This window comes from Kitasatospora sp. NA04385 (genome assembly GCF_013364235.1).
Lineage (GTDB): Bacteria > Actinomycetota > Actinomycetes > Streptomycetales > Streptomycetaceae > Kitasatospora.
In genome coordinates this window covers 2,062,438-2,120,108 of sequence record NZ_CP054919.1, presented here as the reverse complement: position 1 = coordinate 2,120,108, position 57,671 = coordinate 2,062,438, and the positions used below count along the sequence as shown (strand labels likewise).

The following is a 57,671-nucleotide window of genomic DNA, read 5'->3' as shown; positions in this document are numbered from 1 at the left end:
CCGAGGACCCCGGCGCGGCCGCGGCCGCGCTGGCCGCCCGCCTGCGCTAGGCGCCCTCCGGGCGGGGCGCTCCTCCGCCGGTCGAGCGCCCCGCCCCGCCGGACCCCGCACGGGGCGGAAGCGGAGCACGGGAGAGATCCGGTTGCGGGGCAGGTCCCGCCGGCGACCGGAACCCCGCGCGGCCGTCCCGTCGCCGCGGCCGGGCGGCACGGCCGTCCCCGCTCCGGCGGAACGCGGGGGCGCCAGGCCCCCGGGCGGGAACCGGGCGGCCCGGTTCGCCCTCCGTGCAGGCATGGAGCCCCTCGCGCCACCCGCCCGCCGCACCCGCCGGGCCGCCCTGCTCGTTCCCGCGCTGCTCGCGGCGGCGGCCGTCGCCTTCCTCGCCCAGCGGCCGTTGGGCCGCGGCCACCGCGCCGGGTGGAACGGCTGGGTCGGCACCGTCAACGGCATCGTCTTCCTGGCCGCGGCCGCCCTGCCGGCGGCGGTGCTGGCGGCCTGGCTGCTGGCCCGCCGCCGCCGGGCGGCCGGGGTCGAGCCGGGGTGGGCTCGGCGCTCGGCGCTGGCCGAGGTCGGCGCGGTCTACGGGACGGCGCCGTGGGTGTGGATGATCCTGCTGCCCGGCGCCGACCCGGGCGGTCCGCGCCGCCGGGTCAACCTGGTGCCGCTGCACGACATCGCGGAGGTCGTCGCGGCCGGCCCGCCCGCCACCGCGGTGGCCCAGATCGGCGGCAACCTGCTGGTGTTCGCCGCGCTCGGCTTCCTCGCCCCGGTGCGGTTCGCCGCGCTCGCCTCGGTGCGGCGGGTGCTGGCGCTCGGCGCGGCCTGCTCGGTGCTGGTGGAGCTCGCCCAGTACGTGCTGCGGCTGGACCGGGTCTCCTCGGTCGACGACGTGCTGCTGAACGCGGGCGGGGCCGCGCTGGCGGCGCTGGCCGCGCGCCGCTGGTGGCGGCGGGCCTGACCCCCGTCAGTACTTGCGGACCGTCGCGGCGTCGGCCAGCGCCCGGAGCACCTCGCGGGTCGGGCCGTCGGCGATCGGGGCCGCGTCCAGGGCGTCCAGCGCCTCGGCGAGCAGCGCGTCGATCCGGGCCTCGACCAGGTCGGGGGCGCCGCTGAGGGTGATCAGGTCGCGCAGGTCGGCGATCTCCCCGGCGTCCAGGCCGGGCGCGCCGAGCCGGGCGTCCAGGTGGGCGGCGTCGGCCGGGCCCAGGCCGCGCATGGCGTGCGCGACCAGCAGGGTGCGCTTGCCCTCGCGCAGGTCGTCGCCGGCCGGCTTGCCGGTGACCGCCGGGTCGCCGAAGACGCCCAGCAGGTCGTCGCGGAGCTGGAACGCCTCGCCCAGCGGCAGGCCGAAGTTCCCGAGCGCCTCGACCAGGCCGGGGGCGGCGCCGGCCAGCAGCGCGCCGACCTGGAGCGGCCGCTCGATGGTGTACTTCGCGGACTTGTAGTGCAGGACGGTCCGGGCCCGGTCGATCGCCCCGCCGTCGGTGGAGTCGCCCGCGACCGGCTCCAGCACGTCCAGGTACTGGCCGAGCATGACCTCGGTGCGCATCAGGTCGAACGCGGGCTTGGCGGCCGACACGGCGGCCGTCGGCAGCCCCGAGCGCTGGAACAGCTCGTCGCACCAGATCAGCAGCAGGTCACCGAGCAGCACCGCCGCGGACGCCCCGTACTGCTCGCGGTCGCCGCGCCAGCCGCCCGCCCGGTGCAGGTTCTCGAAGCGGCGGTGGACGGCGGGCAGGCCGCGGCGGGTGTCGCTGCGGTCCATCAGGTCGTCGTGCACCAGGGCGCTGGCCTGCAGCAGCTCCAGCGCGGCCGCCGCCCGCTCGATCCCGGGCTCGTCCGCGGCGCCGCCGGCCGCCCGCCACCCCCAGTAGCAGAACGCCGGGCGCAGCCGCTTCCCGCCGTCCAGCAGGAAGTCGCGCAGCGCGTCGGAGACCGGCCCGAGCTGGTCGGAGATCCCGGAGAGCAGGGCCGCCCGCTCGACCATGAACGTGCCGAGGGTGCGGTTCACGCGGTCGCGCACGTCCTCCGCGTCGACGGGGTTGCGGGGAAGGCGGATGGAGGAGGGCACCTGAGACTCCGGATCGATGGGGCTGACAGTCAGATTAACGCTCCGCGCAGGGTGGGCCGTTCCACCCGCTCTCCGGCGGCCCGCGACCGGGCCCGCCGGGGGCCTTCGACCGGGCCCGCGACCGGCTGGCCGAAAATCTCAAGTGACGTCTCAGGAGATGGACGTTGTTTGTCCGGGCCGCGCCGCCGACGGATAACCTGCCAGCATGGCACTCGGGATTCCCACCACCAGAAACGACCGCGCGCAGACCGTGCGCGACCTGCTGGCGGCCGGCGACCGCTCCTTCTCCTTCGAATTCATGCCGCCGCGCAACGAGGAGGCCGAGCGCAAGCTCTGGGACGCGATCCGCCGGGTCGAGTGCCTGGAACCGAACTTCGTCTGCATGACGTACGGCGCGGGCGGCTCCTCGCGCGGCCGCACCGTCGACCTGGTCGGGCGGATCGCCACCGAGACCACGCTCACCCCCGTCGCCCACCTCACCGCCGTCGACCACTCGGTGGCCGAGCTGCGCAACATCATCGGCCAGTACGCCGACCAGAACGTGCGCAACGTGCTCGCGGTGCGCGGCGACCCGCCCGGCGACCCGCTGGGCGAGTGGGTCCGCCACCCCGAGGGCGTCACCTACGCCGCCGAGCTGGTCGAGCTGATCAAGGGCATCGGCGACTTCTGCGTCGGCGTCGCGGCCTTCCCGCAGATGCACCCGCGCTCGGAGAACTGGGACGAGGACATCCGGCACTTCGTCGCCAAGTGCCGGGCCGGCGCCGACTACGCGATCACCCAGATGTTCTTCGAGGTCGAGGACTACCTGCGGCTGCGCGACCGGGTCGCCGCGGCCGGCTGCGAGACGCCGATCATCCCGGAGATCATGCCGGTCACCAACAGCCGCCAGCTGGTGCGCTTCCCGCAGCTGTCCGGCTCCGCCTTCCCGGACGACTTCCGCCGCAAGCTGGAGGCCGTCGTCGACGACCCGGCGGCCGTCCGCGCGGTGGGGCTGGAGCACGCCACCACGATGGCCGAGCGGCTCCTCGCGGAGGGCGCCCCGGGCCTGCACTTCATCACGCTGAACCACTCCACCTCGACGCTGGAGATCTACCAGAACCTGGGCCTGCACACCCGCTGATCCGGCTCCGGCGGCGGGGAGTCCGCCGCGCGGGGCGGAGGCCTGCGCACGCGCTGGTCCAGGCCCGTCGAGAAGGCCGTGCCCGGGATGAGGTGGTGTCCGTCCGGAGGCTGTACAGTCGCCCGCAACCGCGCGGTGATGGTGGCGTCTGGAGGTTGCGGGGATGGGCATCGGATACCTGCTCCTCTATGGCGCGCTGGCCCTGGTCGCGCTCTGGCTGACCGCCGAACTCCTGCTGCAGAACCGGGCCCCGCTGCACTGGCGGGCGCTCGCGCTGCTGGGCTTCCTCGGCGTGGTCGCCGGGATGCGGGCCTCCTCGGTGCCGGTGATAGTGGCGGGCGCGGCCGGCTTCGGGCTCGGCCAGCTGATGGTGACGGGCGCGGTCAGGCGCGGCCGCCCGGTGGGCTGGTCGCTGCGCCGCTCGGACGGCCGACTGCCCGGTTCGCTGGCGAAGGTCCCGCTGCTGGCCGCGGCCACCGGCGGGACGGCCGCCGCGGCCGCCGCCCCGGAGCCGGTCGTCCCGGTCGGCGAGGTCGGCCCGGTCGAGGACGAGCCGTACGAGGCCCACGACCCGTACGCCGGGCAGTTCGCCGGGTACGAGGAGTTCCAGCAGCTCGACGCGGGCGTCTACGCCGACGACCAGAGCGCCTACCAGGTCCCGCAGCAGCCCCAGTACGGCTACGTCCAGCAGCAGGACTACGGCTACCAGCAGCAGTACGTCCCGCAACAGCCGCAACCGCAGCCGCAGTTGCAGCTGATCGGCTACGACCAGTACGGGCAGCCGGTCTACCAGGACCCGTACACCCAGCAGCAGTACCAGCAGCCGTACGTCCCGCAGCAGCAGCCGCAGCAGGACCAGAACTGGTACTACCAGCAGCAGTACTGACGCCCCGTCAGGCTGGGCCGAGCAGTCCGGCGGTGATCGAGGCGGACATCCCGACCCGGGCCAGCCCGCCGCCCGGGTGGGCGTGCGCGCCGATCAGGTACAGGCCGGGCGGGCCGGGCTCGTTGGCCGGCGCGAGGTGTCCGCCGGCCAGCGAGGGCGGCGGGACGGAGGCGGTCAGCCGGGTCTCCCGCCAGCGCAGCCGGGGGCGCAGGTCGAGGCCGGACGCGGCCAGGTGGGCGAGCAACTCCCCGGCGTAGGCGTCCCGTTCGGCGTCGCCGAGGGTGAGCCCGGCGGGCACGGTGACGGTCAGCACGGCGGCCTCCGCGTCCGGGCCGGGCACCAGCGACGGGTCGTCGGGCCGCAGCACCTGCACGGTGGGGCGGTCCGGCAGCACGCCGTCGGTGAAGACCGCGCGGGCCTCGGCCGCCCCGTCCGCCGCGTGCACCACGGTGCGGTGCGCGGTGCCCGCCGGGCGGGCGCCGTCCAGCGCCAGCAGCACGGTGAACCGGCCCGGCGCAGGCGCGGCGGGCCCGGCGCCGCCCAGGCCGGGCACGGAGCAGAGCACCGCGTCGGCCGTCAGCACCCCCGCGTCCGTGCGCACGCCCACCACCCGCCCGCCGTCCCGCTCCAGGGCCCGCACGGGGGTGTCGAAGCGGAACTCCGCGCCGCGCTTCCCGCACCGCTCGAACACCGCGTCGGCCAGCGCCCGCAGCCCGCCGTCGACGTACCAGACGCCGAAGGACTGCTCCATGTACGGCAGCACGGTCGCCGAGGCGGGCGCGGTGCGCGGGTCCAGGCCGTAGCGCAGCGCGTACTCGCCGAGCAGCGCCGCCGGGCCCGGCCCGCCGCCCAGCTCGCGGGCCGCGTCCGCCAGGGTGTGCCGTCCGCGCGGCAGCAGCCGGGACAGGCCGCGGCGCGGCGGCACCGGGTACGGGTCGGCCGGGTCGACGGCCGGGCGCGGCTCCTCCAGCAGCGGGCGGCGGGTCGCCTCCCACACCGTGCGGCCCCGGTTGACCAGTTCGCCCCAGCGGGCGCCGGCCCCCGCGCCGAACGCCGCGTCCAGCGCCCGGACCACGCCGTCCCGGGAGGCGTTGGGCAGCAGCAGTTCGGTGCCGTCCGGGAACAGGTGCCGGCTCTCCGGATCCACCGGCCGCAGGGCGACCAGCTGCTCCAGCGGCTCCCGCCCGGTCTTCAGCGCCAGGTCGCGGTAGACGGCGGGCAGCGCGAGCAGCCCCGGCCCGGTGTCGAACCCGAAGCCCTCCCGGCGGTGGTGCCCCACCTGCCCGCCGTGCGTCCCGGCGGCCTCCAGCACCGTCACCCGGTGCCCGAGGGTGGCCAACCGGGAAGCGGCGGCCAGACCGCCCATGCCTGCGCCGACGACGATGATCCGAGCCATGGCAGAAGATCCTATGCGCCCCCGGGCCCTAGTCGGCCCCGCCCGCCGGGGCTAGCCGGCCGCCACCGCCCCGCCGGCCCGCCGACGCGCCCGGCGCTCCCGGCGGCGCAGCCAGAAGCGCCGGATGCGGGTCACCGCGAACCACACCAGCAGCACGCCGAGGGCCAGCAGCACCGCCGCCGCCGAGGCGGCCAGCCAGGGGTGGAAGATCGCCAGCGTCACCAGGCCGGCCACCGAGAGGTCCTCGGCCAGGCTCAGCAGGACGTTCGAGGCCGGCTCGGGCGAGGTGTTGGCCGCCATCCGCAGGCCCGCCTTGACGCAGTGGCTGAGCAGCGCCGTCGTCCCGCCGACCGCCCCCGCCGCGACCTCGCCCAGCGACCCCGGGTCGTGCGCGGCCAGCAGCGCGCCCACCGTCGCGCCCGCGACCGGGCGGACCACCGTGTGCACCGCGTCCCAGAGGCTGTCCACGTACGGGATCTTGTCCAGCACCGCCTCGCACAGGAACAGCGCCCCGGCGGCCAGCAGCACGTCCGTGCGCCCCAGCACCGGCGGCACCGAGTCCGCCCCGCCGAAGCGGCCGAACAGGCCGAGCAGCAGCACCACGGCGTACGCGTTGATCCCGCTCGCCCAGCCGCTGGTGAAGATCAGCGGAACGGCCCCCACGGCGGCCCCCTTCGACGCGTCCGCCCGGCCCTCGGGCGGGACGCGGCCACCGTACCGGGCCGGGCCCGGGGCGGGGGAGGGCGGTCGAACGGCGGGCGGCTGAGTATCCGTACTCAGATCACCGGTTGAGTACCCGCACGGATACCCGGCGGCCCCGGCGGACGGCAGAGTGGTGGGCACCGGGAAGGCCGCCGCCGGGCGGAGCCACCCGGAGCGCTCGGGGCCCGACCGTCGGGTTCAGGGGGAACGACGGTCGACACCACGGCCCGGAGCGCGACCAACGGCCGGAACGGGGGCCGGGCACCGCCGACACGGGGCGGCGGAGCCCGGCCCCTCCCCCTGGGGGGAATCCGGGGAGACCGGCCGTGGGGGACGACTGGAACGGGGTCGGGGGACCCCGAGTTGTCAGACCCCCCGTTCACGATGGATGCATGCGCGGACCGACCGGTCCGGGCAAGGTCCGGAGTGAACGGGGGAGACCCATGACCATCAGCCGTCCTGAGCCTGTCGTCCGTCCTGCCGTCGATCAACCCGCCGTCGAGCAGCCCACCCTGCCCGCCTCCCGCGGCAGCGACGTCCACCCGGTGCTGCGCCGCGGCTCCGCCGCGCCGGCCGCACTCGAACTGCTCCGGCACGCGCACCGCACCCTGGTGCACGCCCGCGGCCGACAGGACCCGCTGGAGCGCTACGCCACCGCCCACCTCGCCGCGCTGCGCGCCACCGCCGCCGTGCTCGCCGTCCGCGGCCGCCCGGTGCGCCACCCGCGCCGCCGCCAGGCGATCCGCCCGGCCTGGGAGCTGCTGCCCGAGGTCGCCCCCGAGCTCGCCGAGTGGGCCGCCTACTTCGCGGCCGGGGCGCGCCGCCGGGCCGCCGCCGAGGCCGGCATCGCCGGTGCCGCCGGCGAACGGGACGCGGACGACCTGATCCGCAACACCGCCCTGTACCTGCGCATCGTGGAGCGGATCCTGGCCCTGCACCCCTGACGTCCGGTACCTGCCGTCCGGCGCTGCGCCGCGCCCCGGCCGGTCGATCCCGGCGGATAAGGTGGAGGCGTTCCCGCCGTGGAAGACCTGCCAAGAGGGGTGCCGCCTTGTATCCGACTCGTCCCCGCAGTGCGCTGCGTACCGCCGTGGTGTGGGAGGTGGTGCGGGAAGCGCTGGAGCGGCGCTCCGCCGAGCTCGGACGGCCGGTCCTGGAGGTCGTCGACACCGGCGGCGGCACCGGCAACTTCGCCGTGCCGGTGGCCAGGCTGGGCCACCGGGTCACCGTGGTCGACCCCAGCCCCGACGCGTTGTTCGCCCTGGAGCGCCGGGCCGCCGAGGCCGGCGTCACCGAGCTGGTCCGGGCCGTCCAGGGGGACACCCAGACGCTGCCCGAACTCGTCCCGGCCGGATCGGTCGACGCGGTGCTCTGCCACGGCGTCCTGGAGGTCGTCGACGACCCGGCCGAGGCGCTCGGCAACCTGGTCGCCACCCTCGACAAGGGCGGCCTGGTCAGCCTGCTCGCCGCCAACCGCAACGGCGCGGTGCTGGCCCGCGCGGTGGCCGGCCAGTTCACCGAGGCCCGCACCGCGCTGGACGCCCCCGACGGCCGCTGGGGCGCCGGGGACCCGATGCCCCGCCGCTTCACCGGCGAGCAGCTGGACGCGCTGGCCACCGGCGCCGGGCTGCGGGTCGCCTCGGTGCACGGCATCCGGGTCTTCGCCGACCTCGTCCCCGGCGTCCTGGTCGACACCGAGCCCGGCGCGCTCGACGCCCTGCTCAAGCTGGAGCTGGCCGCCGCCGAGCAGCCCGCCTTCCACGCCGTCGCCACCCAGCTCCACCTGCTCGCCGAGGCGATCTGATCCGCCGCGGGGGGCACCAAGCGGGCCCTCCGCTCGTTGCAGGGGTGCGGGCCGCCGGAGCGGTGGCCCGAGCCACGCCTGATTGACCACGCCGAACCGCGGCCGTGGACCGTATGATCTGGGTAAAGCCGGTAAGCATGACGGCCAGACCGGTGGGGCATATGGACCACACAGGCCCGAGCCAGGGGTGGCGGACCGGTCGCCCCGCGACCGACGAGTAGGAGGACTCCGTGCCGCTCTCGGAGCACGAGCAGCGACTGCTCGAGCAGATGGAGCGAGCGCTGTACGCCGAAGATCCCAAGTTCGCGTCAGCGCTCGAGGGAACCGGCCTGCACACCTACACCCGTCGGCGGGTCTACCTGGCCGTGGCGGGATTCGTGGCAGGCATCGCGCTGCTCATGGGCGGCCTGGTCGCCCAGGTCATCTGGGTCAGCGTGGTCGGGTTCCTGGTGATGCTCGGTTGTGCGGTCCTCGCGGTCACCGCGTGGCGCCGCGGCCCGGCCGGGCACGGCCCGCGACAGAGCGCGGGACCACGCCGGAAGTCCGGCGTCGTCGATCGAATGGAACAGCGCTGGCAGCGCCGCCGCGACGAACAGAGCGGCCTCTAGCAGCACCCACCACAACGTGGTCCGCCCGGCGGGGGAGTTCCCCCGCCGGGCGGACCTTTCGCGTGCGCCCGTCCGGGCCGCCGGGCCGCCGGGCCGACGATCCGCCGGCCCGCCGGACGACCAGCCCGCCGGACGACCAGCCCGCCGGACGACCAGCCCGCCGGACCACCGGGGCGCGGCGGTCCGGCGGGCCGCGGGGCTACCCGTCCTTCTTCTTCCGCCCGAGCCGCCCCAGCCGTCCGAGCCGCCGGAACGGCCCGGCCAGGGCGGCCCGGACCGCCGCCATCCGTTCGGCCGTGCGCTCCCGGCGGGCCGCGGCGCGGTCCTGGGCGCGCCACCACAGCCGCACCGCGGAGGCGGGCAGCAGCAGCGCGCGCAGCCGCCGGGTGCGGGTGGCGCGCACCCGCAGCGCCTCCCGGGCGGCCCGGACGTCGCCGCCCAGCTGCGCGGGCGCGTCGGACTCGCGGGCGTACATGACGCGCTCGGTGGCGAGGGCGACCCGGCCCGCGGCGGCCGCGGAGTCGGCGTCCAGCCGGGCGTCCTCGGCGAGCCGGCGCACCGCGTTGCGCGGGGTGCGGGCGTCGTCCGGCGGGATGCCCAGGTCCCAGGCGGAGTCGACCAGTTCGGCCCAGGCGGCGAGCACCTGCTCGTCGGTGAGCCGCGGCCCGTCCGCCCCGGACAGGTGGCGGCCGGCGCCGAGGCGGCGGCGGCGCAGCCTGGTGCGCCAGAGCATCGGGAAGGCCAGCGCCGCCAGCAGCAGCACGCCACCGAGCACGGCCACCAGGACCGGCCAGGACTCCCACCAGGGCGTCGTCGTCGTCCGGTGCTCGACCAGCGCGGCCTCGTCGCCGCACTCGCCCGGCCGGTGCTGCTGCGGGGGGCAGTCGCTGGAGGCGGACGGCTGGGCGGAGGGCTGCGCGCTCGGCGCGGCACTGCTGGGCGCGGTGCTGGGCGCGCTGCTGGGCGCGGTCTGCTGGACCGAGTACAGCGGGGCGGAGCCCCGGTTCGGGGTGGGCTCGAAGCGCATCCAGCCGTAGCCGTTGAAGTACAGCTCCGGCCAGGCGTGGTAGTTGGAGCTGCGCACCACCCGGTCGGTGCCGTTGCCGGAGCCCGGGGTGAAGCCGATCGCGACCCGGGCGGGGATGCCCAGGGAGCGGGACATCGCGGCCATGGTGGCGGCGAAGTGGACGCAGAAGCCCTCCTTGTCCTGGAGGAACTTGGCGATGGCGTCCGGCCCGGTCCGCGAGTCGATCTTGGTGTTGTAGGTGAAGCCGCCGCTGGTGAAGTACTGCTGGAGCGCGACGGCCTGGTCGTACGGGGTGGTCTTGCCCTTGGTGACGTCCTTGGCGGTGTCGGCCACCACCGACGGCAGGTTGGGCGGCAGGCCCAGGTAGCGCTTGCTGACGTCGGCCGGGGGCGCCCCGGCGCCGCGCAGCTGGGCCGCGGTGGCGTTGACGGCCACCGAGCCCACCGTGTAGCTCAGCCCCTTGCTCTTCTGACCGTTGACGCCGCTGACGGTGCGCCCCACCGGGTCGAAGCGCCAGTTCGAGCCGTTCGGCAGTTCCACCCAGGACATCGGGTAGGGCATCGGCAGCCAGGTGGTGCTCAACCGGTCGGAGACCGTGATGTTGGTGCGGACCGAGGTGGTGGGCAGGTTCAGGCCCAGCCCCTCGGGCGCGGGCATGCTGCTCGGCAGCGGCTGCGGGTTCTGTTCCCCGGCCACCCACTCCTGGCCGTTGAACTCGCTGAGCTCGGCGATCCGCAGGTAGAGCTGGTCCGCGTCGGGCGAGTCGGTGGAGAAGGTCAGCAGCTCGGTGTCGTCGCTGGAGCGCAGGTTGGCGGTGAGCGCGACGACCAGGTTGAGCGAGCGCTCGTCGTTGCCGCCGTTCCCGTTGCCGGTGCCCTCGCCGTGGTGGCCGCCCAGGCTGTCGAACAGGCCGCCGCCGACCGCGGGGGCGAGCGCCGGCACCAGCACCGCGACGGCCAGCGCGATCACGCCGATCCGGCGGCCGCCGTTGGACAGCGCGACGGCGGAGCGGCCGGTGCCGTGGAAGACCCGGCCCCAGCGGGTGAGCCGGTCCTGGCCCTCGGTGTAGAGCAGCGCCAGGTACCCGGCGGCCGCGAACAGGAACCACAGCCACATGCCGCCCGGCGACTCGGCCAGGCCGCCGGCCACCGAGTACAGGGCGAGCAGCGGCAGGCCCGCGGCCGCGGCCCGGCGGTAGGTGACCGCCAGGGCGTCGACCAGCACGGCCACCAGGGCGACCGAGCCGACCACGATCAGCCGCAGGCCGTCGGTGGCCGGGGCCGGGATCGCGTACGCCTGGATGTCGGTGCCGCCCCGGCTGAGCAGCGAGGAGAGCGCGTCCAGTGCGCCCGGGCCGGGCAGCAGGCCGGCGCTCATCGAGGACTGCACGGTGGTGAGCATCAGTACGTACAGCACCACGACGAGCTGCAGCGGCGGCACCAGGGCCCGGGGCAGCGGCAGGGCGCGCAGGCCGGCGCCGGCGCCGGCCGCGACGGCGACCATCAGCAGCCCGTGCGGGGCCAGTGCGAAGGCGTCCTGGAACAGCGGGGACAGGCACAGCGCGGCCAGGGCGGTGGCCAGGGCCGCGCAGAGCGTCAACTTGGCCCGGGTGGTCAAGCGCCGACCTCGTCTCGGTAGGGAACGGTGTTGTTCTGGGTGCGGTCCGCGGCCCGCCACAGGGCGGGCAGCGAGTCGCCGGCCCGCACCGGCAGCACGGTCCAGCCGGACTCGCGCAGCCGGGCCACGCGGCTCTCGACCTGCTCGTCCGCGCTGTCCGGCAGCAGGTGGCGCAGGCCCGACCAGGTGCCGGTGTCCAGCAGCAGCACGACGGCGCCGCCGGTGCGCCGGCGCAGCCGGGCCAGCCGCTCCACCTGCTCCTCGTCCAGCTCGCCGACGACCGCCACCAGCAGGCCCTCGCCGCCGAGCCGGAGCACCTCCTCGGCCCGGGCCAGGGTGCCGCCGTCGGAGTGCTCGACCACGGCCAGCGCGTCCAGCAGCATGCCGACCGACTCGGCCGCGCTGGTGCCGCCGCCACCGGGGCCGGTGTCGGGCACCGAGGAGCCGGTGTCGGTGAGCAGCCGGGTGCGGTAGCCGCGCTGCACCAGGTCGACCGCGACCGAGGCGGCGCAGGACACCGCCCACTCGAACGAGGACGCCGGGCCGGAACCGCGGTGCGCGGTCTCCCGGGTGTCCAGCAGCACGGTGGCGCGGGCCTGCAGCGGCTGCTCCTCGCGGCGCACCATCAGCTCGCCGTACCGGGCGGTGGACTTCCAGTGCACCCGGCGCAGGTCGTCGCCGTGCCGGTACTCGCGCGGGATGACGTCGTCGTCGCCGGCCAGCGCCAGGGAGTGGCTGTTGGAGTCGCCCTGCCCGCCGGACTCGCCGGGCAGCCGGACCCCCGGCAGGTCCTGGACCTGCGGGACGACGGTCAGCACGTCCGCGGCGCTGAACGCGCGGGTCAGCTCGCACATCCCGAACGGGTCGGACAGCCGCAGTTGCAGCGGGCCCAGCGGGTAGCGGCCGCGCAGGTCGGAGCGGACCCGGTAGGACACCTCGCGGAAGCCGCGCGGCTCGACCCGGTCCAGCACGAAGCGCGGGCGCGGGCCCAGCACGTACGGGACCTTGTCCTCCAGCAGCAGCAGGCCGGTGGGCACCCGGGAGACGTTGTCCAGCCGCAGGTGCACCCGGGCCTCCTGGCCGGCCGCGGCCCGGTGCGGGCTCAGCCGGCGGCCGGAGGCCACCCGGTAGCGGGTGCGCACCAGCAGCGCGGCGGCCGCCAGCGGCAGCGCCGCCAGCAGCACGCCGACCTGGAGCAGCGCGGCCTGGCCGAACACGAACGCGCACACCGCGGCCGTCAGCCCGGCCGCGAGGAAGGAGCGGCCCCGGGTGGTCAGTCCGCGCAGCGCGGCGCGCACCCCGGAGGCGCGGGCGGTGCGGGCCACCTCAGCGGCCCTGCGGGCGCGGGATCGGCAGTCGGGCCACCAGGTCGAGCACGACCTGCTCGACCGTGCGGCGGCTCAGCTGGGTCTCCGAGGTCGGCAGCAGGCGGTGCGCCAGCACCGGGGCGGCGAGCGCCTGGATGTCGTCCGGGAGCACGTAGTCGCGGCCGTCCAGGGCGGCGTGCGCGCGGGCCGCCCGGACCAGGTGCAGGGTGGCCCGCGGGGAGGCGCCGAGCCGCAGCTCGGGGCTGGTGCGGGTGGCGGCGACCAGGTCGACGGCGTAGCGGCGGACCGGGTCGGAGACGTAGACGGTCTTCACCAGGTCGATCAGCTTGAGCAGGTCGGAGGCGTGCGCGACCGGCTGCAGGTCGTCCAGCGGGTTGGCCGCGGAGTGCAGGTCGAGCATCGCGAACTCGGCCTCGGCGCTGGGGTAGCCGATCGAGATCCGGGCCATGAAGCGGTCGCGCTGCGCCTCGGGCAGGGCGTAGGTGCCCTCCATCTCCACCGGGTTCTGGGTGGCGATCACCATGAACGGCGAGGGCAGCTCGTGCGTGGTGCCGTCGATGGTGACCTGGCGCTCCTCCATCGACTCCAGCAGCGCGGACTGGGTCTTCGGCGAGGCCCGGTTGATCTCGTCGCCGACCACGATCTGCGCGAAGATCGCGCCGGGCCGGAACTCGAAGTCCCGCTGGTGCTGGTCGAACACGTTGGTGCCGGTCACGTCGGACGGCAGCAGGTCGGGGGTGAACTGGATGCGGCGCACCGTGCAGTCCACCGAGCGGGCCAGCGCCTTGGCGAGCATGGTCTTGCCGACGCCCGGCACGTCCTCCAGCAGCAGGTGGCCCTCGGCGAGGAGCACCGTCAGGGCGATCCGGACCGCCTCCGGCTTGCCCTCGATCACGCTTTCCACGGACTTCCGGACCCGGTCGACCACCGCCGCCAGCTCCGCCATCCCGGCCGGTTCCCGCCGGTCGTAGCGGCCAGACTCCGGCTGCTCCGTGCCCTGTCCGTTGATGGTCGTCACCCGTAAGCTCCCATGTGCACAGTCGCCGGGCGGCTGGTTCGAGCCCGGCCCACCCCGAATACTTGGCGCATTCTTCCCTGTCGCACGGCCAGAAGTCACCCGGCCGGGCGACAACGCGAAGGCTGTCCCGGTTTGGGACGGGGAGCGGCCCCCGCCGGTTTCGGCGCGGCGGGCGGATCTCACGGGGCGGACGCCCCGGCGGCCGGCCGCCCCCGCCGTCCGGCCCGGCCCGCCGGGGACGTTCGAACGGCTTCGCCCCGGTTCGCCCGGCGCACCCGCCGGGCCCCGCGCCCCACCCCCTTCGGCCGCCCGGCACCGGCCCGACCTGCGCAAACCGATACGGCCGGCCGGGTGGTGCGCCGGAGCGGGGCGTTGACTGGCCGGGCGCGGGCGATAGGCTGCAGGCGCAGTGGAGCACGGCGGACGGCGCCCGGCGACCGGGCGGGCGGGCCGCCCTCCGCGCCGGGCCGGCCGGCCCGCACGCAGCCCGTGGCCTCCTCCCGCTCCGTGCCCACCTGGCGCACCTTCCCCGGTGCCGGGCGGTCGCTCCTTCCCCCGAGCGAGCGGGCGGGGACCACGGGCGGCGTGCGTCCCGGCCGGCCCGGTGCGCGAGAATGGCCCGGCCACACCGCACCTGAGGAAGGGCCCCGCCCCCGTATGAGTACCGACAGCCCCGCCCCCCGGCACGTCCCGGTGATGCTGGAGCGCTGCCTGGACGCCCTCGCTCCGGCGATCTCGGCGCCCGGCGCCGTCGTGGTGGACGCCACCCTGGGCCTGGGCGGCCACAGCGAGGCCCTGCTGACCCGCTTCCCGGACGTCCGCCTGATCGCCGTCGACCGCGACCCGCAGGCCCTGGAGCTCTCCGCCGAGCGGCTCGCCCGGTTCGGCGACCGGGCCACCCTGGTGCACGCCGTGTACGACGAGATCCCGCGCGTCCTGGCCGAGGCGGGCGTCCCCGAGGTGCACGGCGTGCTGTTCGACCTCGGCGTCTCCTCGATGCAGCTGGACGAGGCCGACCGCGGCTTCGCCTACGCCCAGGACGCCCCGCTGGACATGCGGATGGACCAGACCCGCGGCATCTCCGCCGCCGAGGTGCTCAACACCTACGGCCACGGCGACCTGGCCCGGATCCTCAAGGTGTACGGCGAGGAGCGGTTCGCCGGGAAGATTGCCTCCGCCGTTCTGCGGGAACGCGAGCGGGAACCGTTCACCACGAGCGCTCGTCTTGTGGAGTTGGTCCGCAACGCCATCCCGGCGGCCACCCGGCGCACCGGCGGCAACCCGGCCAAGCGGACCTTCCAGGCGCTGCGGATCGAGGTCAACGGCGAGCTGGAGGTGCTGGACCGGGCCATCCCCGGCGCGCTGGACGCCCTCGCGGTGGGCGGCCGGATCGTCGTGATGTCCTACCAGTCGCTGGAGGACCGCCTGGTCAAGCAGTACCTCCAGGCCGGTGCCACCTCGACCGCCCCGCCGGGCCTGCCGGTGATCCCCGAGGATCTCCAGCCCTGGCTGAAACTCCTCACCCGCGGTGCCGAACTGGCCACCGAGGAGGAGATCGAGGAGAACCGGCGCGCCGCGCCCGTGCGGCTGCGGGTGGCGGAGAGGATCAGACGGACCCGGAGGTAGCCAGCCGCCGGGAACAGCGGAGCGAAGGGGAGTGGAGCGGTGCCGGTGGCCGGCGAGCGGACCCGGGGGAGCGTCCCCGGGCAGGGGGGCAGGGCGCGGATCACCGTCCGGCCCGGGGCGCGCTCGATGCGGGGGCGCACCCCGTTCGCGGTGCTGGTGGTCGCCCTGCTGTCGGCCGGGCTGCTCGGGCTGCTGATGCTCAACACCGCCCTGAACGAAGGGTCGTTCACGCTCTCCCGGCTCAAGCGGCAGACCACCGAGGCCACCGACCAGCAGCAGACCCTGCAGCAGCAGATCGCCGAGCAGTCCGCGCCCGACGCGCTGGAGCAGCGGGCCCGCGAGCTCGGCATGGTCCCCGGCGGCGACCCGGCCTTCCTCAACCCGGACGGCACGGTCACCGGCAAGGGCAGGCCCGCCGAGGACAAGCCGCCGGTGCCCCGGCCCAGCGCCGCCGACCCCTCCGGGTCCGCGTCCGCGTCCGCCGCCGGGTCCGCCTCGCCCGCGCCGGGCGCGAGCCCCGCCCCCGGCATCGACCTCGCCCCCGCCCCGCCGGCCGGCTCCTCGCCCGGCGCCTCCGGCAACCCGTCCGCGTCCGCCGGGGCTGGCGGTGAGCCGCCCGCCCGGCGACGCCCCCGCCCGCGCCGCACCCCGCCCACCGGCTCGGGCCGTTCCGGCGCGGGCTCCGGCCGTCCGGCCGCCGGCTCCGGTTCTGGCCGTTCGGCCGCCGGCCGCTCCGCCGCGCCCCGGCCGGGCTCCGGCACGTCCGGCTCCGGCCGCCCGCCGAGCAGCCGCCGCGCCGCCGGGTCGGCGAACCGCGCCGCACCGCCGACGGCGCTCAGGCCCGCCCGTCCCGGCCGCGGGCCGCCGCCGGGCACCGCGAGGTCGCCCGCCGCGCCCCAGCGCCCGCCCGGCCCGCCGCCCGGCCCCGCCGCGCCGCCCCGCCCCGTCCGGGCCGCGCACCATCAAGCTGGCCGACCCGCGCCGCCGGCTGCGGCTGGTGACGGTCTGTCTGCTGCTGGTCTTCGCGGTCTTCGCGGGCCGGCTGGTGCAGTTGCAGCTGCTGGACTCCGACGCGCTGGCGGCCGCCGCGGGCGCCAACAAGTACGTGCGGGTGGCGCTGCCCGCCGAGCGCGGCTCGATCACCGCCGCGGACGGCACCGTGCTGGCCACCTCGGTCGACGCGTACGACATCACCGCCGACCCGACCATGTTCACCCCGGAGTTCACCCACCTGCCGGACGCCCCGGAGCAGGCCGCGGCGCTGCTGGCGCCGATCCTCGGGCAGCCGAAGGAGAAGCTGGCCGAGAAGCTGCACCCGAACAGCAAGAACCCGAAGAGCCAGTACGCGCTGCTGATGGCCCGGCAGTCCCCGGAGGCGAAGAACCAGATCGCCGACCTGAAGTCCTCGCTGACCAAGCAGGTGGACACCGCCGCCTGCCGCGCCCAGGCCCAACTGCTCAAGAAGCCCGCCGACAAGGGCGGCCGGCAGTTCCTCGACCCGGCCTGCGTGAACCCGCTGGCCGGGCTGTTCTGGGACCAGTCGACCCGGCGCAGCTACCCGGCGAACGGCCTGGGCTCCAACCTGGTCGGCTTCGTCAACGCCGAGGGCGTCGGCACCGGCGGCCTGGAGCTGCAGTACCAGCAGCAGCTGGCCGGGCAGGACGGGCACTCCACCTACGCCTCGGCGGGCGGCAACCGGGTCGCCACCGCGGGCGGCGCCCGGCAGGACCCGGTGCCCGGCAGCGACCTGCGGCTGACCGTCGACCCGGACATCCAGTGGGCCGCCCAGCGCGCCATCACCGACCAGGTCGCCAACGCCGGGGCGGAGAAGGGCTACGTGATCGTCCAGGACGTGAAGACCGGCCAGGTGCTGGCGATGGCCACCTCGCCCGGCTTCGACCCGAACGACCTGGCCTCGGCCCGCGCCGACCAGCTCGGCAACGCCGCCCTCCAGGACGCGTACGAGCCGGGCTCCACCGCGAAGCTGATGACCATGGCGGCGGTGCTGGACACCGGGAAGGCCGACTGGGACACCCACGTGGAGGTGCCCAACACGCTGCAGCGGGCGGACCGGGTCTTCCACGACGACGTGGACCACGAGACCTGGTACCTGACCCTGGCGGGCGTGCTCGCCAAGTCCTCCAACATCGGCACCATCGAGGCGGCCGAGCACCTGGGCGCCACCCAGGCCGAGTCCAACAAGGTGCTGGCCGACTACCTGGACCGGTTCGGCATCGGCAAGCCCAGCGGCCTGGGCTTCCCCGGCGAGACCCGCGGCATCCTGGCCAAGCCCGAGGACTGGAACGGCTCGCAGCAGTACACCATCCCGTTCGGCCAGGGCCTGTCGGTGAACGCCCTGCAGGCGACCTCGGTGTTCTCCACCATCGCCAACGGCGGCGTGCGGGTCGCCCCGAGCCTGCTGGCCGGGACCACCGGGCCGGACGGGAAGTTCACCCCGGCGCCCGCCGGGGCGCAGAACCGGGTGGTGTCCGAGCAGACCGCGAAGACGCTGACCGAGATGCTGGAGTCCGTCGTCACCGACGAGCAGGGCACCGGCAACACCGCGAAGATCCCGGGCTACCGGGTGGCCGGCAAGACCGGCACCGCGAACCGGGTGGACCCGAAGACCGGCAAGTACTCCGGGTACACCGCCTCCTTCATCGGCTTCGCACCGGCCGACCAGCCCCGGGTGACGGTCTCCTGCGTCATCCAGGACCCGGTCAACGGCCACTTCGGCGGGCAGCTGTGCGGGCCCGTCTTCAAGCAGGTGATGGAGTTCACCCTCAAGACCCTCCAGGTCCCGCCGAGCGGCAGCGAGGCGCCGAACCTGCCCGTCGACTGGAAGCCCTGAGATGAGCGACACCCCCCGGCGCGCGCAGCGCCCTGTGAGCAGCGTCACGGAGCAGGCCCGGTTTGGCCCCGGGGGGCGCGGGGCCGATAGCCTTCCGGCCGTGCCGAAACCCGATCAAACCCCCGCGAGCCCGCCCCGTCCCGGCCGTACCGCCGCGCTGCCCCTCGCCGAGGCGGCCCGGCTGCTCGGACTGGCCCCCGTCGAGGCCCCCGAGAGCGCCGCGCGCGAAGTCACCGGCGTCACCCACGACTCCCGGGCGGTGCGGCCCGGCGACGTGTACGTGGCCTTCCCCGGCGCCAACCACCACGGCGCGGCGTTCGCCGACGCGGCCGCCGCGTCCGGCGCGGTCGCGGTGCTCACCGACGCCGCCGGGGCCGAACTCGCCGCCGGCACCGGGCTGCCGCTGCTGGTGGTGGACAGCCCGCGCGAGGTGATGGGCGCGCTGGCCGCCGCGGTCTACGGGGCGCCCAGCGAGGGCATGCTGATGATCGGTCTGACCGGCACCAACGGCAAGACCACCACCTCGTACCTGGTGGAGGGCGGCCTGCGCGGGGCCGGCCGGCTGGCCGGCGTGATCGGCACCGTCGAGATGCGGGTCGGCGAGGAGCGGGTCAAGTCCGAGCGCACCACCCCCGAGGCCACCGAACTGCACGCCGTGCTCGGCGTGATGCGCGAGGCCGGCGCGGACGCGGTGGTGATGGAGGTCTCCAGCCACGCGCTGGTGTACGGCCGCACCGACGGCGTGGTCTACGACGTCGCGCTGTTCAACAACCTGACGCCGGAGCACCTCGACTTCCACCCCGACATGGAGGACTACTACCGGGCCAAGGCCCGGCTGTTCGAGCCCGGCAAGTCCCGCCACGGCGTGGCCAACCGGGACGACTCCTACGGCCGCCGGCTGGCCGGCGAGGCCCGGATCCCGATGACCACCTTCTCCGCGTCCGGCGACCCGGCCGCCGACTGGCGGGCCGTCGACGTCCAGCCCGGCCCGTCCGGCTCGACGTTCCGGGTGGTCGGCCCGAACGGCGAGCAGGCCGACGCCTCGGTGCCGCTGCCCGGCCCGTTCAACGTCTCCAACGCGCTCGGCGCGATCACCGTGCTGGTCACCGCGGGCGTCGACCTGGCCGCCGCGGTGGCCGGGGTGGCCGCCGTCCCCGGGGTGCCCGGCCGGATGGAGAAGGTCGAGGCCGGCCAGGACTACGTCGCCGTGGTCGACTACGCCCACAAGCCGGACGCGCTCAGCTCCGTGCTCGCCTCGCTGCGCGAGGTCACCAAGGGCCGGCTGCACGTCGTCGTCGGCTGCGGCGGCGACCGCGACCCGTACAAGCGCGCCCCGATGGGCGCCATCGCCGCCCGGCTCGCCGACACCGCCGTCCTCACCAGCGACAACCCGCGCTCCGAGGACGCGCTGACGATCCTCGCCACCATGCTCACCGGCGCCGCCGAGGTGCCCGAGCAGGAGCGCGGCGAGGTGCTCGCCGTCCCCGACCGGAGCGAGGCCATCGCGCTCGCCGTCGCCCGCGCGCACAGCGGCGACACCGTGCTGGTCGCGGGCAAGGGCCACGAGCTGGGCCAGTACGTGAAGGGCGAGGTCCGCCCGTTCGACGACCGACAGGTCCTGCGGACCGCGATCGAGCAGCTCATGGAGGTAGACCGGTGATTGCCCTGACCCTGGCCGAGGCCGCGCAGGCCGTCGGCGGCACCCTCGACAGCGCCGACCCGCAGGCGCCGATCACCGGCGCGGTGGTCACCGACAACCGGCAGATCGAGCCCGGCGGCCTGTTCGTGTGCGTGCACGGCGAGCGCGTCGACGGCCACGACTTCGCCGCCGCGGCCGTCGCCGACGGCGCGGTCGCGGTGCTCGCCACCCGGCCGGTCGGCGTGCCCGCGATCCTGGTGGACGACGTGGTGGTCGCCCTCGGCCGGCTCGCCCGTGCCGTGGTCGCCCGGTCCGCGGACGTCCGGATCGTCGGCCTGACCGGCTCGGCCGGCAAGACCTCCACCAAGGACCTGATCGGCCAACTGCTCACCAAGCACGGCGAGACGGTCTTCCCGGCCGGCTCGCACAACAACGAGATCGGCCACCCGCTGACCGCGCTGCGGATCAGCCCGACCACCCGTCACCTGGTCATGGAGATGGGCGCCCGGCACAAGGGCGACATCGAGTACCTGACCGGCATCACCCCGCCCACCGTCGGCCTGGTCCTCAACATCGGCACCGCCCACCTCGGCGAGTTCGGCTCCCGCGAGGCCATCGCCGAGGCCAAGGGCGAGATGGTGGAGGCGCTCTCGCCCGAGGGCGTCGCCGTCCTGAACGCCGACGACCCGCTGGTGCGCGCGATGAGCAGCCGCACCAGGGCCCGCGTCGTGCTGTTCGGCGAATCACCGGACGCGCACGTCCGGGCCACGGACGTTCGCCTGGACGCCACCGGGCGGCCGCAGTTCACGCTCAGCACCCCGGCCGGTTCCGCACCCGTGCAGCTGCGCCTGTACGGTGAGCACCACGTCTCGAACGCCCTCGCCGCCGCCGCGGTGGCGGTGGAGCTCGGGATGCCCGTCGACCGCGTCGCCGAAGCACTCAGCGAGGCGGGTGCGCTGTCCCGCTGGCGCATGGAGGTGGTCGACCGGGCCGATGGCCTCACCGTCGTCAACGACGCCTACAACGCGAACCCGGAGTCCGTGCGGGCCGCGCTGCGGGCTCTCGCGACGATGGCGGGCACCGGCCCGGAGCGCCGCCGCACCTGGGCGGTGCTCGGTGAGATGCGGGAGCTCGGCGAGGACAGCCTCGACGAGCACGACACCATCGGACGGCTCGCGGTACGGCTCGACATCACCAAGCTGGTGGCGGTCGGCGGACGCGAGGCGGCCCGGATGGAACTGGGCGCGAGGAACGAAGGTTCGTGGGGTGAGGAGTCGGTGCTGGTGTCCGACGCGGACGCGGCGATCGAGCTGCTGCGCAGTCAGGTGCGGCCGGGGGACGTGGTCCTGGTGAAGGCCTCCCGTTCGGTGGGTCTGGAGAAGGTCGCCGAGGCGCTGCTCGCGGACGGTGCCGCGAAGTGAAGCAGATCCTCTTCTCCGGCATGATCGGCCTGGTGCTGACCCTGCTCGGCACCCCCGCGCTGATCAAGTTGCTCGCCAGGAAGGGCTACGGCCAGTACATCCGGGACGACGGCCCCAAGGCGCACCACAGCAAGAAGGGCACGCCCACGATGGGCGGCATCGCCTTCATCCTGGCCACCCTGATCGCCTACTTCGCGACCAAGGCGATAACGGGCGAGATGCCCAGAGCCTCCGGCCTGCTGGTGCTGTTCCTGACCACCGGCCTGGGCCTGGTCGGCTTCCTGGACGACTACATCAAGGTGGTCAAGCGCCGCTCGCTGGGCCTGCGGGCCAAGGCGAAGCTGCTCGGCCAGTCCTTCGTCGCCCTCGCCTTCGCCATCCTGGCGATGCAGTTCAGCGACAGCCGCGGCCTGACCCCGGCCTCCGACCACCTGTCCTTCGTGCAGGACTTCAAGTGGTCGATCGGCCCGGTGCTGTTCGTCATCTGGGCCTACTTCATGATCGCCGCGATGTCGAACGGCGTGAACCTGACGGACGGTCTGGACGGCCTGGCCACCGGTGCCTCGGTGATGGTCTTCGGCGCCTACACCTTCATCGGCCTGTGGGAGCACGGCCAGAACTGCGCCTACGCGATCAAGGCCACCGCCTCCTGCTACGACGTCCGCGACCCGCTGGACCTCGCCGTGGTCGCCGCCGCGCTGATGGGCTCCTGCTTCGGCTTCCTGTGGTGGAACACCTCGCCCGCGAAGATCTTCATGGGCGACACCGGCTCGCTCGCCCTCGGCGGCGCGCTGGCCGGCCTGGCCATCGTCTCCCACACCGAGCTGCTGCTCGCGATCCTCGGCGGCCTGTTCGTGATCATCACCCTTTCGGTGATCATCCAGGTCGGCTCGTTCCGGATGACCGGCAAGCGCGTTTTCAAGATGGCACCGCTCCAGCACCACTTCGAGCTCAAGGGCTGGAGCGAAGTCCTGATCGTCGTCCGGTTCTGGATCATCCAGGGCCTGTGCGTCGCGGTCGGACTCGGACTCTTCTACGCGGGATGGGTGACCAAGTGAACAACCCGGAGTGGGCCGGACTGCCGGTCGTCGTCGCAGGACTCGGCCTCTCCGGGATCAGCGCCGCCCGGGTCCTGCACGGACTCGGCGCGCGCGTCACCGTCGTGGACGGCGGGGACGGCCCGGGCCTCGCCGCCAAGGCCGCCCCCCTGGCCGAACAGGGCGTCACCGTTCGCCTCGGCGACGGTGCCACCCTGCCCGGGGGCACCGCCCTGGTCGTCACCTCGCCCGGCTGGGCCCCCGACAGCCCGCTGTTCGCCGCCGCCGCCGAGGCCGGCGTCCCGGTCTGGGGCGACGTCGAACTCGCCTGGCGGCTGCGCACCCCGCACCCCGCCACCGGCGAGCCCGCCCCCTGGCTGGCCGTCACCGGCACCAACGGCAAGACCACCACCGTCCAGATGCTGGCCTCCATCCTCACCGCGGCCGGCCGGCGCACCGCCGCCGTCGGCAACGTCGGCGTCTCGGTGCTGGACGCCGTGCTGGCCGAGGAGCCGTACGACGTGCTGGCCGTCGAACTCTCCAGCTACCAGCTGCACTGGGCGCCCTCGCTGCGGGTGCACTCCGGCGCGGTGCTCAACCTCGCCCCCGACCACCTCGACTGGCACGGCTCGATGGAGGCGTACGCCGCCGACAAGGGCCGCATCTACGAGGGCAACCAGGTCGCCTGCGTCTACAACCTGGCCGACCCCGCCACCGAGGCGCTGGTCCGCGCGGCCGACGTCGAGGAGGGCTGCCGCGCCGTCGGCTTCGGCCTGGAGGCCCCCGCCGTCTCCAACCTCGGCGTGGTCGACGGCCTGCTGGTGGACCGGGCGTTCGTCGCCGACCGGGCCGCGTCCGCCGCCGAACTCGGCGCCGTCGCCGACATCGACCCGCCGGCCCCGCACAACATCGCCAACGCGCTGGCCGCCGCCGCGCTGGCCCGCGCCTACGGCGTCGACCCCAAGGCCGTCCGGGACGGGCTGCGCGCCTTCACCCCCGACAAGCACCGGATCGCGCACGTCGCCGAGGTCGACGGCGTCACCTACGTCGACGACTCCAAGGCCACCAACACCCACGCCGCCGCGGCCTCGCTGGCCGCCTACCGGCCCGTGGTGTGGATCGCCGGCGGCCTCGCCAAGGGCGCCACCTTCGACGAGCTGGTCGCCGCCGCGGCGCCCCGGCTGCGGGCCGCCGTGCTGATCGGCCAGGACCGGCAGCTGATCCGCGAGGCGCTGGAACGACACGCCCCGCAGGTCCCGGTCCTCGAGCCCGCACCGGGCCAGACTGGCGCCGGGGCGATGGCCGCGATCGTCGCCGCCGCGGCCGCCGCCGCGCAGAAGGGCGACACCGTCCTGCTGGCGCCCGCCTGCGCCTCGATGGACATGTTCACCAACTACGGTGAGCGCGGGGACCAGTTCGCCGCCGCCGTCCGGGCGCTGCTGCCCTGAGCGACGCACCACCGGGCCGCGCCCGCCGGCGGCTCACCGCCCCGGGCGCGGCCTCGCCGTCGGAGGACCCCGGCGCGTTCCCGTCCGTGCCCCGAACCGTGACCCGAACCGTGAGGAGCCCGTGGTGCCGACCAGGGAGAAGGAGCCGCCGCAGGGCCTCCAGCTGATCTCGGCGACCACCACCACCTTCAAGTCCGCCGGGCCGGTCGCCCGCTTCCGGGCCGCCCGGGAGCGCTTCGGGTACCTGATGGCCCGCCCGCTGACGCCCTACTACCTGATCCTCGGCGCCTCGCTGCTGCTGGTGGTGCTGGGCCTGGTGATGGTGTTCTCCGCCTCGCAGAGCGTGGTGGTGGAGTACGGCCTGCCGATGACGTTCTTCTTCCGCAAGCAGCTGGTCGCCCTGCTGCTCGGCGGCGCGATCGCGGTGGCGCTGACCAGGGCCCCGGTCCGGGTGCTGCGCACGGCCGTCTACCCGCTGCTGTTCGGCGTGGTGGGCGCGCTGGTGCTGGTGGCCGTTCCCGGGGTGGGCGTGCGGATCAACGGCAACCGGAACTGGATCAGCCTGGGCTTCTTCCAGATCCAGCCGTCCGAGTTCGCCAAGCTCGCCCTGCTGCTGTGGGCGGCCGACCTGCTGGCCCGCAAGCAGCGCACCCACATGCTCGACCAGTGGAAGCACCTGCTGATCCCGCTGGTGCCCGGCACCGTCGTGCTGATGATGCTGATCATGATCGGCGGCGACATGGGCACCACCATGGTGCTGATCGCCATGCTGTTCGGCCTGCTCTGGATGGTCGGCGCCCCGCTGCGGCTGTTCGCCGCCACCCTCGGCATCGCGGTGGTCGCCTGCACCGCGCTGATCATCACGGTGCCGCACCGCCTCGGCCGGCTCTCCTGCGTCGGCGTCACCAAGCCGGACCCGAGCCTGGACTGCTTCCAGGCCCTGCACGGCCTGTACGCCCTGGCCGCGGGCGGGCCGTTCGGCTCCGGGCTGGGCGCCGGGGTGGAGAAGTGGGGACAGCTGCCGGAGGCCCACACCGACTTCATCTTCGCCGCCACCGGCGAGGAACTCGGACTGGTGGGGACGCTGTCGGTGCTCGCGCTCTTCGCGGCACTAGGCTACGCGGGTATCCGAGTGGCCCTCGGCACCACGGACCCGTTCGTGCGGTACGCGGCGGGCGCCGCCACCACGTGGATCATGGCTCAGGCCGTGGTCAACCTGGGGTCGGCGCTGGGACTCCTGCCCATCGCGGGCGTCCCGCTGCCGCTGTTCTCGTACGGCGGTTCCGCGATGCTGTCGGCCATGTGCGCCGTCGGGCTGCTGCTGTGCTTCGCACGCAGTTCCCCGGCGGCGAAGGCAGCGCTGGCTGCCCGGCCCCGCAGATGGCGAAAAGGGGCCAACTCCCGGTTCGGGCCAGTCCTGGACCGGGTGCTGCCAGGTAGGAAAACCACAGCGCGCAAGGCCGCCCGGCCGCCGCGCAGGGAGCGGTGAATTTCGGTGCATGTCGTACTCGCCGGCGGCGGGACCGCCGGTCACATCGAGCCGGCCATGGCGCTCGCGGACGCGCTGCGCAGGCACGACCCGTCCGTCGGGATCACCGCCCTCGGCACCGAGCGCGGCCTGGAGACCAGGCTGGTCCCGGAGCGCGGCTACGAGCTGGCGCTGATCCCGGCCGTGCCGCTGCCCCGCAAGCCCACCCCGGAACTGATCACCGTGCCGGGCCGGCTGCGCGGCACCGTGCGCGCCGCCCAGGAGGTCATCGAGCGGGTCAACGCGGACGCGGTGGTCGGCTTCGGCGGCTACGTGGCGATGCCCGCCTACCTGGCGGCCAAGCGGGCCGGCGTGCCGATCGTGGTGCACGAGGCCAACGCCCGCCCCGGCCTGGCCAACAAGATCGGCGCCCGCTACAGCGACTTCGTCGCGGTCTCCACCCCGGACTCCAAGCTGCGCGACTCCCGCTACATCGGCATCCCGCTGCGCCGCACCATCGCCACCCTGGACCGCGGCACCGTCCGCCCGGAGGCCCGGCACTACTTCGGCCTCGACCAGCGGCTGCCCACCCTGCTGGTCTCCGGCGGCTCGCAGGGCGCCCGCCGGCTCAACGAGACGGTGCAGGCGATCGCGCCCCGGCTCCAGCAGTACGGCGTGCAGATCCTGCACGCGGTCGGCCCGAAGAACGAGCTGCCGACCATCGACGACATCCCGGGCATGCCGCCGTACCGGGCGCTGCCGTACCTGGACCGGATGGACCTGGCGTACGCGGCGGCCGACATGATGCTCTGCCGGGCCGGCGCGATGACGGTGGCCGAGCTGGCCGCGGTCGGCCTGCCGGCCGCGTTCGTTCCGCTGCCGATCGGCAACGGCGAGCAGCGGCTGAACGCCCAGCCGATGGTGAAGGCGGGCGGCGGCCTGCTGGTCGACGACGCCGAGCTGACCCCGGACTGGGTGCTGAAGAACGTGCTGCCGGTGCTGACCGACCCGGCCAGGCTGTGGGAGATGTCGCGCGCCGCCGCCGAGTTCGGCCGCCGGGACGCCGACGACCTGCTGGTGCAGATGGTGTACGAGGCGATCGAGGCCAGCCGCAGCGGCCGGCGCCGTGGCTGACGAGGAGTACGAGGAGGAGCTCGGGGAGGACGGCGAAACCGCCCGTCCGACCCGGCTCCGGCTGTCCCGGCGAGGCGTCGTGGTGCTGGTCGCGCTGGGCGCGCTGGTGCTCGGCGGCCTCGGCTGGACGGTGTTCCTCTCCTCGGTGCTGGACGTCCGCGGGGTGGCCGTCCAGGGCCTGGACTCCGGCCGGCTGACCCAGCAGGACGTCGAGCGGGCGCTCGGCGACACCGCCTCCGGCCCGCTGGCCCGGGTCGACCTGGACGCGGCCCGGGCCGCGGTGGCCAAGGTCCCCCGGGTCGCCTCGGTCGAGGTCTGGCGCGGCTGGCCGCACACCCTGCGGGTGAAGGTGACCGAGCGCCGACCGGTGGCGGCGATCCAGCGCGACGGCGGCGGCTTCGTCCAGGTCGACGCCGAGGGTGTGGAATTCGCCACTGAGCCCGGGCCCCCGCCCGGGGTCCCGGTGGTGGCCCTCGAACTGAGCGGTCCGGCCCAGGACGCGGTGGCGGTCATCGACCGTCCGGCCCTGGTCCGCTCGGCGATCACGGTGGCCGCCGGACTGCCGCCGGACGTGGCGAAACAGGCCGGTTCGCTCACGGTCTACTCCTACGACGACATCCGGCTGCGGCTGGCCTCCGGCGCGACGGTCCGCTGGGGCAGCGCCGAGGACACCCCGCGCAAGGCGAAGGTGCTGACCGCACTGCTCGGTCAGAAGGCGTCGAATTACGACGTGAGTGCGCCGGATGCCCCGGCGGTGTCGGGTTGATCCGGTAAGTTCTGTCCCCGGGGGCGGTATTGACGGAGCCACGGCTCCGGTCCGACCCTTGGTGGTCACCCCGGTTTCACCGAGGGGTCGATGATCACATAGGCTCAAAAGAAAAAGGGAAGCTCGGCGTGTTCGTTGAAACACGCGCCGGTTGCGACCTACTGTCCTGTGTCAACGAGCTGTGCTCGACACCGAGGTGACACGGGCACAGCCATAACCCTCAACCTCAAGTTTAGGGTTCGGGTTGGAACCACGTGCTTCCCACCCATCGACATCCGTCGGCCTTCACAATCCAGGGGAGCCGACCCGGAAATTCGAGGCGAGAGGCCCCGACGTGGCAGCACCCCAGAATTACCTCGCGGTCATCAAGGTCGTCGGCATCGGCGGCGGCGGAGTCAACGCCATCAACCGGATGATCGAGGTCGGGCTCAAGGGCGTCGAGTTCATCGCGATCAACACCGACGCCCAGGCGCTGCTGATGAGCGACGCCGACGTGAAGCTGGACGTCGGCCGCGAGCTCACCCGCGGCCTCGGCGCCGGCGCCAACCCCGAGGTCGGCCGGAAGGCCGCCGAGGACCACCGCGAGGAGATCGAGGAGGTCCTCAAGGGGGCCGACATGGTCTTCGTGACGGCCGGCGAGGGCGGCGGCACCGGCACCGGCGGCGCGCCCGTGGTGGCCAACATCGCCCGCTCGCTCGGCGCCCTGACCATCGGCGTGGTCACCCGCCCGTTCACCTTCGAGGGCCGCCGCCGGGCCAACCAGGCCGAGGACGGCATCGCCAGCCTGCGCGAGCAGGTCGACACCCTGATCGTCATCCCGAACGACCGGCTGCTGTCGATCTCCGACCGCCAGGTCTCGGTGCTGGACGCCTTCCGCTCCGCCGACCAGGTGCTGCTCTCCGGCGTCCAGGGCATCACCGACCTGATCACCACCCCGGGCCTGATCAACCTGGACTTCGCCGACGTCAAGTCGGTCATGTCGGACGCCGGTTCGGCGCTGATGGGCATCGGCTCGGCCCGCGGCGAGGACCGCGCCAAGGCCGCCGCGGTGATGGCGATCTCCTCGCCGCTGCTGGAAGCCTCCATCGACGGCGCCCGCGGCGTGCTGCTCTCCATCTCCGGCGGCTCCGACCTCGGCCTGTTCGAGATCAACGAGGCCGCCCAGCTGGTCAGCGAGGCCGCCCACCCGGAGGCGAACATCATCTTCGGCGCGGTCATCGACGACGCGCTCGGCGACGAGGTCCGGGTCACCGTGATCGCCGCCGGGTTCGACGGCGGCCAGCCGCCGGCCATCGTCCGCGAGCCGGTGGTGAAGTCCACCTCCTCCTCCGCCTCCACCGCGTCCTCGACCCCGGCCGCCGGCTCCGACCGCCCGGCCGGCCGGCCGTCCTACGGCTCGATCGGCTCGGTCACCCGCCCCGAGGAGCCGGCCCGCCCGGCCGAGACCCCGGCCCCGGTGACGGCCACCGCCCCGCCGGTGCCGCCGCAGGTCCAGCCGGTGCACCGGCCGTACGTCGAGAGCCCCGCCGAGGAGCTCGACGTGCCGGACTTCCTCAAGTGATCCACGCGTTCTCCCGACACGGTGCTCACTTCGCCTCCACCACCCGGTGGGGCGGGGTGAGCACCGCGCCGTACGGGGAGCTCAACCTCGGCGGCGCAGTGGGCGATTCGCCCGAATCCGTCAAGCAGAACCGTTTCCTCGCGGCCCGGGAGCTGGGGCTGGATCCGGCCGATGTGGTCTGGATGAACCAGGTGCACGGCGCCGAGGTGGAGGTGGTGACCGGGCGCCAGCCCGAGGGCACCGCCCCGACCGTCGACGCGGTGGTCACCGACCGCCCGCTGGCCCTCGCGGTGCTGACCGCCGACTGCACCCCCGTGCTGCTGGCCGATCCCGCCGCCGGGGTGGTCGGCGCGGCGCACGCCGGACGCCCGGGCCTGGCCGCCGGGGTCGTCCCCGCGGTGCTCGCCGCGATGCGCGCCCTGGGCGCCCGGCCCGAGCGGATCCGCGCCGCCGTCGGCCCCGCGGTCTGCGGCCGCTGCTACGAGGTGCCGGAGGCGATGCGCGCCGAGGTCGCCGCGCTCGTCCCGGCCGCGCGGGCCGAGACCTCCTGGGGCACCCCCGCGCTGGACGTCCCCGCGGGGGTCGCCGCGCAGCTCGCCGAGGGGGGCGTGCAGGATGTGGTCCGATCATCCGTCTGCACCCTCGAATCACCGGACCACTACTCCTACCGTCGGGAGCAGCGGACCGGCCGACTCGCGAGCTACGTCTGGCTGGGGCCCTCACACTCATGACGAACGACATCTACGGTCCGTTCCCGGGCGGAGCCGCCTTCGCCGCCGCGCTGACCGAGGGGCAGCGCGCCCGCTACGAGCAGCTCGGCGCCAACCTCGACGTGGTCGAGCGCCGGATCGCCGACGCCTGCGCCGCGGCCGGCCGGCCGCGCGCGGAGGTCACCCTGATCGTGGTGACCAAGACCCACCCCGCCGAGGACACCGCGCTGCTCGCCGGGCTCGGCGTCACCGACGTCGCCGAGAACCGCGACCAGGACGCCGCCCCCAAGGCCGAGTCGTGCGTCGAACTCCCGCTGACCTGGCACTTCGTCGGCCAGTTGCAGACCAACAAGGCCCGCTCGGTGGTCCGTTACTCCGACGTCGTGCACTCGGTGGACCGCGCCCGGCTGGTCGACTCGCTGGCCGCGGCCGTCCGCAGCGCCGAACGCCCGCCGCTGGGCTGCCTGGTGCAGGTCGCCCTGGACAAAGAGGCGGGCGAGGGGGAGCACCGGGCCGGGGTGGCCCCCGCCGAGGTGCGCGCACTGGCGGAGAAGATCGCCGACACGCCCGGGCTGCGACTGGACGGTGTGATGACGGTCGCACCGCTCGCGGGCCCGCTGGCGGGCGACCCGGCGCGCGCCTTCGCGCGGCTGGCGGAAATCGCAAGCGACGTACGCGCGACCCATCCGGCTGCAACCATGGTCTCGGCAGGGATGAGCGGGGACTTGGAGCAGGCCATCGCCGCCGGAGCGACACACGTACGCGTCGGTACGGCGGTGCTCGGAGTGCGGTCACCGCTCGGGTAACGTCACCGAGTAAGTAGATCAGACTGCAGGACAAAATAGGACAGAACCTAGCAGATGATCAGTCTGCTGGTAAACCGTGGATCGCATCCGAGCGCACACTCCGCGGTCTGACGGACCGTCGGCCTGACAGGTCGTAAGAGGACCGCGGCATCCGCAGGGCGACACGGTGGGCGCATGAGCGGAGGAGACAGCAGCATGGCCGGCGCGATGCGCAAGATGGCGGTCTATCTCGGTCTGGTCGAGGACGAGACCTACGACAGCCAGGGGTACGACCCCGACGACGACTACGACGCGGATCCGGAACCGATCCGCACCGGCCGGACCGAGGACCTCCGGGCCGCGGCCCCCGCCCCCGCCGCACCCGCCCCGCAGCCGGCGCCCGTGGCCCACATCGCGCCCCAGCCGGTGCCCGCCGCGGTGCCGATCCGGCAGGAGCAGCCGCGGATGGCCCCCGTGTCGTCCATCACATCCGAGCGCCACCGCAACCTGGAGAAGAGCACCCCGGTGATCATGCCCAAGGTCGTCAACGAACGAGAGCCCTACCGCATCACCACGCTGCACCCGAGGACCTACAACGAGGCCCGTACCATCGGGGAACAGTTCCGCGGCGGCACCCCCGTGATCATGAATTTGACCGAGATGGACGACACGGACGCCAAGCGGCTCGTAGACTTCGCCGCTGGACTGGTCTTCGGTCTGCACGGCAGTATCGAGCGCGTGACGCAGAAGGTGTTCCTGCTGTCGCCTGCTAACGTCGATGTCACGGCGGAGGACAAGGCTCGGATCGCCGAGGGTGGGTTCTTCAACCAGAGCTGACCCGAACCCACGACCACACGTGTGGGTCTGTTGACAGAGCGTCACTGACGGAACGTCGGCCAGGGAGAGGGAGACGCGATGGGGATCTTCGGTTCGGTGCTCTACTGGGTGCTGACCGTGTTCCTGCTGATCCTGCTCTTCCGGCTCGTCATGGACTGGGTGTTCCAGTTCGCCCGTTCATGGCGTCCTGGGAAGACCATGGTCGTGGTGCTGGAGGCCACGTACACTGTCACAGATCCGCCACTCAAGCTTCTTCGGCGTTTCATCCCGCCGTTGCGTCTCGGGGGCGTGGCGCTCGACCTGTCCTTCTTCGTACTGATGATCATTGTGTATGTCCTGATCTCGCTCGTGCAGCGCCTGTCGTTCTGAACGATGCGACAGGATGCCGGTCCGACGATCACGTTGAGGTGAAGAGATGCCATTGACCCCCGAGGACGTTCGGAACAAGCAGTTCACGACCGTCCGGCTGCGCGAAGGCTATGACGAGGACGAGGTCGATGCCTTCCTCGACGAGGTCGAAGCCGAGCTGACCCGCCTGCTGCGCGAGAACGAGGACCTGCGGGCCAAGCTGGCCGCCGCCACGCGTGCCGCCGCGCAGAACCAGGCCAACATGCGCAAGGAGCAGCAGGCCCCGCAGGACGGCGGCCGCCCCGGCGCCCCCGTCCCCGCCGCCATATCCGGCCCGCCGGTGCCCGGCCAGCAGGGCCCCGGTCCGCAGCAGCTCGGCGGCCCGCAGCAGCTCACCGGCCCCCAGCAGGGCATGGGGAACCAGCAGGGCATGGGCAACCAGCAGGGCATGGGCAACCAGCCGCTCGGCCTGCCCTCCGGTGCCCCGCAGCTGCCCGCCGGCCCGCAGCAGGGCATGGGCAACCAGCAGGGCATGGGCAACCAGCAGGGCATGGGGAACCCGATGGGCAACCCCATGCAGCAGCAGATGGGCCAGACCATGGGCGGCCAGCAGCAGCTGGTCCAGCCGATGGGCGGCCAGATGCTGCAGCCGATGGGCAACCCGATGCAGCAGCAGATGGGCCAGACCATGGGCGGCCAGCAGCTGCAGCCGATGGGCGGTCAGCAGCTCCAGCCGATGGGTGGCCCGATGGGCAACCCGATGCAGCAGCAGGCCCCCGGCGGCGACAGCGCGGCCCGCGTCCTGGCGCTCGCCCAGCAGACCGCGGACCAGGCCATCTCCGAGGCCCGCTCCGAGGCCAACAAGATCGTCGGCGAGGCCCGCAGCCGCGCCGAGGGCCTGGAGCGGGACGCCCGCGCCAAGGCCGACGCCCTGGAGCGGGACGCCCAGGAGAAGCACCGCGTCGCGATGGGCTCGCTGGAGTCCGCCCGCGCCACGCTGGAGCGCAAGGTCGAGGACCTGCGCGCCTTCGAGCGCGAGTACCGCACGCGCCTGAAGTCCTACCTGGAGACCCAGCTGCGCCAGCTGGAGTCGCAGGCGGACGACTCGCTCGCCCCGCCGCGGATCCCCGCCACCGCTTCGCTGCCGCCGGCCGCGTCGTCGATGGCGCCCGCCGGTGCCAGCGCGATGTCCTCCCCGGCGCCGTCCTTCGGCTCCTCCCCGTCCTTCGGCGGGAACCAGTCGTTCGGCGGCTCCTCCTTCGGCGGCTCCTCCGGTGCCCCGTCCTTCGGCGGCGGCTCCGCGAGCAGCAACGGGGCGATGGCCCCGGCGGGCATGACCCAGCCGATGGCGGCCGTCCGTCCGCAGCCGCCGCAGCCGATGCAGCAGGCTCCCGCGCCGATGCGGGGCTTCCTGATCGACGAGGACGGCGACAACTAGCAGGACCGCAGCGCGCAACCGAAAGGGCGCCCTTGGCCATCGCGGCCGGGGGCGCCCTTCGCGGTTGCGGCGGCGCGGTGCGGACGGGGAGCTCCCGCCGTCCTCCCCGCGCCCCCGGCCGTCGCTCGCGGCGGCCGGGGGCGCGGGGAGGGGCGGAGCGGCTACGCCTTGCGGAGGGTGAACTCCAGGGCGAGGTCCTCGTCGCCGAAGCGCGGGGCGTCGGGGTCGGTGATGGTCAGGCCGATCGTCTCGGCCAGGACCTCGGCGGCGATCAGCGACTGGTGCTCGGTGAGGCCGGCCAGGACGTCCTGGTCGGTGCTGGCGAGCTGGAGGTGGATCCGGTCGGTGATCTCCAGGCCGGAGTTCTTCCGGGCCTCCTGGATCTGCCGGACCGCGTCGCGGGCCACGCCGAGGCGCTTGAGCTCCGGGGTGATCGTCAGGTCGAGGGCGACGGTGGCGCCGGACTCGTTGGCGACGGCCCAGCCCTCGCGCGGGGTCTCGGTGATGATCACCTCCTCGGGGGAGAGCGCGACCGGCTCGCCGTCCAGCTCCACCGAGGTGGTGCCGGTGGCGCGCAGCTCGGCGGAGAGCCGGGCGGCGTCGGCGGCGGCGACGGCCTTGGCGACCTCCTGGACGCCCTTGCCGAAGCGCTTGCCCAGCGCCCGGAAGTTGGCCTTGGCGGAGGTGTCGACCAGCGAGCCGCCCACCCCGGCGAGCGACTCCAGCTCCAGGACGTTGAGCTCCTCGGAGATCTGCGCCCGCAGGTCGGCGGGGAGCTCCTCCCAGCCCTGGGCGGCGATCAGCGCGCGCAGCAGCGGCTGGCGGTTCTTGACGCCGCTGCCGGCCCGGGTGGCGCGGCCGAGCTCGACCAGGCGGCGCACCAGCGCCACCTGCTTGGCCAGCTCCGGGTCGACCAGGCTCTCGTCGGCGACCGGCCAGCTGCTCAGGTGGACGGAGACCGGGGCGTCCGGGACGACCGGGACGACCAGGTCCTGCCAGACCCGCTCGGTGATGAACGGGGTGAGCGGGGCCATCAGCCGGGTGACGGTCTCCAGCGCCTCGTGCAGGGTGGCCAGCGCGGCGGCGTCGCCCCGCCAGAAGCGGCGGCGGCCGCGCCGGACGTACCAGTTGGACAGGTCGTCGACGAAGCCGGACAGCAGCTTGCCGGCCCGCTGGGTGTCGTACGCCTCGTAGGCGGCGTCCACCTCGCGCACCAGGGTGTGCAGTTCGGACAGCACCCAGCGGTCGAGCACCGGGCGGTCGGCCGGGGCCGGGTCGTTCGCGGAGGGGGCCCATTCGGCGATCCGGGCGTACACGGCCTGGAAGGAGACGGTGCTCCAGTAGGTCAGGAGGGTCTTGCGGACCACCTCCTGGATGGTGCCGTGGCCGACCCGGCGGGCCGCCCAGGGAGAGCCGCCGGCGGCCATGAACCAGCGCACCGCGTCGGCGCCGTGCTCGTCCATCAGCGGGATCGGCTGCAGGATGTTGCCCAGGTGCTTGGACATCTTGCGGCCGTCCTCGGCCAGGATGTGGCCCAGGCAGACGACGTTCTCGTAGGAGTTCTTGTCGAACACCAGGGTGCCGACGGCCATCAGCGTGTAGAACCAGCCGCGGGTCTGGTCGATCGCCTCGGAGATGAACTGCGCCGGGTAGCGCTTCTCGAACAGCTCCTTGTTGCGGTACGGGTAGCCGTACTGCGCGAACGGCATCGCGCCCGAGTCGTACCAGGCGTCGATCACCTCGGGCACCCGGACCGCGGTGGCGGAGCACTGCGGGCAGGGGAAGGTGACCTCGTCGATGTACGGGCGGTGCGGGTCCAGGCCGGACTGGTCGGTGCCGGTCAGCTCGGAGAGCCGGGCGAGCGAGCCGACGCAGGTCAGGTGGTCGTCCGTGCAGCGCCAGATCGGCAGCGGGGTGCCCCAGTAGCGGTTGCGGGACAGCGCCCAGTCGATGTTGTTGTTCAGCCAGTCGCCGAAGCGGCCGTGCTTGACCGTCTCCGGGAACCAGTTGGTGGCCTCGTTCTCGCGGATCATCGCGTCCTTGACGGCGGTGGTCCGGATGTACCAGGACGGCTGCGCGTAGTAGAGCAGCGCGGTGTGGCAGCGCCAGCAGTGCGGGTAGCTGTGCTCGTACGGGAGGTGGCGGAACAGCAGGCCGCGGGCCTGGAGGTCGGCGACCAGGGCCTCGTCGGCCTTCTTGAAGAACACCCCGCCGACCAGCGGCACGTCGGCGGCGAAGGTGCCGTCGGTCTCCACCGGGTTGACCACGGGCAGGCCGTAGCGGCGGCAGGTGGCGAGGTCGTCGGCGCCGAACGCGGGCGACTGGTGGACGATGCCGGTGCCGTCCTCGGTGGTGACGTAGTCGGCGGTCAGCACGTAGTGCGCGTCCGGGATCTCGATCAGGTCGAAGGGGCGCCGGTAGGCCCAGCGCTCCATCTCGGCGCCGGTGAAGGACTCGCCGGTGGCCTCCCAGCCCTCGCCGAGGGCCTTGGCGAGCAGCGGCTCGGCGACCACCAGGCGCTCGTTCCCGTCGGTGGCGACCACGTAGGTCACCCCGGGGTGGACGGCGGCGGCGGTGTTGGAGACCAGCGTCCACGGGGTGGTGGTCCACACCAGCAGGGCGGCGGTGCCCGCCAGCGGGCCGGAGGTGAGCGGGAAGCGGACGAACACCGAGGGGTCGACCACGGTCTCGTAGCCCTGGGCCAGCTCGTGGTCGGACAGGCCGGTGCCGCAGCGCGGGCACCACGGGGCCACCCGGTGGTCCTGGACCAGCAGGCCCTTGTCGAAGATCTGCTGCAGCGACCACCACACCGACTCGACGTAGGACGGGTCCATGGTGCGGTACGCCTCGTCGAGGTCCACCCAGTAGCCCATCCGGGTGGTCAGCTCGGCGAACGCGTCGGTGTGCCGGGTCACCGACTCGCGGCACTTGGCGTTGAACTCGGCGATGCCGTACTTCTCGATGTCCGGCTTGCCGGAGAAGCCCAGCTCCTTCTCCACCGCGAGCTCGACCGGCAGGCCGTGGCAGTCCCAGCCGGCCTTGCGGGCGACGTGGTAGCCCTTCATGGTGCGGAAGCGCGGGAAGACGTCCTTGAAGACCCGGGCCTCGATGTGGTGCGCGCCCGGCATGCCGTTGGCGGTGGGCGGGCCCTCGTAGAACACCCACTCGGGGCGGCCCTCGGACTGCTCCAGGCTGCGCCGGAAGATCTTCTGGTCCTGCCAGAAGGAGAGGATGCGGTGTTCCAGCGCGGGCAGGTCTACCTGCGGCGGGACGGCGTTGTACGTGGGCGACATGGGGGCGTCTACCTCCGGCGGATGCGTGGACTGGCTCCGACGGAGGGACGAGACGGCGAGCCGCCCCGCGGTACCACCCTCCTTGACCGCGCGCGCTGCGGCCCTCTCTTTGGGTTTGCGGCCGGTTCTACTGGGCCCTGGACCGGGCCGTTCTTCCGGCGGCTCCGGGGTGATCTTCCCGCCGCGCACACCCCCGGGCTCACACCGCCCCCGGGTCGCTCCTGGCTGCGTACGTCGGTACTCGTCCCATCTGCGCCTTGCAGGGCCCAGTGTATCGGCCCCCGCAAGCCGTTTCGCGCACCCGCGAGCCGGGGCCGGAGTGGTTAGCCGGGGGCGATCTGGGCACAACTTGTGCAGCGCGGACCCGGCGGCGGCTGCGCGGGTGGGATCGGCCAGGTGCTTCGGTATGTCCCGTTGTGGCCTGATTCGATGGGGTTTATCGTTCCGGGACCGGCAAGATCGTCGGGAACCGACGCTTCTGATCATTCGTGAATGAGGTCGAAAGCCATGGCGGAGAAGGCGACAGGAACCGTGACCAAGAGGTCGCGCGAGGCCGTGGCGGGCGACCCAGGGGAGGGGACCGTGAGTACTGCGCGGCGAAAGACCGGCACCGCCGGACACACCGCGGCGAGCAGCCGCAACCACGTGCCGGCCGGCAGCGGGGCCCGCGGCGGCGCCGAGTCGGTCGACCCGGCCGAGCTGCCCGTCCGCCCCGGGGAGGACCCGTGGACGGCCGAGGAGGTCGCCGAACTCCACGACGAGCTGGCCTCCGACATCGTCCGGCTGCGCGCCGAGATCGAGGCCTCCGAGGCCGCCATCGCCGGCCTGATGCGGGACTCCAACGACGGCGCGGGCGACGACCAGGTCGACGCCGGCACCAAGAACATCAACCGGGAGAGCGAGCTGTCGCTCGCCAACAACGCCCGTGACAGCCTCGCCCAGACCGAGCGCGCCCTGGCCCGCCTGGAGGGCACCGCCTTCGGCCGCTGCGAGTCCTGCGGCCAGCCCGTCGGCAAGGCCCGCCTGCAGGCCTTCCCGCGCGCCACGCTCTGCGTCAGCTGCAAGGCCAAGCAGGAACGCCGCTGACCGGGAGTGCCGGTCGAACGGCGTCCGCGGCCGGACAATCCCGGCCGCGGCGGCCAACGGGGCGGGCGGTGCCGTACCCTCGTCCCCAAGCACGTCGACCGGCATTCCACCCGGCGCATTCCACACGGCAGCGGAGCGGATCATCAGCACGCCAGGTTCCCACCAGACCCAGGACGACGCCGTCCCCACCGCCCCTCCCGCCGGGGCGGGTGAGCCGGTGACCGACCCGGCCCCCGGAGCGGACCGGCCGCAGGACGCCGGAGCGACGGCCGCCGAGGGCGGCCGCGCCGTGGTCCGCCGCCGACGGATCAGCGTGCTGCTGGCCGTCGCGCTGCTCGCCTACCTGATCGACCTCGGCTCCAAGCTGCTGGTCGTCGCCAGGCTGGAGGGCCGGAGCAGCCCGATCGGGGTGATCGGCGACTGGATGACCTTCCAGGTGATCCGCAACCCCGGCGCCGCGTTCGGCATGGGCCAGGCCATGACGCTGCTGTTCACCGCGATCGCCGCCGGCGTCATCGTGGTGATCTGGCGGATCGCCCGCCGCCTGTACAGCCTGCCCTGGGCGATCGCCCTCGGCCTGCTGCTCGGCGGCGCGCTCGGCAACCTCACCGACCGGCTGTTCCGCGCCCCCTCGGTGCTGCGCGGGCACGTGGTCGACTTCATCTCGGTCCAGCACTTCGCGGTCTTCAACCTCGCCGACTCGGCGATCGTCTGCGGCGGCATCCTGGTCGTCCTGCTCTCCTTCCGCGGCTCCAACCCGGACGGCACCACGCACGGCGGGCCGGCCGCCAAGGCCGAGCCGGCCGGGGAGAAGGCCGCGGAGCCCGACGGCGAGGGCTGACCGCCCCGCACGTTCCCGCCCGGGTGCCCGCCGGACCGTCGAGGTCCGGCGGGCATCCGCGTGTCGGGGGCGTTCCGGCGGGCGCCGGTGTGTCGGGGGCGCCCCGCTGGGCACAGTGTCGGGGAACGGGACGGCGGGCCGGGGAGGGCGCGTGGGGTGGGACGGGGTCTTGCTGCTGTGGTGCGCGGCGTGGGGCGCGGTGGCGCTGGTCGGGGCGGTCCGCTCGCTGGCCGGCGTGACCGAGGCGCAGCGGACGGTCCGGCTGGCCGGGCGGATCCGGGCGGTCGGCCCGGTGCGGGACGGCGGCTCGCGGATCGGCGGCATCCCGGTGACCGTCGTCTACCGGGACCCGGCCTCGGGCCGGGAGGTGGTCGTCGAGGGTGACGACGGGCGCGGCGAGACGCTCACCGCGGTGTGGGTGGGCCGGGAGATCGGGGTCAGCCACCCGCGCGGGCGGCCGCAGGAGCACCGGTTCGCCAACGCCCCCGAGCGGCCCGCCCGGGGCCTGGCCGGGCCGGCCGGCGCGCTGTTCGCGCTCTACGCGGGCCTGGTGGCGCTGGCCGCCGTCCGCTGGGCCTGGCCGTGGGCGCTGGTCGGCACCGCCGGGCCGTGGGCGCTGCTCGGGCTCTGGTACCTGCCCGGGGCCGTCCGGGACCGGCGGGCGAAGCGGGCCCGGCTGGCCGGGACGGACGCGGTGCCGGGGCGGATCGTCGCCGTGTTCCGGGACGTCCGGGTGGACGAGGACGACGGTTCGACCCTCACCACCCTCACGCCCGTCCTCGCGTTCACCACCCGGGACGGCACCGCCGTCACCGCGCACTGCACCGCGCACCTCGCCGACCCGGCCCGGGCGCGCGGGCGCGAGGTGACGGTGCACCACCCGCCCGGGGACCCGGCCGGGTTCACGCTGGACCCGGCGGCCGACCGGCGCTCGTGGGGGTGGGACCTGGCGGTGCACGTCATCGTGCTGGTGCTGCTCGCGGCGACGGCGGCGACCGGCGTCGTCCTGCTGCGGCGGTGAGGGTCAGGCACTGAGCGTCAGGCGGTGAGGGTCAGGCGGTGAGCAGCCGGGTGATCTCCTCGGCGAGCTCCGGGCCGAGCCGCCCCCAGCCGTCCTTGTAACCGTAGACCGAGGCCAGCGTGCGGGCCTCGTAGTCGCCGTTCAGGACCTCGATGTCCTCGGGGGTGATCAGCGCGGGGTGGGCGACGCCGACGGCGGAGGAGACCTTGGTCAGCTCCCGGCGCAGGGTGCGCAGGTAGTGCGCGGCCCGGGTGGCCTTCGACGCCGGGTCGATGCCGCGGGCCAGCCACGGGTCCTGGGTGGCGATGCCGGTGGGGCAGCGGTCGGTGTGGCACTTCTGGGCCTGGATGCAGCCGATCGACAGCATCGCCTCGCGCGCCACGTTGACCAGGTCGGCGCCGAGTGCGAAGGCCACCGCGGCGTTCTCCGGCAGGCCGAGCTTGCCGGAGCCGATGAAGGTCAGCCGGTCGGTCAGGCCCAGCTCGGCGAAGGTGCCGTAGACCCGGGAGAAGCCCATCCGGAACGGCAGCGACACCGAGTCGGCGAAGATCCGCGGCGCCGCGCCGGTGCCGCCCTCGCCGCCGTCGACGGTCACGAAGTCCACGCCCCGGTCGCCGCGCGCCATCATCGACGCCAGCTCCCGCCAGAAGCCCAGCTCGCCCACCGCGCTCTTGATCCCGACCGGCAGGCCGGTCTCGGCGGCCAGCAGCTCGACGAAGTCCAGCATCGAGTCGGTGTCGCCGAACGCGCTGTGCCGGGACGGCGAGGCGCAGTCCTTCCCGACCGGGATGCCGCGGATGGCGGCGATCTCCGGCGTCACCTTCGCGCCCGGCAGCATGCCGCCCAGGCCCGGCTTGGCGCCCTGGGAGAGCTTGATCTCGATCGCCCGGACCGGGGCGGAGGCCACCACCTCCCTGAGCCGGGCCAGGTCGAATCCGCCGTCCTCGTTCCGGCACCCGAAGTACGAGGTGCCCAGTTGCAGCACCAGCTCGCCGCCGCCCTTGCGGTGGTACGGGGACAGGCCGCCCTCGCCGGTGTTGTGCAGCGCGCCGGCCTGCGCCGCGCCCTCGTTCAGGGCGGTGATCGCGGCGCCGGAGAGCGAGCCGAAGCTCATCGCGGAGACGTTGACCACGCTGCCCGGGCGGAACGCCTTCGCCCGCCCGCGCGGGCCGCCCAGCACCTTGGCGGAGGGCAGCGGGGCCTGCGGGTCGTGCGCGTCCGGCAGCGGGCCGGCGAAGGTGCGCTGCTTCAGGTAGGCGTGGCCCTGGACGTGCGCGACGTCGACCTCGGTGCCGAAGCCGAAGTAGTTGTTCTCCTCCTTCGCGGAGGCGTAGATCCAGCTGCGCTGGTCGCGGCTGAACGGGCGCTCCTCCTCGTTGGAGGTCACGATGTACTGCCGCAGCTCCGGGCCGATCCGCTCCAGCAGGTACCGGGCGTGCCCGGCCACCGGGAAGTTGCGCAGCAGCGCGTGCCGCTTCTGCAGCAGGTCGCGGGCCGCGAGCGCGGCCACTGCGGCAGCGGCGGCGGCGCCTATCGTGCGGGCCTTCATGGGCTTGGTCCCCCCTCGGCTCCGGCCCCGTCCCCGTCGACCGGGCCGTCAGTGGTGGTGCGGCTCCGATGCTAGGACGTGCCCGCGGCGGCCCCGGGGCGGGGTACCGGACGACTCCGGGCGGGGTGCGGGGGCCCCTCCCGGCGGGGCGCGGGGTGACTCCGGGCGGGGCGCGGGGGCTCCGGGGCGGGGTGCGGCGGGCCCGGGGGCGGCCCCCGGTGGGGCGGGGGGCCGGTGCGGGTCGGGCATACTCGGGTGGGTGAGCATCGCAGCGCAGACCCGTAGCCTCCCCGTACCCGACGGCCTGGAGGGCGAGCGGCTGGACGCCGCCCTGGCCCGGATGTTCGGGTTCTCCCGCACCAAGGCCGCCGAACTCGCCGCCGAGGGCAAGGTCACCCTGGACGGCGCGGCCGCCGGGAAGTCGGACCGGGTCACCGCCGGGTCCTGGCTGGAGGTCGAGATCCCGGCCCCGGCCGCGCCGGTGCAGGTCGTCGCCGAGGCCGTCGAGGGCATGCGGATCATCCACGACGACGACCACGTCGTCGTCATCGACAAGCCGGTCGGCGTGGCCGCGCACCCCAGCCCCGGCTGGACCGGCCCCACCGTGATCGGCGGCCTGGCCGCGGCCGGCTACCGGATCTCCACCTCCGGCGCCGCCGAGCGCCAGGGCGTGGTGCACCGGCTCGACGTCGGCACCTCCGGGATCATGGTGGTCGCCAAGTCCGAGCGGGCCTACACCGACCTGAAGCGGCAGTTCCACGACCGGGTCACCGAGAAGAAGTACAACGCGCTGGTCCAGGGCCACCCCGACCCGCTCTCCGGCACCGTGGACGCGCCGATCGGCCGGCACCCCAGCAGCGACTGGAAGTGGGCCGTCACCCGCGACGGCAAGCCCTCCGTCACGCACTACGACCTGATCGAGGCGTACCGGGCCGCGTCCCTGCTGGACATCAAGCTGGAGACCGGCCGCACCCACCAGATCCGGGTGCACATGTCCGCGCTGCGCCACCCCTGCGTCGGCGACCTCACCTACGGCGCGGACCCGACGCTGGCCAAGCGGCTGGGCCTGACCCGGCAGTGGCTGCACGCCGTCTCGCTGGGCTTCGAGCACCCGGAGGACGGGCGCTGGGTCGAGTTCACCTCCTCCTACCCCGAGGACCTGCAGCACGCGCTGGACACCATCGCGGAGGAGAGCTGAGATGGGCGCCCCGCTGACGGGCCCCGCGATCCGGGTGGTCGACGGGGACGCGGACGCGGCGCTGGCGCGCGGCGTGCGGCACGAGGTGTTCGTGGTCGAGCAGAACGTCCCGCCGGAGCTGGAGTACGACGAGTACGACGCGACCTCCGCGCACCTGCTGGCCGTCGGGCCGGACGGGGCGGCGCTCGGCACCGCCCGGCTGATCCACGGCGCCGAGGCGCTGGAGATGACCGGCGGCATCGAGGGCCGGGTGCTGCTCGGCCGCCTCGCCGTGGTCGCCGCCGCCCGCGGGACCGGGCTCGGTGCGCAACTGGTGCGTGCGATCGAGGAGTTGGGCCGCGAGCACGGGGCGCGCGAGGTGGAGCTGCACGCGCAGGTGCAGGCGCTCGGGTTCTACGAGCGGCTCGGGTACGTGGCCGAGGGGCCGGTGTACGACGACGCCGGGATTCCGCACCGGACGATGACCCGGGTGCTGTAGCGGCGGTTCGCGTCCGGCGGGGCTGCGTACGGCTGGGCTGCGTCCGGCGGGGCCGTGTTCGGCGGTTTGCGTCCGGCGGGGTCGTGTATGGCGGGGTCGTGTTCACCACCGGTGGGCGGGGCCCCGCCGTTCACTCGGTGCGCACCCGGGGCAGGGACTCCGGGTGGTGGTCGCGCAGGTACGCCAGCAGGTGCTCGCGGACGGCGAGTCTGAGGGCGGCGGTGGCGTCCGGGTCGCGGGCGGTCATCGTGGCGCGCACCACCACGGTGGACGGGGTGGTGTCGGAGACGGCGAGGGACCAGTCCCGGCCGTCCCACAGCTCGCTGCCGGCGAGGTAGCGCTCCAGTTCGGCGCGCAGGGCGCCGACCGGGGTGCGGTGGTCGAGGTGCAGCAGCAGCCAGGCGAGCAGGCCGGGGTCGCGGCGGGTCCAGTTCTCGTACGGCTTGGAGACGAAGTAGGAGACCGGCACGACCAGCCGGCGCTCGTCCCACAGGCGCAGCACCAGGTAGGACAGGGTGATCTCCTCGACGGTGCCCTGCTGGCCGTCCAGCACCACGGTGTCGCCGATCCGGACGGTGTCGCTGAAGGCGATCTGCAGGCCGGCGAAGAAGTTGCCCAGGGCGGACTGGGCGGCGATGCCCGCGATGATGCCGATGATGCCGGCCGAGGCGAGCAGGCTGGTGCCGACGGTGCGCATCGCGTCGAAGGTGAGCAGCAGCGCGCCGCCGGTGACCACCCAGACGACGGCGGCGCCGACCCGGCGGACCAGGTCGAGTTGGGTGCGCACCCGCCGGACGCGGGAGGCGTCCTCGGTGACCGTCTCGTAGCGGCTCAGGACCGCCGCCAGCGCGGCGGCCAGCACCCGGACGGTCAGCCAGCCGACCGAGCCGATCAGCACCAGCAGGACGCCGTGGCGGATCGCGTCGTCGTCGGTGTGGAACATCCGGCGCACCGGCCGGGTGGCGAGCAACAGGGCCGACAGCAGCACCAGTTGGAGCGGGACGCGGCAGCGGCGCAGCTGGGCCCAGACCGGGGCGTCGGGGTGGCGGGCGGCCAGGCGCTGGAGGATCTGGTCGACCAGCCAGCCGGCGAACAGCGTGGCGAAGAGCGCGGTGAGCAGGCTGGCGAGCGGCCAGAACACGGGTCACCTCGGGCGTCCGGCGGTGGGGGATTCGCACCATATCGCGGTGGGTTACGGCGGTTCGGGAACCCGGGCGGGGAGTTGGTCGTCGGGAACATCGGGAACATCGGGAACGCCGGGAATATCGGGAACGTCGGGAGCGGGGAGTGCTCGGCGGGCGGGTGCGGTGGACGTCGGCGGTGGCCTGATGACTTCCTTACCGGCCGCCCGGTTAGGATCACCTGCCATGGGCTTCGGTGGGGCGTGGCGCGGCTGGTGGACCAGGCGCAGGGCGGTGCTGGCCGGTGGCGTGGCGACCGCGCTGCTGGTCGGCGGCGGGGCGGTCGCGTTGGCCGGGCAGCCGGAGCGGGTGCACCGGGAGGACCGCTTCCTGGAGATGCCCGAGGTCGCGGGCAGCGCCGAGAGCGTCCGGATCGACACCTCGTTCTTCACCGCCGGCGGCTCCGGGCCGCGCCCGGCGGTGCTGCTGGCGCACGGCTTCGGCGGGTCGAAGGACGAACTGCGCCCGCGCGCCGAGGAGTTGGCCCGCCAGGGGTACGCGGTGCTGACCTGGTCGGCGCGCGGCTTCGGGAAGTCCACCGGGCAGATCGGGCTGAACCAGCCCGAGCGCGAGGTCGCGGACGTCTCGCGGCTGGTGGACTGGCTGGCGCAGCGCCCCGAGGTGCGGCTGGACGGCCCCGGCGACCCCAGGGTGGGCGTCACCGGCGCCTCGTACGGGGGCGCGGTCTCGCTGCTGGCCGCCGGGTACGACCACCGGATCGACGCGATCGCCCCGCAGATCACCTGGTTCGACCTGGCGGACGCGCTCTTCCCGCAGGCCGCGCAGGGCGGTTCGGCCGCCGACGGGGTGTTCAAGAAGCTGTGGGCCGGGATCTTCTTCACCACCGGCTCCTCCACCGCCTTCGGCGAGGCCGCCGGGGAAGGCTCTGGGGAAGGCTCCGGGGGCGGTGCGGGGGCGGGTTCGGGCTCCGGTGCGGGCCCCGGCGGGGGCTCGGCCGCCGCCCCGGCGCCGGGTCCGGTGGGCTGCGGGCGGTTCCGGGCGGAGCTGTGCGCGATGTACGACCGGGTCGCGGCGGCCGGGCGGCCGGACGCGGACGCGGTGAAGCTGCTGGAGCACTCCAGCCCCGCCTCGGTGGCCGACCGGATCAAGGTGCCGACGCTGGTCGTCCAGGGCCAGCAGGACTCGCTGTTCCCGCTCGACCAGGGCGACCGGATCGCCAGGGCGGTGGCCGCGAACGGCGCACCCGTCGCGGTGGACTGGTTCGGCGCCGGGCACGACGGCGGCCAGGAGACCAGCACCCGGGCCGATGCCCGGATCAGCGCCTGGTTCGACCACTACCTCAAGGGCGACGGCACCGACACCGGCCCCGCGTTCCGGGTCACCCGCACCGGCGGCGTCGACTCCACCGGCTTCCAGGCGGTGCTGCGCGGCGCGGACGCCGACGCCTACCCCGGCCTGGACGGCACGGCGCGGCGCGAAGTCCCGCTGAGCGGCCGCGAACAGCAGGTCGCCAACCCGCCCGGCGGGTCGCCGCCGAACATCTCGACCCTGCCCGGCATCGGTGCGCTCGCCCAGCTGTCCTCGGTCGGCGCGGGCCTGTCCATCGACTTCCCCGGCCAGTACGCCTCCTTCGAATCGGCCCCGCTGGACGGCGCCCTGGACCTCACCGGCGCCCCCACCGTCTCGGTGCGGATCGCGGCGGACGCGCCCGAGGCGGTGCTGTTCGCGAAGCTGTACGACGTCGCCCCCGACGGCAAGCAGACGCTCCCGCAGCAGCTGGTCGCACCGCTGCGGGTGACCGGCGCGGACGCGGCCGGCGGGCGGACCGTGCGGATCACGCTGCCCGCCGTGGAGCACCAGTTCCCGGCCGGGCACCGGCTGCGCCTGGTGCTGGCCGCCACCGACCTGGCGTACGCCTCGCCCGCCCAGCCCGCCACGTACACCGTCTCGGCGGCCGGGGCGCTGAGCGTGCCCACCGTCACCGAGCTGCGCACCGAGTCCGCGCCGGTGCCGGACCGGACGTGGGCCCTGCCGCTGGTCGCGCTGGCCGTTGCCGCGCTGCTGGTGTTCGCCCGCCGGCGCCGGGACACCGCCCCCGCGCCGGACCCGGAGCTCACCGGTGTGCCGCTGGTGATCACCGGCCTGTCGAAGAAGTACAGGGGCTCGACCGACCGGTACGCGGTGCGCGACCTGTCCTTCCGGGTGGAGACCGGGCAGGTGCTCGGCCTGCTCGGCCCCAACGGCGCGGGCAAGACCACCACGCTGCGGATGCTGATGGGCCTGATCCGCCCCGACGCGGGCGAGATCCGGGTGTTCGGCCAGGCGATCCGGCCGGGCGCGCCGGTGCTCTCCCGGGTCGGCGCGTTCGTCGAGGGCGCGGGCTTCCTGCCGCACCTGTCCGGCCGGGCCAACCTGGAGTCGTACTGGTCGGCCACCGGCCGCCCCGTCGAGGACGCGCACTTCGCCGAGGCGCTGGAGATCGCCGGCCTCGGCGAGGCCCTGGAACGCGCGGTGCGCACCTACTCGCAGGGCATGCGGCAGCGCCTGGCCATCGCCCAGGCCATGCTGGGCCTGCCCGACCTGCTGATCCTGGACGAGCCCACCAACGGGCTCGACCCGCCGCAGATCCGCGAGATGCGGGAGGTGATGGTCCGGTACGCCGCCGCCGGGCGCACCGTCATCGTCTCCAGCCACCTGCTCGCCGAGGTCGAGCAGTCCTGCACCCACCTGGTGGTGATGGAACGCGGGCAGCTGGTGGTCGCCGGGCCGACCGCGGAGATCACCGGCGCGGGCGAACAGCTGCTGGTGTCCGTCGAGGACGGCTTCGAGGGCGCCGACGCGGTTGCCGGGAAGCTGGCCGAACTCGCCGGCATCGCCTCCGCCGAGGCCGTGGACGCCGGGCTGCTGGTGCGCCTGGACGGCCTGCCCGCGAGCCGGCTGACCGCCGAACTGGTGCGCCTGGGCGTGCCGGTGACCGGCATCGGCCCGCAGCGCCGACTGGAGGACGCCTTCCTGTCCCTGATCCGAGGAGCGGCGGCATGAGCGGCCCGAGCGGTACGAGTGGCCCGAGCGGCATGAGCGGCTCCGGTGGTACGAGCGGTGCGAGCGGCATGAGCGGCCCCGGGGGTACGAGTGGTGCGAGTGGTGGCGTGAGTGGCACGGGGACGGTGACCGGTCCTGCGGGCGGCACCGCGGGGGACACCGCCGCGCCCGGCTACCGGCCCGGCCGGACGCTGCCGCTGCGGGTCGAGGCGATGCGCCAGCTGCGCCGCCGCCGCACCCTGGTGGTCGGCGGGGTGCTGGCCGCGCTGCCGTTCGTCCTGCTGGCGGCGTTCCAGCTCGGCGGCACGCCCGGGCGGGAGAACCGCACCACGTTCATCGAGCTGGCCACCGCTTCCGGGGTCAACTTCGCCACCACCATGCTGTTCGTGGGCACCGGCTTCCTGCTGGTCATCCCGGTCGCGCTGTTCTGCGGCGACACGGTGGCCTCCGAGGCGAGCTGGTCCTCGCTGCGCTACCTGCTGGCGGCGCCGGTGCCCAGGGCCCGGCTGCTGGTGCGCAAGTTCACCGTGGCGATGGTGTTCTCGGCCGCAGCGGTGGTCCTGCTGCCCGCGGTGGGGCTGGTGGTCGGCACCGCCGCGTACGGCTGGGGCGACCTGAAGCTCCCCACCGGGGCGAGCCTGACCGCCGCCGAGGCGCTGCCCCGACTGGCGATCGCCGTGCTGTACGTGTTCCTCGCCGAGGTCGTGATCGGCGCGCTGGCGTTCTGGCTCTCCACGGCCACCGACGCCCCGCTCGGCGCGGTCGGCGGCGCGGTCTTCGCCTCCATCATCACGGGCGTGCTGGACGCCGTCACCGCGCTGGGCTCGCTGCGCGAGTGGCTGCCCGCGCACTGGCAGTACGCCTGGGCGGACGCGCTCCAACCGCAGCTGGAGTGGGGCGGCATGGTGCAGGGCGTGGTGCTGTCGCTGTCGTACGCGGTGGTGCTGCTGGCGCTGGCGTTCCGTGGGTTCGCGGGGAAGGACGTGGTGTCCTGAGGCGGGGTGGGCTGGCGGCCGGGGGCCGGGGGCCGGGGGTCGGTGTCGCGTCGTTGGTGTCGCGTCATGTGTGCTGCGACATCGGTGCGGTGTCATTGGTGATGGGTCATCCGTGTTCCGGCATCTGTGTCGCGACACCCGTGTTGCGGCACCTATGGCGTGACATCGATGTTGCGTCATTCGTGTCGTGACACCGGTGTGGTGTCATCGGTGTCACGACGTCGGTGCCGCGTCATTGGTGCTGCGACATTGATGACGCGTCATCGGTGGCGGGTCACCGAGCGCCGTCACGGACCAGGAGCAGGTCGAGGTCGAGGGCGTGGGCCCGGGACGTCCAGATCGGCAGGTGCTCGGTGAGGAACCAGGACGCCTCCTCCAGGTCGTCCTCGTCCAGCGCCTCGACGTCCTGCTCGTGGATGGACTCCGAGGCCAGGGCGGCCAGTTCGACCAGCAGGTCGGCGGTGTCGGTGCGGGCGGCGAGGGTCGGGTACGGCCAGGGCCAGTCGTAGGTGGCGTCGGCCGGGAAGGGCCAGGGGCGGGACCACAGGGCGGTGAGGGCGGGGAGCTCCAGGGCGGTGAAGACCTCCGTCAGTTCGTCCCAGTGGCGGCCGGGGACGGAGACCGCGCCCAGGGGGGTGCCGAGGGCGCCGGCGAGGGTGGGGAGCAGGGCGGTGTAGCGGGAGTCCGCGTCGGGGCGCAGTCGGCCGGAGAGCAGCTCGGCGAGCGCGGCGGAGGGGGCCACGCCGGGGAGCGTGCGGTCGCCCGAGCCGGGCAGGCGCAGCAGTGCGGCGGCGTCCACCGCGAAAGCGGAGAAGTACTGTTCGGCCATGCCCGCATTCTGCCCCGGATGTGGGACAACTTCCCCACGGGAGCGGGGAATCGGGACCCGGAACCCGTGGGCGGGCTGGTGGGTGGGCTGCGGGCTGTGGTTGTGGCGGGCTGTGGGGGCGGTGGGTCAGGAGAACCGGAACAGCTGGGACCCGTCGCCCGGGTTGCAGGTGGTGACGGTGAGTGTTTTGCCGCTGCCGTTGTCGGTCAGACAGCCCTGCGGACCGTAGCCGAACTTGAGCTGGAAGTTGCCGGAACCGGCGTCGGCGGGGGACCAGCTGGTCATGTCGCCGTAGGAGCTGGCTCCGGCGAGTTCGGCGATGTTGGGGCTGCCCGCGTACCGGGCGCCCAGGCTGATGCCGCTGTCCCCCTTGCACGCGGTGAAGGTGGTCGCGCCGCTGGCGGCGGACCTGACCCAGCCGTAGGAGGTGTAGCCGCCGGAGACCACGGGGACGCCCGCGCTGACGGCGTTGGAGCCGAGGCCGACGGCCCGGCCGCTGCCGGTGTTGACCAGCCGGCCCCAGTTGCCGCCGCCGCAGCCCGAGGCCGGGCCGGCCGGGGTGGTGGGGGCGGTGGGGGTCTGCTTGGGCGGGTTCGGGGTGCTGCCGCCGACCGTGCTGCCGGTGCCGCCCCCCGAGGTGGTCGAGCTGCCGCCGCCCGTGCTGCCGCCACCGCCACCGCCACCGTTGGATGTGCCGTTGGATGTGCCGCTGGAGGTACCCGGATTGCTGCCGCCGCCGCTGCTCCCGCTGCCGGTGCCGCCGCTGCCCGCGCTCGCACCGGTGCCTGTACCGGCGCCGGTGCCGCCGCCCTGGTTCGGGTCGGTGCCCGGCGGGACGGGGTTGCCGGCCGGGTCGGTGGCGGGGGCGGAGGACGGCGGCGGGGTGGGGGAGGACTGCTCGGTGCCGGAGGCGGCGGGGGACGGGGAGGCGTCGGAGCCGGTGGCGGTGGTCGGGCCGTTGCCGGGGGTCTGGGACGGGTCGGCGGTGGTGTGCGCGTTCCGGTCCCGCTGCCAGGGCAGCAGGTCGAGTTGCTGGGCGGTCACCCCGCTGCCGGTGACCAGCACCACCGGCAGGATCAGGGTGGCCAGTCGGCGGCGCCCGGAGCGCTTCTCGGCAGTCGGGGCGGGCTCGGTGGCCGGGACCGCGGCGACCGGTGCTGCGGCGACCGGGGCCGCGACGAGCGGGGCCGGGACGAGCGGGGGCGCCTCGACGGGCTCGGGCAGGGAGAGCACCGCGCCGAGGCCGGTCGGGGTGGACATTGCCTGCCGGGCGGCGACGGCCATCGCCGCCGCGTCCGGGTAGCGGTCCTCCGGCTGCTTGGCGAGCGCCTTGGCGACCACCGCCCGCACCGGCGCGGGTACGTCCTCCGGGAGGTCGGGCACCGGCTCGCGGACGTGCTTGAGCACCACTTCGAGCGGCGTCTCGCCGGTGAACGGCACCGCGCCGGCCAGCAGTTCGTACAGCACCACGCCGACCGAGTAGAGGTCGGACACGGCCGAGGCGTCCTTGCCCTCGGCGCGTTCCGGGGCCATGTACAGGGCGGTGCCGATCACCGCGTGGGCGGTGGTGATCCGGGTGTCGGCCAGGGTGCGGGCGATGCCGAAGTCGGTGACGGTGACCCGCCCGTCCTGGTCGACCATCAGGTTGGACGGCTTGATGTCCCGGTGCACGATGCCCTGCCGGTGCGCGGCGTGCAGCGCGTCCAGCACCTGGGCGGCGACGTCCAGCGCCCGGTCGGGCGGGAACGTCCTGCGCTCGCGGACCCGGTCCAGCGGCTTGCCCGCCAGCAGCTCCATCACGATGTACGCGGTCCTGGCGTCCGGCTCGGTGCCGTCCTCGCCGTAGTCGTGGATGTGCACCACGCCGCGGTGGTTCATCGCGGCCAGCACCGTCGCCTCGCGGCGGAACCGGGCGGCGAAGACCTCGTCCTCCATCAGCGCCGGAAGCACGATCTTCACCGCGACCTGACGGCCCAGCACCTGGTCCTCGGCCCGCCAGACCTCGCCCATCGCGCCGCTGCCGAGCCGCTCGGAGAGGGCGTACCGGCCCCCGAGCACCGTCCCCCGACCCCACATGTCCCCGCAGTCCCCCGACCATGTTGTACGACGTGTCAGTAGTGATTCTGACCGTTCGAACGCGTGGAGGGAAGCCAGTGCCGACCCCCGTCCCGCCCGACCGCCGCGACTCTACACCCGTTGCGTGGCGCAACTTGCTTGCGGGGAGGCGGAGATGAGGCGTGGTCAGGGAGCGCAGAGGGAGCCTTCGACGGCCTCCGGGGCAACGAAGCGGAGGCGCACCTGAGTGGAGGGAACGCGTTCGACTTCCCGTCCGGCGCAGGAGAGGAAGGAGGACATGCCGTTCTGGTCGCCCAGGTAGACGATCCGCTCCCGGTGGTGGACCTCGTCGAGGTCGGTCCAGGAGGCGTCGGCGGCGACCGGGCGGGCTCCGACGAGGTAGCTCAGCATGGTGACGGTGCCCCGGGTGCGCAGCGCTGTTCCGTCGGCGTAGGCGCGGTCGCCGAGGTACGGCCCGAGGGTCAGGCAGCCGACCACGGCGGCGATCAGGCAGACGAACGCCACCGGCAGCCCCTTGCGCAGGAGGTGGTAGGCCCCGGGGCCGAAGATCAGGACACCGGACAGCATGCCGGAGACCAGCAGGGTGGAGTCGAACGGATCGGGGCTGCCGGGCAGCACCAGCACCAGGCCGAGGCCGGCGGCCAGCCCCAGGCCCCAGACGGCGGGGTGGGTGCTCAGCAGACGGCGGATCCGGGCCGGGACGGCCCGGCGGCCCGCGATCCCGGCCGAGAAGCCCATCGGCAGGACGAGGATGGCGAGCAGGGCGAGGACCGGGCAGGCCCGGATGAGCAGTGTCTGCTTGTCGATACCCACCCCCTCCGGGGTCGGACCGAGCGCGCGGAAGTACTCGCCGAGCGCGTAGTCCGCGAGGGCGAGGACGACCATGGTGAGCAGGGCGAGGACGGCGGCGATCTGTTGCAGGGCCTCCTTGGCGCTGAATGGTCCCGGTGGGGCGGTGGCGGGGGTGGAGCCGGGGGAAGGGTCGGGTTCGGTCGGGGTGGAGGCTGCCGTGGTCGGTCGTGTGATGGTCATGGCTGCTCTCCGGGCGTTCGTGGACGGATGGGCAGCGTAGGCGTCACCGCCGACAGCGGTGGAGCCCCGGAGAGCGCGGCGGCTCGGCGGCAGCCGAACCGCGCTTCCCGGGGCGGGGGCGGGAGCCGGCTCCGGTCAGCGGCGCAGGCGGGCGTCGGCGGCCAGGGACTCGACCAGGGCGTCGACGCTCGCGGGCGGGAGACCGCGGGAGACGAACCAGGCGCCGACGTTGCGCACGTCCCGCTCCAGGAAGGAGAGGCCGCGCGGGTTGGCCACCACGTCGACGATCTGCGGCACGTCGATGATCACCAGGCGGCCGCGGTGCACCAGGATGTTGTAGGCCGAGAGGTCTCCGTGCGCGTAGCCGTCGTAGGCCAGCAGCCCGAGGCTGTGGCCCAGCTGCGCCCACAGGCCCTCGATGTCGGCCTCCTCGGCGCGCAGTTGGGCCAGCCGGGGTGCGGCCGTGCCGTTCTCGTCGCCGACGAACTCCATCAGGATCTCGGTGCCGGTGATCTGCACCGGGTACGGCACGGCGACGCCCGCCGACCAGAGCCGGCACAGCGCGTTGAACTCGGCCGCCGCCCACTGCCCCGCGATGGCCTCCTTGCCGAAGGCGGTGCGCTTGGCCATCGCCCGGGTGATCCGGGACTCCTTGTGCTGGCGGCCCTCCAGGTACCCCGAGTCCCGGTGGAACATCCGGTGCTGGGCGTCCCGGTACCGCTTGGCGGCCATCAGGGTGCGGCGGCCGGTGTCGGGGACGGCGCGCTCCAGCAGGAAGACGTCCGCCTCCTTGCCGGTCTTCACGATGCCCAACTCGGTGTCGACGGCCGCGAGTTCGGTGACGACCCAGTCGGGGCGCGGCTCGGGGCCCTTCTCGGTCGGGGTGGACTGGTCCCACGTCGACCAGCGGTCGCCCGCGGGGGGCCCGTCGGTCACGGGGGCGGTGAACTGCTCCTCGGGGGCGGCGTCGGCGTCGGCGGTGGCGTCGAAGTCGGGCCCGGTGGAGGCGAAGTAGTCGTACTCGGGCTGGGAGTCGTCGAAGCGGTCGGCCCGGCGGCCGCGACGGGAAGCACCCTTGGGGCGGATGCGGGAGAAGGAATCGCTGTCGGCAAAGCGCTCGCGCACTGCGGTGGCTCCTGGGGAGTGGCCCACCGGGGCGCGGAGTGACGCGCCGTCAGCCGGTGGGGCGAAGACGGGGGGAGGCGTATGGCGCGCACACGAAGGCGCGCCGCGTCACGGCGGCAACCATCGGTCTGCACCTCCTCTCGTCGGGCCCACGAGCGCACGGCGGCGCGGCGGGGCGGTTGTCACCTTAGGTTCCGGGGCGAACGCGGCGCAAAGGGTTTTTCGGGGCGGGTCGGTGGCCGGGTCGGGCGGCTGCGGCCGGGTGGGCGTTCCCCGCCCCCTTGGTGGGCGGCGTGGCGAGGCGATTCGTTCCCTGTTTTTCGGTAGCTTGGGGTCGGATAAGGAAGGATAGGGAATGAACGATTTCTACTCCGTCGAGGACGTGGCGGAGCTGCTCGGGCTGCACGTGAAGACCGTGCGGGGCTACGTGCGGGACGGGAAGCTCAAGGCGGTGCGGATCGGGAAGCAGTACCGGATCGCCCGGGCGGAGGTGGAGGCGTTCACCGGGGGCGGGGTGCCGGCGGGGCCGGCGCGGGTGGAGGTCTCGGCGGTGGTGCAGGTGGACGGGGTGGGGGCGCGGGACGCGGACCGGCTGGTGACGGGGGTGCTGGCGGCGGCGTCGGCGTGGTCCGGCGGGCCGCGGCCGCTGTGGGTGCAGGCGGTGCGGGAGGAGGAGCGGGGCGCGTTGCGGTTCGTGGTGCTGGGCCCGCCGCGGCGGGTGTCCGACGTGCTGGCGCTGGTCGACGAGTTGACGGGAGGACTGCGGTGACGGAGATCAGGGAGCTGGGCGGGGTGCCGGTGATGGTGGTCCCGGCCGAGGGCGAGGCGGTGGTGGGGGAGCGGCAGGCGCTGGACCTGCTGGGTGACGCGTCCTACCGGGGGGCGTCCTGGGTGGCGCTGCCGGTGGAGCGGCTGGGCGTGGAGTTCTTCCGGCTGCGCAGCGGCGTCGCGGGGGCGGTGGTGCAGAAGTTCGCGCAGTACCGGACGGGGCTGGCGGTGGTGGGGGACGTCGCGGGGCACGTGGCGGGGTCGGACGCGCTGCGGGACTTCGTCCGGGAGAGCAACCGGGGCCTGCAGTTGTGGTTCGTCGCGGACCTGGCGGAGCTGGGCGGGCGGCTGTCCGAACCGGGGGTTATCCGGGGCAGTTGACTTCGACGCGAGGGCTTCCGGTGACAGGTGACATGTGCAATTGTACATGTCACCCGGCCGTCGGGGGCACCTCGACGGCCTCCCACCCTCCGCCGCGGCCCCCCAATCGCGGCGTCACCTCGGCCCGGAGGCCCCCACGTGCGAACCTTCCGGAAAGCATGCGCGTCCGCAGGACGGACGCTGAGCCTGCTGTTGTCCCTCTGTCTGACCCTCGGCTTCCTGGGCGCGCTGGCGCCCGGCGCCGGGGCCGCCCCCCAGGCCGAGCAGAAGCCGGCCAAGTCCGACCGGGCGAAGGCGGCGAAGTCGGCGCCGCGCGGCACCGAGGCGGCCGAGCGCCGCAAGGACTCGGACCGCGACCTGCGGGCGGACGCCAGCAAGCGGCCGCCGCTGGTGGCCAAGGGCGCACCCGGCGCCGCGGCGGCCGCCGCCCCGGCCGCCGCCGCGACCTGCAACGCCTCGGACTTCACCAGCCGCACCGGCAGCGCCCTGGTGGCGCAGATCAAGTCCGCCTCGGTGGACTGCGTCAACTCGCTGTTCACCCTCAAGGGCAACGACGCGAAGCTGGCCTTCGGCGAGTCGCAGATGGTCGGCGTGGCCAACGCGCTGCGCGACCTGTCCGCAAGCTACCCGGGCAACGACTCCACCTCGGCCACCCAGATCGTGCTGTACCTGCGGGCCGGCTACTACGTGCAGTGGTACAACCCGGACGCGGTCGGCAGCTACGGCAGCAGCCTGAAGAGCGCGATCGAGGGCGGCCTGGACGCCTTCTTCGGCAGCGCGCACTCGCAGGACGTGAACGACGCCAACGGCGCCACGCTGTCCGAGGCGGTCACCCTGATCGACAGCGCGGCCGAGAACGCCCGCTACCTGAGCGTCGTCAAGCGGCTGCTGAACGGCTACAACAGCGGCTACGACTCATCCTGGTACATGCTCAACGCGGTCAACAACACCTACACGGTGCTGTGGCGCGGCCACCAGAACACCGACTTCCTCCCCGCCGTGCAGGCCGACCCGAGCGTGCTCGACACCCTGCAGTCCTTCGCCTCCCGCAACAACGCGCTGCTCGGCGGCGACAACGGCTACCTGGTCTCCAACGCGGGCCGCGAGCTGGGCCGCTTCCTCCAGTACCCGGCGCTGCAGGCGAAGGTCCGGCCGCTGGTGAAGGGCCTGCTGGACCAGAGCTCGATCACCGGGCGCACCGCCGGGCTGTGGGTCGGCCTGGCCGAGATGACCGACAGCTACGACAAGGCGAACTGCTCGTACTACGGCACCTGCGACCTGGCGAACCGGCTCCGGGCCGCGGTGCTGACCGTCAACTACACCTGCAGCGGCAGCATCAAGATCATCGCCCAGGCGCTGACCGCCGACCAGCTGACCACCGCCTGCACCAGCCTCAGGGGCCAGGACGCCTACTTCCACAGCGTGGTCAAGGACGGCGGCGCGGTGGCGAACGACAACAACTCCACCATCGAGGTGGTGGTCTTCCACTCCAGCAGCGACTACCAGACCTACGCCGGCACCATCTTCGGGATCTCCACCGACAACGGCGGCATGTACCTGGAGGGCGACCCGGCCGCGGCGGGCAACCAGCCCCGGTTCATCGCCTACGAGGCCGAGTGGGTCCGTCCGGACTTCCAGATCTGGAACCTCAACCACGAGTACACCCACTACCTCGACGGCCGCTTCGACATGGCCGGTGACTTCGACGCCGGCATGACCACCCCCACCGTCTGGTGGGTCGAGGGCTTCGCCGAGTACGTCTCCTACTCGTACCGCAAGGTCGACTACACCGACGCGATGACCCAGGCCGGCCTGCACACCTACGCGCTGTCCACCCTGTTCGACACCACCTACGACAACGCCGACCAGACCCGGATCTACAACTGGGGCTACCTGGCCGTCCGCTACATGCTGGAGCAGCACCGCTCGGACCTGGACGCGGTGCTCGCCAAGTACCGCGCCGGTGACTGGAACGGCGCCCGCACCCTGCTGAAGACCACCATCGGCACCCGCTACGACGCCGGCTTCAACACCTGGCTGACCGCCTGCAACACCGGCTCCTGCGGCGGCGGCACCACCACGCCCACCGACCCGGGCAGCGACTGCAGCGCCACCAACCAGCAGCAGCTCGACCTCGGTTGCAGCCGCAAGAACGCCGCCGCGGCGGCCGGCGACTACTCCTACTTCTACGTGTGGGTCCCGGCCGGTACCGCCAAGCTGACCGTCAGCTCCAGCGGCGGCACCGGCAACGCCGACCTCTACTACAACGCCGCCACCTGGGCGACCACCGGCGCCAGCACCGCCAGGTCGACCGGCAGCGGCAACACCGAGACCCTGACGATCGCCAACCCGCCCGCGGGCTGGAACTACGTCAGCCTCTACGCCGCCGGGAACCAGCCCTTCGCCGGCGTCACCATCAGCGCCTCCAACGGCTCCTCCACCACCCCGCCCGGCACCGGCGGCACCGAGTGCACGGCGGCCGACACCCGCCAGCTGGACAAGGGCTGCGTCCGCAGCAACGTCACCGCCACCGCGGGCAACTACGCCAGCTTCTACCTGTGGATCCCGGCCGGCACCGCCAGCCTGAAGGTCAACGCCTCCGGCGGCACCGGGAATGCCGACCTCTACTACAACGGCAGCACCTGGGCGACCACCGGCGCCAGCACCGCCAGGTCGACCGGCAGCGGCAACACCGAGACCCTGACGATCGCCAACCCGCCCGCGGGCTGGAACTACGTCAGCCTCTACGCCGCCGGGAACCAGCCCTTCGCGGGCGCCACCGTCTCCGCCTCCTTCTGATCCACCGGCCGGAGCACCGCACCACGCACCGAACGGCCCGGCCCACCACCCGGTGGGCCGGGCCGCCGCGCGTCCCCGGATGGGCGATCATGGAGGGTCCGCACCGGCGCGCCAGCGCACCGCCCGCAGCACCGAGGAGCCCGACCCGTGGCCGAGATCGTCCTGTTCCACTCCGCGTACGGCCTGCGCCCCGCGGTCACCGCGGCCGCCGACCGGCTGCGCGCCGCCGGGCACACCGTGCACACCCCCGACCTGTACGAGGGGCGGGTCTTCGACGAGCTGGAGGAGGGCATGGCGTACCGCGACGAGGTGGGCAACGACGAGCTGCTGCGCCGGGCCGTCGGCGCCGTCGCCCCGCTGCTGCCGGTGGCGGGCGGGCTGGTGTACGCCGGGTTCTCGCTCGGCGGCTCGCTCGCGCAGAACCTGGCACTGGCCGACGAGCAGGCCCGCGGCCTGGTGCTCCTCCACGGCACCTCGGACCTGCGGGAGGACGCCGCCACCGAGATCCCGGTGCAGCTGCACGTCGCCGAACCCGACCCGTTCGAGTCCGACGACTGGCTGAACACCTGGTACCTGTGGATGACCCGGGCCGGTGCCGACGTCGAGGTGCACCGCTACCGGGGCGCCGGGCACCTCTACACCGACCCCGAACTGCCCGACCACGACGCCGAGGCCGCCGAGCGGACCTGGGCCGCCGCGCTGGCCTTCCTGGCGGAGATCGACGGGCAGGGCTGAGCGCCCTCAGGACGCGAACACCACGGTGCGGCGGTCCGCGTCCGGCTCCAGGAAGGCCAGCAGCCGTTCGCCCTCCCGCTCCAGCTCGGCGCGGCCGCCGTGCGGCAGCAGCGGGGTCAGGGTGAGGACGGCCGCGCCGCCCGCACGCCCGTGCTCCCAGACGCCCGCCACCAGCCCGTCCACCAGGTAGGAGGCCAGCAGCGTCCCGTTGACCGCCCGGTAGACCTGCCGGTGGATCGCGGCGGGCAGCATCCGGGTGCGGTCGGCGTGCGAGAGCAGCGCGGCGTCCCACTTCGGCAGGAAGCGCACCGGCAGTTCGCCGCCGGGGTCGGACGGGGGCGGGGCGCCGGGCAGGTCGAGCAGTTCGCGGCCGTCCTCGGCCAGGTAGCGGACCGGCTCGCCCAGGGCGGCCAGCGCCGGGTCGACCTGGGCGAGCCGCAGGCCGGTGAAGTGCGCGACGTCGGCGCGCGAGGCCGGGCCGTAGCCCGCCAGGTAGCGGCGCACCAGGCGGGCGGTGGCGGCCGGTTCGGGCGGCAGCTCGCCGTCCCACAGCACCAGCCGCGGCTTGCCGTGCGCCCGCCAGTGCCCGGACGGGGCGACGTGCACCAGCGGGAGCAGCGCCCGCGGGTAGTGCA

General features: G+C 74.2%; 47 protein-coding genes (2 of these 47 only partly in view). 33 read left to right on the top strand and 14 right to left on the bottom strand.

Going from position 1 to position 57,671, the window contains the following annotated elements; genetic code table 11:
* Together thiE and HUT16_RS09185 are read left to right on the top strand one after the other, a co-directional pair.
* A protein-coding gene (gene thiE, locus HUT16_RS09190; RefSeq protein WP_176187220.1) for a thiamine phosphate synthase crosses the window boundary here: on the top strand, positions 1-50 show its 3' portion. The gene continues 598 nt to the left of window position 1, outside the view; 50 of the gene's 648 nt are visible here — the last part of the coding sequence; its start codon lies beyond the left edge, outside the window; its stop codon occupies positions 48-50.
* A 242-nt stretch (positions 51-292) separates the two neighbouring features.
* Complete coding sequence (locus tag HUT16_RS09185; RefSeq protein WP_176187218.1) at positions 293-958, top strand: VanZ family protein; 666 nt, start codon at positions 293-295, stop codon at positions 956-958.
* Positions 959-964: 6 nt separating this feature from the next.
* Here HUT16_RS09185 and HUT16_RS09180 read toward each other — a convergent pair whose 3' ends face one another.
* Positions 965-2,071 (bottom strand): polyprenyl synthetase family protein, encoded by a 1,107-nt coding sequence (locus tag HUT16_RS09180; protein WP_176187216.1) that lies wholly within the window; start codon positions 2,069-2,071, stop codon positions 965-967.
* A gap of 205 nt (positions 2,072-2,276) precedes the next feature.
* On the opposite strand from HUT16_RS09180, the gene metF reads away from it, so the two are divergent.
* On the top strand, positions 2,277-3,191 hold the full coding sequence (gene metF / locus HUT16_RS09175) for a methylenetetrahydrofolate reductase [NAD(P)H] (protein ID WP_176187214.1): 915 nt from the start codon (positions 2,277-2,279) through the stop codon (positions 3,189-3,191).
* Positions 3,192-3,354: 163 nt separating this feature from the next.
* Positions 3,355-4,077, top strand: coding sequence for a hypothetical protein (locus HUT16_RS09170; protein WP_176187212.1), 723 nt, complete (start codon positions 3,355-3,357; stop codon positions 4,075-4,077).
* Positions 4,078-4,084: 7 nt separating this feature from the next.
* On the opposite strand, the gene HUT16_RS09165 is transcribed toward HUT16_RS09170, so the two are convergent.
* Both HUT16_RS09165 and HUT16_RS09160 read right to left on the bottom strand, forming a co-directional pair.
* A complete protein-coding gene (locus HUT16_RS09165; protein ID WP_176187209.1) occupies positions 4,085-5,473 on the bottom strand; it encodes an NAD(P)/FAD-dependent oxidoreductase in 1,389 nt (462 codons plus the stop codon).
* Between the two features lie 51 nt (positions 5,474-5,524).
* Positions 5,525-6,136 (bottom strand): DUF4126 domain-containing protein, encoded by a 612-nt coding sequence (locus HUT16_RS09160; RefSeq protein WP_176187208.1) that lies wholly within the window; start codon positions 6,134-6,136, stop codon positions 5,525-5,527.
* 482 nt (positions 6,137-6,618) lie between these two features.
* Here HUT16_RS09160 and HUT16_RS09155 point away from each other — a divergent pair, with 482 nt between their 5' ends.
* The 3 genes from HUT16_RS09155 to HUT16_RS09145 all read left to right on the top strand — a co-directional run bounded on the left by HUT16_RS09155 (position 6,619) and on the right by HUT16_RS09145 (position 8,587).
* A complete protein-coding gene (locus HUT16_RS09155) occupies positions 6,619-7,119 on the top strand; it encodes an SAV_6107 family HEPN domain-containing protein (protein WP_254897724.1) in 501 nt (166 codons plus the stop codon).
* Positions 7,120-7,226: 107 nt separating this feature from the next.
* Entirely contained in the window at positions 7,227-7,979 is a 753-nt protein-coding gene (locus tag HUT16_RS09150) for a methyltransferase domain-containing protein (RefSeq protein WP_176187206.1), read from the top strand.
* A gap of 230 nt (positions 7,980-8,209) precedes the next feature.
* A complete protein-coding gene (locus HUT16_RS09145; RefSeq protein WP_176187204.1) occupies positions 8,210-8,587 on the top strand; it encodes a DUF3040 domain-containing protein in 378 nt (125 codons plus the stop codon).
* 199 nt (positions 8,588-8,786) lie between these two features.
* Here the strand turns inward: HUT16_RS09145 and HUT16_RS09140 are convergent, their stop codons facing one another.
* From HUT16_RS09140 to HUT16_RS09130, 3 genes are read right to left on the bottom strand one after another with little or no spacing between them, the layout of a single operon-like run.
* A complete protein-coding gene (locus HUT16_RS09140; RefSeq protein WP_176187202.1) occupies positions 8,787-11,231 on the bottom strand; it encodes a DUF3488 and transglutaminase-like domain-containing protein in 2,445 nt (814 codons plus the stop codon).
* On the bottom strand, positions 11,228-12,556 hold the full coding sequence (locus tag HUT16_RS09135; protein WP_254897723.1) for a DUF58 domain-containing protein: 1,329 nt from the start codon (positions 12,554-12,556) through the stop codon (positions 11,228-11,230). The genes HUT16_RS09140 and HUT16_RS09135 overlap by 4 nt, the downstream gene beginning before the upstream one ends.
* Position 12,557: 1 nt before the next feature.
* Entirely contained in the window at positions 12,558-13,505 is a 948-nt protein-coding gene (locus tag HUT16_RS09130) for a MoxR family ATPase (RefSeq protein WP_176192579.1), read from the bottom strand.
* A 729-nt stretch (positions 13,506-14,234) separates the two neighbouring features.
* Here HUT16_RS09130 and rsmH point away from each other — a divergent pair.
* The 15 genes from rsmH (at position 14,235) to HUT16_RS09055 (ending at position 32,646) form a co-directional block, all read left to right on the top strand.
* On the top strand, positions 14,235-15,203 hold the full coding sequence (gene rsmH, locus HUT16_RS09125) for a 16S rRNA (cytosine(1402)-N(4))-methyltransferase RsmH (RefSeq protein ID WP_176187200.1): 969 nt from the start codon (positions 14,235-14,237) through the stop codon (positions 15,201-15,203).
* A 997-nt stretch (positions 15,204-16,200) separates the two neighbouring features.
* Positions 16,201-18,054 (top strand): penicillin-binding protein 2, encoded by a 1,854-nt coding sequence (locus tag HUT16_RS09120; RefSeq protein ID WP_303392074.1) that lies wholly within the window; start codon positions 16,201-16,203, stop codon positions 18,052-18,054.
* Between the two features lie 100 nt (positions 18,055-18,154).
* Positions 18,155-19,714 (top strand): UDP-N-acetylmuramoyl-L-alanyl-D-glutamate--2,6-diaminopimelate ligase, encoded by a 1,560-nt coding sequence (locus HUT16_RS09115; RefSeq protein WP_176187198.1) that lies wholly within the window; start codon positions 18,155-18,157, stop codon positions 19,712-19,714.
* Positions 19,711-21,114: a UDP-N-acetylmuramoyl-tripeptide--D-alanyl-D-alanine ligase gene (gene murF, locus HUT16_RS09110; protein ID WP_176187196.1), complete on the top strand. Its 1,404-nt coding sequence runs from the start codon at positions 19,711-19,713 to the stop codon at positions 21,112-21,114. Before HUT16_RS09115 ends, murF begins: the two co-directional genes overlap by 4 nt.
* Entirely contained in the window at positions 21,111-22,172 is a 1,062-nt protein-coding gene (gene mraY / locus HUT16_RS09105) for a phospho-N-acetylmuramoyl-pentapeptide-transferase (RefSeq protein WP_176187194.1), read from the top strand. The genes murF and mraY overlap by 4 nt, the downstream gene beginning before the upstream one ends.
* Positions 22,157-23,599 (top strand): UDP-N-acetylmuramoyl-L-alanine--D-glutamate ligase, encoded by a 1,443-nt coding sequence (gene murD, locus HUT16_RS09100; protein WP_176187192.1) that lies wholly within the window; start codon positions 22,157-22,159, stop codon positions 23,597-23,599. The genes mraY and murD overlap by 16 nt, the downstream gene beginning before the upstream one ends.
* A gap of 247 nt (positions 23,600-23,846) precedes the next feature.
* Positions 23,847-25,088 (top strand): putative lipid II flippase FtsW, encoded by a 1,242-nt coding sequence (gene ftsW, locus HUT16_RS09095; protein WP_254898273.1) that lies wholly within the window; start codon positions 23,847-23,849, stop codon positions 25,086-25,088.
* Positions 25,089-25,094: 6 nt separating this feature from the next.
* Positions 25,095-26,201, top strand: a complete 1,107-nt coding sequence (gene murG, locus HUT16_RS09090) for an undecaprenyldiphospho-muramoylpentapeptide beta-N-acetylglucosaminyltransferase (protein ID WP_176187188.1) — start codon at positions 25,095-25,097, stop codon at positions 26,199-26,201.
* Complete coding sequence (locus tag HUT16_RS09085; RefSeq protein ID WP_176187186.1) at positions 26,194-26,967, top strand: cell division protein FtsQ/DivIB; 774 nt, start codon at positions 26,194-26,196, stop codon at positions 26,965-26,967. The genes murG and HUT16_RS09085 overlap by 8 nt, the downstream gene beginning before the upstream one ends.
* A 334-nt stretch (positions 26,968-27,301) precedes the next feature.
* On the top strand, positions 27,302-28,528 hold the full coding sequence (gene ftsZ, locus HUT16_RS09080; protein WP_176187184.1) for a cell division protein FtsZ: 1,227 nt from the start codon (positions 27,302-27,304) through the stop codon (positions 28,526-28,528).
* The gene (pgeF, locus tag HUT16_RS09075) at positions 28,525-29,259 is read left to right on the top strand and encodes a peptidoglycan editing factor PgeF (RefSeq protein WP_176187182.1); all 735 of its coding nucleotides are present in this window, start codon (positions 28,525-28,527) and stop codon (positions 29,257-29,259) included. Before ftsZ ends, pgeF begins: the two co-directional genes overlap by 4 nt.
* Positions 29,256-30,044 (top strand): YggS family pyridoxal phosphate-dependent enzyme, encoded by a 789-nt coding sequence (locus tag HUT16_RS09070; protein ID WP_254897722.1) that lies wholly within the window; start codon positions 29,256-29,258, stop codon positions 30,042-30,044. The genes pgeF and HUT16_RS09070 overlap by 4 nt, the downstream gene beginning before the upstream one ends.
* Positions 30,045-30,239: 195 nt before the next feature.
* Positions 30,240-30,860: a cell division protein SepF gene (locus HUT16_RS09065; protein ID WP_176187180.1), complete on the top strand. Its 621-nt coding sequence runs from the start codon at positions 30,240-30,242 to the stop codon at positions 30,858-30,860.
* Between the two features lie 78 nt (positions 30,861-30,938).
* Positions 30,939-31,229 (top strand): YggT family protein, encoded by a 291-nt coding sequence (locus tag HUT16_RS09060; protein ID WP_014135258.1) that lies wholly within the window; start codon positions 30,939-30,941, stop codon positions 31,227-31,229.
* Between the two features lie 46 nt (positions 31,230-31,275).
* Positions 31,276-32,646, top strand: coding sequence for a DivIVA domain-containing protein (locus HUT16_RS09055; protein ID WP_176187178.1), 1,371 nt, complete (start codon positions 31,276-31,278; stop codon positions 32,644-32,646).
* Positions 32,647-32,807: 161 nt separating this feature from the next.
* On the opposite strand, the gene ileS is transcribed toward HUT16_RS09055, so the two are convergent.
* Positions 32,808-35,939 (bottom strand): isoleucine--tRNA ligase, encoded by a 3,132-nt coding sequence (gene ileS, locus HUT16_RS09050; RefSeq protein ID WP_176187176.1) that lies wholly within the window; start codon positions 35,937-35,939, stop codon positions 32,808-32,810.
* A gap of 582 nt (positions 35,940-36,521) precedes the next feature.
* Here ileS and HUT16_RS09045 point away from each other — a divergent pair.
* The 3 genes from HUT16_RS09045 (at position 36,522) to HUT16_RS09035 (ending at position 38,887) form a co-directional block, all read left to right on the top strand.
* Complete coding sequence (locus HUT16_RS09045; RefSeq protein ID WP_254897721.1) at positions 36,522-37,025, top strand: TraR/DksA family transcriptional regulator; 504 nt, start codon at positions 36,522-36,524, stop codon at positions 37,023-37,025.
* A gap of 217 nt (positions 37,026-37,242) precedes the next feature.
* Entirely contained in the window at positions 37,243-37,866 is a 624-nt protein-coding gene (gene lspA, locus HUT16_RS09040; protein ID WP_176187174.1) for a signal peptidase II, read from the top strand.
* Between the two features lie 151 nt (positions 37,867-38,017).
* Positions 38,018-38,887, top strand: a complete 870-nt coding sequence (locus HUT16_RS09035; RefSeq protein WP_176187172.1) for a DUF3592 domain-containing protein — start codon at positions 38,018-38,020, stop codon at positions 38,885-38,887.
* Positions 38,888-38,918: 31 nt separating this feature from the next.
* On the opposite strand, the gene HUT16_RS09030 is transcribed toward HUT16_RS09035, so the two are convergent.
* Entirely contained in the window at positions 38,919-40,436 is a 1,518-nt protein-coding gene (locus tag HUT16_RS09030; RefSeq protein WP_176187170.1) for an FMN-binding glutamate synthase family protein, read from the bottom strand.
* 259 nt (positions 40,437-40,695) lie between these two features.
* Here HUT16_RS09030 and HUT16_RS09025 point away from each other — a divergent pair, with 259 nt between their 5' ends.
* Together HUT16_RS09025 and HUT16_RS09020 are read left to right on the top strand one after the other, a co-directional pair.
* Positions 40,696-41,634 carry an RluA family pseudouridine synthase gene (locus HUT16_RS09025; protein WP_176187168.1) on the top strand — a complete coding sequence of 313 codons (939 nt, stop codon included), beginning with the start codon at positions 40,696-40,698 and terminating at the stop codon, positions 41,632-41,634.
* A 1-nt stretch (position 41,635) separates the two neighbouring features.
* Positions 41,636-42,112, top strand: a complete 477-nt coding sequence (locus tag HUT16_RS09020) for a GNAT family N-acetyltransferase (protein ID WP_176187166.1) — start codon at positions 41,636-41,638, stop codon at positions 42,110-42,112.
* Positions 42,113-42,242: 130 nt separating this feature from the next.
* Here the strand turns inward: HUT16_RS09020 and HUT16_RS09015 are convergent, their stop codons facing one another.
* Positions 42,243-43,253 carry a mechanosensitive ion channel family protein gene (locus tag HUT16_RS09015; RefSeq protein ID WP_176187164.1) on the bottom strand — a complete coding sequence of 337 codons (1,011 nt, stop codon included), beginning with the start codon at positions 43,251-43,253 and terminating at the stop codon, positions 42,243-42,245.
* Between the two features lie 226 nt (positions 43,254-43,479).
* Here HUT16_RS09015 and HUT16_RS09010 point away from each other — a divergent pair, with 226 nt between their 5' ends.
* On the top strand, positions 43,480-46,296 hold the full coding sequence (locus tag HUT16_RS09010; RefSeq protein WP_176187162.1) for an alpha/beta fold hydrolase: 2,817 nt from the start codon (positions 43,480-43,482) through the stop codon (positions 46,294-46,296).
* Between the two features lie 212 nt (positions 46,297-46,508).
* On the top strand, positions 46,509-47,291 hold the full coding sequence (locus tag HUT16_RS09005; protein WP_254898272.1) for an ABC transporter permease: 783 nt from the start codon (positions 46,509-46,511) through the stop codon (positions 47,289-47,291).
* A gap of 274 nt (positions 47,292-47,565) precedes the next feature.
* On the opposite strand, the gene HUT16_RS39190 is transcribed toward HUT16_RS09005, so the two are convergent.
* The 4 genes from HUT16_RS39190 to HUT16_RS08985 all read right to left on the bottom strand — a co-directional run bounded on the left by HUT16_RS39190 (position 47,566) and on the right by HUT16_RS08985 (position 52,353).
* Complete coding sequence (locus HUT16_RS39190; RefSeq protein WP_176187158.1) at positions 47,566-48,120, bottom strand: hypothetical protein; 555 nt, start codon at positions 48,118-48,120, stop codon at positions 47,566-47,568.
* Between the two features lie 126 nt (positions 48,121-48,246).
* Complete coding sequence (locus HUT16_RS39185; protein WP_176187156.1) at positions 48,247-50,196, bottom strand: serine/threonine-protein kinase; 1,950 nt, start codon at positions 50,194-50,196, stop codon at positions 48,247-48,249.
* 165 nt (positions 50,197-50,361) lie between these two features.
* Positions 50,362-51,228, bottom strand: coding sequence for a hypothetical protein (locus HUT16_RS39180; protein WP_176187154.1), 867 nt, complete (start codon positions 51,226-51,228; stop codon positions 50,362-50,364).
* Between the two features lie 135 nt (positions 51,229-51,363).
* Positions 51,364-52,353, bottom strand: a complete 990-nt coding sequence (locus HUT16_RS08985) for a serine protein kinase RIO (RefSeq protein WP_176187152.1) — start codon at positions 52,351-52,353, stop codon at positions 51,364-51,366.
* Positions 52,354-52,708: 355 nt separating this feature from the next.
* On the opposite strand from HUT16_RS08985, the gene HUT16_RS08980 reads away from it, so the two are divergent.
* From HUT16_RS08980 to HUT16_RS08965, 4 genes are all read left to right on the top strand, one after another.
* Positions 52,709-53,122, top strand: coding sequence for a helix-turn-helix domain-containing protein (locus HUT16_RS08980; RefSeq protein WP_176187150.1), 414 nt, complete (start codon positions 52,709-52,711; stop codon positions 53,120-53,122).
* Positions 53,123-53,154: 32 nt separating this feature from the next.
* Positions 53,155-53,502 (top strand): DUF4180 domain-containing protein, encoded by a 348-nt coding sequence (locus tag HUT16_RS08975; protein ID WP_176192575.1) that lies wholly within the window; start codon positions 53,155-53,157, stop codon positions 53,500-53,502.
* A 192-nt stretch (positions 53,503-53,694) separates the two neighbouring features.
* Positions 53,695-56,301 (top strand): M9 family metallopeptidase, encoded by a 2,607-nt coding sequence (locus tag HUT16_RS08970; RefSeq protein WP_254897720.1) that lies wholly within the window; start codon positions 53,695-53,697, stop codon positions 56,299-56,301.
* A 147-nt stretch (positions 56,302-56,448) separates the two neighbouring features.
* A complete protein-coding gene (locus HUT16_RS08965) occupies positions 56,449-57,036 on the top strand; it encodes a dienelactone hydrolase family protein (RefSeq protein WP_176187148.1) in 588 nt (195 codons plus the stop codon).
* 6 nt (positions 57,037-57,042) lie between these two features.
* On the opposite strand, the gene HUT16_RS08960 is transcribed toward HUT16_RS08965, so the two are convergent.
* A protein-coding gene (locus HUT16_RS08960; protein WP_176187146.1) for a winged helix DNA-binding domain-containing protein crosses the window boundary here: on the bottom strand, positions 57,043-57,671 show its 3' portion. 463 nt of this gene lie beyond the right edge of the window; the window shows 629 of its 1,092 coding nt (coding positions 464-1,092); its start codon lies beyond the right edge, outside the window; its stop codon occupies positions 57,043-57,045.

Excerpts from the sequence above, each read along its gene's own strand:
- HUT16_RS09185 (WP_176187218.1), top strand. The coding sequence starts at position 293 with ATGGAGCCCCTCGCGCCACCCGCCCGCCGCACCCGCCGGGCCGCCCTG.
- metF (WP_176187214.1), top strand. The coding sequence starts at position 2,277 with ATGGCACTCGGGATTCCCACCACCAGAAACGACCGCGCGCAGACCGTG.
- HUT16_RS09170 (WP_176187212.1), top strand. The coding sequence starts at position 3,355 with ATGGGCATCGGATACCTGCTCCTCTATGGCGCGCTGGCCCTGGTCGCG.
- HUT16_RS09165 (WP_176187209.1), bottom strand. The coding sequence starts at position 5,473 with ATGGCTCGGATCATCGTCGTCGGCGCAGGCATGGGCGGTCTGGCCGCC.
- HUT16_RS09155 (WP_254897724.1), top strand. The coding sequence starts at position 6,619 with ATGACCATCAGCCGTCCTGAGCCTGTCGTCCGTCCTGCCGTCGATCAA.
- HUT16_RS09130 (WP_176192579.1), bottom strand. The coding sequence starts at position 13,505 with ATGGCGGAGCTGGCGGCGGTGGTCGACCGGGTCCGGAAGTCCGTGGAA.
- rsmH (WP_176187200.1), top strand. The coding sequence starts at position 14,235 with ATGAGTACCGACAGCCCCGCCCCCCGGCACGTCCCGGTGATGCTGGAG.
- murD (WP_176187192.1), top strand. The coding sequence starts at position 22,157 with ATGGGTGACCAAGTGAACAACCCGGAGTGGGCCGGACTGCCGGTCGTC.
- ftsW (WP_254898273.1), top strand. The coding sequence starts at position 23,847 with ATGGCCCGCCCGCTGACGCCCTACTACCTGATCCTCGGCGCCTCGCTG.
- HUT16_RS09070 (WP_254897722.1), top strand. The coding sequence starts at position 29,256 with ATGACGAACGACATCTACGGTCCGTTCCCGGGCGGAGCCGCCTTCGCC.
- HUT16_RS09065 (WP_176187180.1), top strand. The coding sequence starts at position 30,240 with ATGGCCGGCGCGATGCGCAAGATGGCGGTCTATCTCGGTCTGGTCGAG.
- HUT16_RS09060 (WP_014135258.1), top strand. The coding sequence starts at position 30,939 with ATGGGGATCTTCGGTTCGGTGCTCTACTGGGTGCTGACCGTGTTCCTG.
- HUT16_RS09055 (WP_176187178.1), top strand. The coding sequence starts at position 31,276 with ATGCCATTGACCCCCGAGGACGTTCGGAACAAGCAGTTCACGACCGTC.
- ileS (WP_176187176.1), bottom strand. The coding sequence starts at position 35,939 with ATGTCGCCCACGTACAACGCCGTCCCGCCGCAGGTAGACCTGCCCGCG.
- HUT16_RS09030 (WP_176187170.1), bottom strand. The coding sequence starts at position 40,436 with ATGAAGGCCCGCACGATAGGCGCCGCCGCCGCTGCCGCAGTGGCCGCG.
- HUT16_RS09020 (WP_176187166.1), top strand. The coding sequence starts at position 41,636 with ATGGGCGCCCCGCTGACGGGCCCCGCGATCCGGGTGGTCGACGGGGAC.
- HUT16_RS09010 (WP_176187162.1), top strand. The coding sequence starts at position 43,480 with ATGGGCTTCGGTGGGGCGTGGCGCGGCTGGTGGACCAGGCGCAGGGCG.
- HUT16_RS09005 (WP_254898272.1), top strand. The coding sequence starts at position 46,509 with ATGCGCCAGCTGCGCCGCCGCCGCACCCTGGTGGTCGGCGGGGTGCTG.
- HUT16_RS39190 (WP_176187158.1), bottom strand. The coding sequence starts at position 48,120 with ATGGCCGAACAGTACTTCTCCGCTTTCGCGGTGGACGCCGCCGCACTG.
- HUT16_RS39185 (WP_176187156.1), bottom strand. The coding sequence starts at position 50,196 with ATGTGGGGTCGGGGGACGGTGCTCGGGGGCCGGTACGCCCTCTCCGAG.
- HUT16_RS39180 (WP_176187154.1), bottom strand. The coding sequence starts at position 51,228 with ATGACCATCACACGACCGACCACGGCAGCCTCCACCCCGACCGAACCC.
- HUT16_RS08980 (WP_176187150.1), top strand. The coding sequence starts at position 52,709 with ATGAACGATTTCTACTCCGTCGAGGACGTGGCGGAGCTGCTCGGGCTG.
- HUT16_RS08975 (WP_176192575.1), top strand. The coding sequence starts at position 53,155 with ATGGTGGTCCCGGCCGAGGGCGAGGCGGTGGTGGGGGAGCGGCAGGCG.